A 49,940-nucleotide genomic window follows, 5' to 3' on the forward strand; every position below is an offset into this window, starting at 1 on the left:
TCCTCTGCCCGGCCGGCCTGCCGCACGCGATCGGCGACGGCATCCTGCTGGTCGAGGTCCAGGAGCCGACCGACTTCTCCGTGCTGCTGGAGTACGAGAGCTTCGGCCTCGCCGACGGCCACCTGGGCCTGGGCTACGACCTGGCCCTGCAGTGCGTCGACCGGAACGCCTGGACGCCGTCCCGCCTCGCCGACCTGCGCGGCAGCGCCGGCCGACTGCTGCCCGAAGCCGCGGACGACTTCTTCGCCGCCCATCGCCTGCGCGGCGGTGACCGGCTGGACCAGGGCTTCTGCGTGCTGGTGGTAACGGCCGGCGCGGGCCGACTGGTCGGCGAGCACGACGACCTGCCGGTGCGCCGGGGTGACACCCTGCTGGTGCCGTACGCCGCCGGGCCGCTGCTGCTCGACGGCAAGGTCGAGGCGATCCGGCTCGCCGGGGCCGCCTGAGCGTCAGGCGCCCGCCGGCCCGGATTTCCCCGGCGGCAACCGTCGGTCGGCGCGGCGGCCACCTGCGTACCGCAGGGTCCTGGGGCATGATGCGCACCCTGAGCGCCGCGATGACGGTGAGCGCCGTCGTCGCCGCCCTGCTCGCCCCGCTGCCGGCCGGCGCCGCCGGTGGCCGGCCCGCCGTGGTGACCACCGACAACGAGACCCCCGTCCTGTACGACGACGAGGCCGGCGGCAACGCCTCCGGCGACGACCCGGCGATCTGGGTCCACCCCACCGACTCCCGCCGGTCCGTCGTGATCGTGACCGCCAAGGAGGGCGGCCTGCGGGTCTACGACCTGCGCTCGCGCGAGCTCCAGTCGCTGCCGGCCACCGCCGCGCCGCGCGCCGACGGGGTCGCGGGCCGCTACAACAACGTCGACATCGCGTACGACGTTCGGCTGGGCGGTCGCTGGGTCGACGTCGCCGTCGTCTCGGACCGCTACAACGACCAGCTGCGGTTCTTCGTCATCGACCCGGCGGGCGCGGCGGCACGCACCCCGCTGACCGAGGTCACCGCGCCCGACCAGCGCTTCCTGTTCAACCCGGACCGGGCGGCGGTGGACGACGAGCAGACCGCGTACGGCCTCGCCGTCTGGCAGCCACGGCCGGGTGAGACGTACGCCGTCGTCACCCAGGAGGGCACCACCAAGGTCGCCACCGTGCGGATCACGGAGACCGGCGGGAAGCTCGGCTACACCGACAACCAGCAGCTCGCGCTGCCGAGCAGCTTCCGGCTGCCGGACGGTACGAACTGGGTGCCCTGCGAGGAGCCGGGCGTGCTGCCGCAGCTCGAAGGTCTCGCGGTGGACCAGCGCTCGGGCGTGCTCTACGCCGCGCAGGAGGACGTCGGCCTGTGGCGGCTGCAGCTCCCGCTCGGCCCGCGCAGCCGGCCGACCCTGGTCGACCGGGTCAGGGACTACGGCATCCACGACGCGTACGACAGCGAGACCGAGGAGTGCGAGCCGGTCGACCCGAACGCCAAGGGGTACGGCGGCAACCTGCTGACCGCCGACGCGGAGGGCGTCGACATCTACTACGGGCGGGGCGCGACCGGGTACGTGCTCGTGTCCAGCCAGGGCGATGATACCTTCGCCGTCTACCAGCGCCAGGGCACCAACCGGCCGGTCGGCAGCTTCCGGGTCAAGGGCGTCGCCGGCGCCGACGACATCAACGGCTCCGATGGACTCGCCGTGACCAACCGGCCGGTCGGCAAGTACCGCGAGGGCCTCTTCGTCTCGCACGACGAGCCGGAGACCGGGCCCGACGTGGACGAGGAGCGGGACGCCACCAACTTCTCGTACGTCTCCTGGGGCGACATCGCCCGCGCCCTGTCCCTGACGGTGGACACCCGGGCCGGCAACGACCCCCGCTTCCGCTGACCCTCGAACGACGGCCGGCCGGCTCGTCTTCGGGCCGGCCAGCTGTCGTTCGCCGCAAACGTAGCCCGAATGACGGTAGGAGCTAGGAGGGTAGAACATTTAGTTCTACACTCGTGCCCATGGAGCGCATCGGTGTCCGGGAGCTGAACCAGAACACGAGCCAGGTGTTGGCGCGGGTGAGTGGTGGCGAGACTGTTGAGATCACCGACCGCGGACACCCGATCGCCCGACTCGTTCCGGTGGGCGATGACAGGTCGGTGTTGGCCAAGTTGGTGGCGGCAGGGCGAGCCGTCGCACCCACTGGCGGCGGCTCCGTGCCGCTTCCTCCGAAGCTCGGTGACGAGAACGTTGATGTGGCGGCCTCGCTCGCTGCGATGCGGGACGAGGAGCGCTGGTGATCTATCTCGATTCCGCAGCCGTCGTCAAGCTGGTGCGGCAGGAGGCGTGTAGCGCGGACCTTGTCTCCTGGCTGAATACGCACGACGACGTGCCGCTGGTCTCCTCCGCTCTTGTCGAGGTGGAGGTGCCCAGGGCGCTGCGCCGATCAGCCCCGCAAGCCTTGATCGGGGTGCCGGCTGCCGTCGGACGGCTGTTCCGGCTGGAGATCGACAGCACGATCCGCGCGACCGCAGCCGCGTTCGCCGAGCCGATGCTCCGCAGCCTCGACGCCATCCACCTGGCCACCGCCCAGGTGCTGACCAACGAGTCCGGCACGGCACTGACCGCCTTCGTCACCTACGACCGGCGGCTGCTCGAATCCGCCAAGGCGGCAGGACTGCCTGTAGCGAGCCCCGGGCAGAACTGACGCGAATCCGTCACCCATAGTACGAGGCCCGTCAGTTCATGCGTCCGGGCCGGCTTATGCGTAGTCGCACTGCGGGTTCGGCCTCGACGTCATCTCGATGATGTCGTTGAGCCTGTCCCGGGCGCTCATCAGCTCGGCGATCTGCGCGTCGATCCGGTCCCGCTCCGCCGCCAGCCGCGCCCGCGACTCCGGCGTGCTCTCGTTGGCGTCCACGCACGGCATGAGCTCGGCGATCGTCCTGCTGGAGAGCCCAGCGCCGTACAGCTGCTGGATCAGCCGGACCCGGTTGACCGCCGCGTCCCGGTAGCGCCGCTGCCCGCTCTCGCTGCGGGTCGAGGTGAGCAACCCCTGCTCCTCGTAGTAGCGCAGCGCCCGCACGCTCACCTGCGCCCTCGACGCCAGGTCCCCGATCCGCACTGTGACCCACCTCGCAACACTTGCCTCTGACGTCAGCGTCAGGTCATACCGTAGCCGTATGCAGATCAACGGCACGAAAGCCCTGGTCACCGGCGCCAACCGTGGCCTCGGCAAGGCCTTCGCCGAGGCGCTCCTCGCCCGCGGCGCCACCACCGTCTACGCCACCGCCCGCCGACCCGACCTGATCGACATCCCCGGTGTCGTCCCGCTCCGGTTGGACATCACCGACCGGGAGTCCATCGACGCCGCGGCGGCCGAGGTGGGCGACCTCGACATCCTGATCAACAACGCCGGCATCTCCACCCACGCCCCGCTGCTCGGCCCCTCCACGGACAACATCCGTCGCGAGTTCGACACCAACTTCTGGGGCACCCTCGACGTCATCCGCACCTTCGCCCCCCGCCTCGCCGGCGGCGCCATCCTCAACGTCATCTCGGCCCTGAGCTGGTACGCCTTCGCCCCCGCCAGCAACGGCTACGCCGCCTCCAAAGCCGCGGAATGGTCGCTCACCAACGGCGTACGGCTCGAACTGGCGGGCCAGCAGACGCAGGTCACCGCCCTGGCCCTGGCCATCGCCGACACCGACATGATGGCCGGCGTCGACATCCCGAAACTCCCGCCGCACGAGGTGGTCGCCCAAGCCCTGGACGGGCTGGAGGCGGGCAGGTTGGAGGTCGTCGCCGACACCCCCACCGCGAGGGTGAAGGCGTCCCTGTCCCGCGACCCCGCCGAGTTCTACGCCGACATCCCCGCCGCCCTCTTCGGCTGACGCCACCTTGTGCACTGTCCGACGTCCAGCTCGGCGTAGTAGTCGACCACCGCCTCCGGGCCGGCCAGGTCAGACGAGACGTTGGATGCGGATCTTGGGACGCTCGTTCCTGAGGTGGCCGTGCTTGTGCTGGCGGACCTGCTCGTCCCAGACCTCTTGGTCGTAGTCCGGATCTGGCGGGATCCACTTGTGGGAGCCGTCGCTGTAGTGGAACTTCTCGTCCCCGGGCCGCAGGACACTCACCGGGTCCAGCCAATGAACCGGTGGTGCAGGTGACCGGCGGGGACGTGGCCCAGGTCCTGGGTGGCATCGACGAGTTGGGCGGCCAGGTAGAGGGCCAGCGACACCGGGGCGCGGTCGAATTCCGCTCGCAACTCCCGGCGTCGGGTCTGGCACGGCCAATCGGTCCCGCAGCCGCCGCACGTCCACGCCGGGCTCACCGGACCGTGAGCGGTCACCGCACGCCGCCGAGGAACCGCGCGGTGATCGCCCGGGCCGCGCGGCTGGTCGCCCACTCCACCTGCCAACAGGGGTACGGCGTCAGCCGCGACCACCATGCCCGGCAGCCGACGCACATGCCGTCGACTCCGCGAACGTGCACCGCGACGATCGCCTGCTCCTGGCTGTCGCTCACCGCGTACCCTCCCGCGGCCAGTGTCGACGCGCGACCGGTACGCGGTGAACGACCCGGCAGGGTAGGTCGGACCCGCACCGGCACACGCGCCGCCGGCTGCTCCGGGACCAGACGGGGCGGTGTCGCTGAGCCAGGGTCAGGGCGGTCACCGACACGTACTCGTCGTACGAGACGCGCAGCCTGCGGGTCACAGTCCGCTCGTCCAACTCGTCCGGCCAGGGTGCGGGCGGGATCTGCGGCCTCCGCAGTCGGGGCAGTTCAGTGCCGACCCGCACCGTCGGCACCATCGGGACTTGACCTTGAACAGGAACAGTCCGGCGGCGAAGCCGAGCATCGCGACCACCGCCAGGACGAGGGATGGAACCACTGCGTTGCCTCCCTGACTCGGCCTCTCGGCAGGGACGCAGCCCGCTTCGGGTGGCGGGCCGCGCCCCTGCCGAGAGGCGTCCGAGGCCGGACGGGCGGTGAGCCCCTGCGCTCGCGAGCCCCACCGCCGCACTGCGCGGCTTTCGTGTGCCGCACCGACCTGACATGCTCATGCCCATAGTGCCCATGCACTAGTGAGAATGCAAGCATTGCATCAGCATGTACGTCACTTGCCTGGCCTGGCTGTCGGTTGCATCCGCACGGCGGGCACACTCTGACTACGACAGGAGCGAAGGGGCATGGAGTTGTCAGCTCGACGGCAACCGCCCACCGTGCGCCTCCGGCGGCTCGCGGCGGAGCTGCGCGGCCTGCGCACCGCGGCCGGTCTCACCCGCGACGAGGTCAGCGAGCAGACCGGCATCAACCCCGCCACCCTCTACCGCATCGAGACGGCCAAGGTCCGCCCACAGCGCCGCACCCTGATGGCGATGCTCGACAAGTACGGCATCACCGACGAGGACAAGCGCACCGAGTTGATCGCCCTGTCGCGCCAAGCCGCGCAGCTGGGCTGGCTCCAGGCGTACGAGTCGGAGCTGCCGGAGCTCTACACCACGTACATCAGCTTCGAAGCCGAAGCCCGCTCGGTCCACAACTACGAGTCGCTCTTCGTCCCCGGCCTCCTCCAAACCGAGAACTACGCCCGCGCCGTGATCCGGGGCGTGTTGCCGCTGGCGACCGACGCGGACGTGCAGGCTCGGGTGGAGGCGCGCATGCAGCGGCAGGAGTCGCTCCTCAAGACGGAGCCGCTGCGCCTCTGGGCGATCCTCGACGAGGCCGTCCTGCACCGGTTGACCGGCGGGCCAGCCGTCATGGCCGAACAGCTCGACGCCCTGGTGACCGCAGCGGGCCAGCCGCACATCACACTCCAGGTCATCCCATTCACCTCGGGCGCGCACGCCGGCATGCCCGGCTCGTTCGTCGTCATGGATTTCCCCGACCCAGCCGACCCTGCCCTGGTGTACGTCGACAGCATGGCCGGCGACCTGTTCCTCGAACGGGAAGCAGACGTCCGCCGCTACACCAGCACGTTCGAACACCTTCGTGCCACCGCACTCGACCCGACCAGCTCTATCAAGCTGATCCAGGAACACGCCGCCGCGATCAGTCAGGAAGGAGGTACGGGATGACCTCGGTCGACCTGTCCCGTGCCAAGTGGAAGAAGAGCACCCGGTCCAGCGGGAACGGCCAGTGTGTCGAGGTCGCCGACCTCGCTGACGCGGTGGCTCTCCGGGATAGCAAGGACCCGACCGGCCCGGCTCTCCTGTTCCGCCGCGAAGGTTGGACCAGCTTCCTGGCCGGCGCCAAGCAAGGACAGTTCACTCAGCGGTAGCAACTACGACCGGTCCGGCAGTTCATCACCCGCGTCGACGCGGCCCTCGGCGCGCGAACCGCCCGACCATCGCCACCGGCGACCCGCTACCGGGACGTTTGGCCAGTTCAAGGGGTTCTCAGTCGGTCAGTTCGGCGCACGCCCACCGACACCCCTCGTCCCGACGTACGGTCAAACGTACGTTTGACCGTACGTTCTGCTCTTGGGGGGCCAAGTGAAGGTGCTGACAATCAGCGACGTTCGTAAGAACCTCGCCGCCGTGGTCGATGCGGTGATCGATGATGCCGAGGAGTGCATCATCCCCCGCGGCGGCGGCAAGGCCGTCGTCATGGTTTCGCTCGACGAGTGGAACGCTATGAACGAGACGCTGCATGTTCTCGGTTCCGCCTCGAACGCCCGCCGTCTGCTGGAGAGCATCGCCCAAGCCGATGCTGGCCTACCCGAGGAGCATCCGCTCGACTCGAAGTCCTACTCTCCGAAACCCGGCAAGGAAGCCGCATGAGCTTGCGCATCGTCTTCACTCCCAACGCATGGGAGGACTACGACGGCTGGTTACGCCGGGACGTGAAGATGGCCCGCCGCATCAGCAACTGATCCTCGACGTTCAACGGGATCCACACGGAACCGGTCTCGGCAAGCCTGAACTGCTGAAAGGCCCGCTCTCTGGATGGTCGTCCCGCCGCATCAATGACGAAGACCGGCTCATCTACCGCGTCCGTGGCGGCGACCTGGAAATCGTCGCCTGCCACGGCCACTACCTCGACAAGTAGAAGCGGCCCACCCCAGCATCCCCCTCATAAGGCGCAGTGGTTCGCATCCAACATCTCGGTGGGCCGGAGGTGCCACCACGCGAACCACGCCGCCACGATCTCGGGTAACCCGTTACCGCTGACTTTGCCCAGCTCACGAGCCTCGGACGATGCCCGATGAGCCAGACCCGGCTCGCCCGGGTAGCGCAGCATGTCCCGGCTGGGTGATCGTTCGCGGCGCTGTTCCGCCCGCTCTGCCTGGCTCCTGCGGCTCGGGTGTCCAGCTGGCGAGCATGGGCAGAATTTGTGCCGTGGGTGAGTCGGGTTCGACGGTGTAGACGACCAGGCGTTGCTCGGGATCGTGCGGCCCGATGAGGGACTCGATGCCGAAGCTGAGCGGTCCGGCCGTCGGGTGGGCCAGGTGCTTGGTGACCGAGGTGCGGAAGGTTACCCGCTGGTCGTCCCACCACTGCGCGACGTCGGGATCACCGCTGCGCAACTCCTGCACCAGGTCGACGAGTCGCCGATCGTCGGGGTGGCGTCCCGCCTCGTAGCGCAGCGCTCCGACCGCGGCGGCGGCGAAGTCTGCCCAGTTCACGATCCGCACCCGCGCGTCGGGATCCAGGAAAAGCCACCGCGCGAACGACGACCCCGGCTCGAGGGCAGTGCCCAGTACCGCGCTCAACAGCCCGTTGCGCGCCAGCACCTGCGTACGGCGCCCCAGCAGCAGCACCGGGACGTGGTTGAGCACCCCCATCAGGCGCAGCATCCCCGGGTCGGGCTGCTGAGCGACCTCCGGCCGCGCCCATCGCCGGCGCGAGGTCGGGGCGGCAAGATCCCGCAGGTGGGCGCGTTCGATCTCGTCCAGCTGCAGCGCCTGCGACAACGCCTGCACCACCTCGTCGGTGACGGTGTGCTGGCGGCCCTGTTCCAGGCGGCTGTAGTGGTCCGGGCTCAGCCCGGCGAGCACGGCGAGTTCCTCCTTGCGTAGACCCGGCACCCGCCTCGGGCCGGGAAAGGCCTTGATGCCGACCTGGGCAGGGGTTAGGCGGTCGCGCCGGGACCGCAGGAACGCCCCCAGGGCAGCACGGTCAGCAGGCACCCACCCAGTGTAGGAGCACCCCACGGCGCGAACCTGGTCATGACGTGACCAGGCACAACGCGTCCTGGTGCGTGCCGTACGCCTGCGGTGAGGTGGGGACCATGACCTTCACCCAGACTCCCGCCGAGCAGACCCGCACCGTCCTGATCACCGGCTCCACCAGCGGCATCGGCGCCGCCACCGCCCGGACCCTGGCGGCGCAGGGATGGTGCGTCGTCGTCACCGGCCGCGATCAGACCCGTGGCGCCGCCGTCGTCGCCGACATCGAGGGCAGCGGTGGACACGCCGTGTTCGTCCCCTCCGACCTGACCAGCCCACCCGAGGTGTTGCGGGACTTCGCCCGCGCCGCCGCCGAGGCCGCCGGTGGGCGACTGGACGCGGTGGTCCACAACGCCGCCCTGTGCCCGGCCGTCGACACGGTGAGCCTCACCGACACCGACCTGGAGGCCACACTCGCGGTCAACGTCCGCGCCCCCCACGTCCTAACCGCCGCACTGGCCCCGATGATGGCCGCACGCGGCCACGGCGCGATCGTCGTCATCGGCTCGTGGATGGCTCACGTCGGGCACCCCTTCGTCGGGCTGTACTCCGCGACCAAGGCCGCCGAGATCCAACTCGCCCGCAGCTGGGCCGCGGAGTTCGGCCCCCGCGGTGTGCGGGTCAACACCGTCTCCCCCGGGGCGACGCGTACCCCGATCAACGCAGCCGACGGCGACGTCATCGCTCAGATGACCGCCGGCACCCCCGCCGGACGCCCCGGAACCCCCGACGAAACCGCCGACGCGGTGGCCTGGTTGCTTTCGAACCACGCCGGCTACATCCACGGCGCCGAGATCGCCGTCGACGGTGGCATCACGGCAACCCGCTCCAGCTGAGGCCAGCCGCGCCGACCCACAGACGACAACGCTGTAGAACATTTAGACGGCACTCACCGCCTTCGTCACCTACGACCAGTGGCTGCTCGAATGCGCCAAGCAAGCAGGATTTCCCGTAGCGAGCCCCGGCCAGAACTGACCCACGAATCCACCACCCTGGCGCAAAGTCCCGGCCGCGGTAGGGCAGCGCGGCCAAGACATCGGTCGTGGCCTGCGTTTCTGCGACCTTGCACCCCTCCGTTTGGGTATCCGTTTCGGTGGGCCGCCAGGGACTCGAACCCTGAACCTATGGATTAAAAGTCCACAGCTCTGCCATTGAGCTAGCGGCCCGCCGCACCAGGCTACCGGACCCCACCCACTCCGGCCTCCCGCCTTCCCGCCCGCCCGGCGAGCCCCCGCCGCCCGCCGGCGAAGCCACCGACCCAGACGCTCACACATGCACGCGAGCCCCTCGACCATGGCCCACACCCCACCCCACCAGGTGGAATCGAGGGCATGAGGACGATCTCGCTGGCCGCCGCCACCATCGTCACCGGGCTGATGGCGGGGCTGTTCTTCGCGTACTCCTGCTCGGTGATGCCGGGCCTGGCCGCGGTCGACGACCGGACGTTCGTCGGGACCATGCAGTCGATCAACCGGCGGATCCTGAACGGCTGGTTCCTGGCCGCGTTCCTCGGCGCGCTGCTGCTGATCCTGCTGGCGGTGGCGCTGCACCTGGGCGTACGCGGGCCGGTGCTGGCCTGGACGGTCGCGGCGCTGGCGCTCTACGGCGCGACGCTGTTGATCACCATGGTGTGGAACGTGCCGCTGAACGACCGGCTGGAGGCGGCCGGCCCGGTGGACCGGATCGCCGACCTCGGCGCGGTGCGGTCGGCCTTCGAGACGGCCTGGGTGCGGTGGAACCTGGCGCGGACGGTCACCAACGTCGCCGCGTTCGCCTGCCTGGTCGGCGCGCTGGTGTCCCGGCGCGGGTGACGGGGGTGGTCGGCCCCGGGCACCCGGGGCCGACCGCGCGCGCCCCGGCCCCGGCCGCTTCGGGGTTGGAGTCCGGTTCACCGGGTACGGCAGCCGGTATGCGGATCGTCATCGTGGGTGCCAGCGGGAACGTGGGGACGGCGGTGCTGCGCCGGCTGCGGCAGGAATCCGGGCTGGAGCTGGTCGGAGTGGCCCGCCGGCTGCCCGGCCCGGACGCCGGTGAGCCGTACGACGGGGTGGAGTGGCACTCGGTCGACATCGGGGCGCCGGGCGCGGACGGCAAGCTCGCCGCGATCTTCGCGGGGGCGGCGGCGGTCGTGCACCTGGCCTGGCAGATCCAGCCCAGCCACGATCAGCGCACCCTGCACCGGACCAACGTCGGCGGCAGCCGCGCGGTGACCGCGGCCGTCGTCCAGGCCGGCGTTCCGGCCCTGGTGTACGCCTCGTCGGTCGGCACCTACGCGCCCGGCCCGAAGGACCACCCGATCAGCGAGCGGTGGCCGGCGACCGGGGTGCCCGGGTCGTCGTACAGCCGGGACAAGGCCGAGGTCGAGGCGCTGCTCGACGAGGTGGAGCGGGAACACTCCGCGCTGCGGGTGGTGCGGCTGCGCCCCGGGCTGATCTTCCAGCGGGACGCGGGCACCGAGATCACCAGGTACTTCCTCGGGCCGCTGGCTCCGGTGCGGCTGCTGCGCTACGGGCGGATCCCGGTCGTACCGTCCAATCGCCGGCTGCGGATGCAGGCGGTGCACGCCGACGACGTGGCCGACGCGTACGCCCGGGCGGTGCTGGGTGACGCGCGCGGCGCGTTCAACATCGCCGCGGACCCGGTGCTGACCCCGGAGCTGGTGGCCCGGCACTTCAAGGGCTGGACGGTCCCGGTGCCTTCCCCGGTGCTGCGCGTCGCCGCCGCACTGACCTGGCGGTTCCGCCTGCAGCCGGTGGACGCCGGCTGGGTCGAGCTGGGTCTGAACGCCCCGCTGATGTCCAGCGAACGCGCCGAGACCGAGCTCGGCTGGCACCCGAAGGTCGACGCGGTGACCGCCCTGCGCGACCTGTTCACCGGCATGGCCGAAGGCGCCCACACCCAGGGCCCGCCCATGTCCGGCGCCCCCGACCTACCCGGCCGCCCCGCCGCCCTCCTCAAGGCCCGCACCCCCGGCACCGGCAACCCCTACTGATCAACCGTCAGCTCAGGCGGGAGGAGGTGATGGTCGGGGGGCGGGCGCCGAGGAAGAAGATGCCGGGGAGGCCCTGGGTCTCGAAGGCGTCGCTCTTGTTTCGCCGGAGGGTGGAGTTCTCGATGGTCATGGTGCCGGTGCGGTTGTTGCTGACGAAGAAGATCGCGCCGCCGCCCTCGTTGGCGTGGTTGTCCTCGATGATCGTGCCGGCGATCCGCACGGTGAACTCGTTGCCGTCGCAGTAGATCGCGCCGCCGCTGCCGCCGCCCGCGGTGCCGGCCTTCGCCGGGTTCGCCCCGTCGCCGACCGCCTTGTTGCCGCGCAGCACGCTGTTGAGCACCACCCAGGACACGCCGATGCTGCTCAGCGCCGACCCGTTCGAGCAGACCCCGCCGGTGAAGGTGCTGTTCACCACGTACACCGGCTTGTTGTCGTACTGGCTGAGCACCCGCAGCGCGGCGCCGCCCAGGTCCGGGCCGAGCCGGTCGCAGCGGTTGTCGACGAACCGGGAGTTGACCACCTTCACCCGGCCGCCCCGGACGAAGATCGCGCCCCCGCCGCCGCCCTCCGTACGGTCGCCGGTGGAGTTGCCGTCGGCGAAGGTCAGGTTCTGCACGGTGAGCTGCGGGTGGTCCTGGTTCTGGCAGTGCGAGGTGGTCCAGCCCTGCGCGCCGTCGCAGGTGTTCATGTAGAGGATCCGCCGCTGGCCACCACCGCTGAGGGTGACCTTGCCGCCGCCGTCGAGCACGATCTTCGGCCCGTTGGCGTTGCGCACCTTCGCGGTGGCCTTCATCGTGATCGTCACCGGGGCCGGCCCGCAGTCGAAGGTGATCACCCCGCCGGCCGCGACCGCCTTCACCACCGCGTCCGACGTGCAGCTCGCCGGGGTGCCGGTGCCGATCGTCCTGGTCGGACGGGAGGTGTCCACCGCGCGCGCCTCGGCCGGCACCGACGCACCACCGCCCGGGTTGCCGGCGCTGAGCGCCTTGCCGGGGGTGGGCGCCTTCGGCGACGGACTGCGGCCCAGCCCGGCCCGCGCGGTCGGCGTCGGGGTCGCCTTCGCGGGGCTCGGCTTCCCGGTGGCGGTGGGGGTGGCGGTGGGGGTGGTCGCCGCGCCGGTGGCGGCGACGGTCACCGCCTCGTCGCCGGGCTGCCGGCTGCCGCAGGCGGGCAGGGTCGCGGTGGCGACACCGAGGACGAGCAGGGCGACGGCGGACTTCATGCGCACCCGCTGATGCTAGGAGCCGCACCCCCCGAACGACGAATCCCACGCCCGCTCTTAACCCACCCCTAAACCACACCCCAGCCGAGGCGCGCCGCCCCCGTACTCCGGGGGCCAGGTGCCGGGGTGAGCGGCGTTCAGGCGTGGGAGAGGGCGAAGGCGACCAGGAAGCCGAACACGGTGATCAGGCCGACCAGCAGGTGCGCGTCCTCGAACGCCTCCGGCACCATGGTGTCGGTGATCATCGCCAGGATGGCGCCCGCGGCAAGCGCGGTGATGGCGGCCAGCACCTCCGGCGGGGCGCCGCCCAGCAGGGTGTAGCCGAGCAGCGCGGCCACGCCGCTGATCACGGCGATCGCCGTCCACAGCAGGAAGACGTACCGGCGGGTGCGGCCGGCCTGCCGCATGCCGGCGGCGCTGGACAGGCCCTCCGGCACGTTGCTCAGGAAGACCGCGACCACGGTGACCAGGCCGACCTGCCCGCCGGTGAGCAGGCTCGCGCCGATCACCACCGACTCCGGAATACCGTCCAGCAGCGCGCCCACCGCGATCGCCGACCCGGAGCCGGGCTGCTCCTGCTCGGAGGGCTGCTCGTCGCCGGCGCGCTTGCGGTGCCGGGCGCCCCGTCGGGCGAGGAGGATGTTCGCCCCGGTGTACGCCAACGCGCCGACCGCCGCGCCGATCGCGGTCGGCAGCAGGCCGCCCTGCTCGTGCGCCTCGGCGATCAGCTCGAAGGAGACCGCGGAGAGCAGCACCCCCGCGCCGAACGCCATGATCGACGCGATGATCTTGCGGGGCACCCGGGCGAAGAACCCGGCGGCCGCGCCGACCAACAGCGCCGACCCGGCCAGCAGACCCCAGGCACCCGCTTGCAACCACTCCGGCATTCCGGGGACGCTACCCGCGTGCGCACCCGCCCAACCGTCCGGCGGCCCGCCAAACCGCCCCGGCCCCCGCGGGCCGGCGGGAGCGGGGGTCAGAAGTCGGCGAAGAGGTACGGCAGCGCGCGCGGGAAGAGCCGGCGCAGCTCGGCCGCCGCGTCCGGCGGCACGTCACCCAGCCCGCGCACGTGCACCTCGGCCGGGTCGAGCACCCCGTACGCGAGGGCGGAGAGCCCGGCCGCGGTGAGCGTCGCGGTGGGCGTTGGTGGGCCGTCCGAGGTCAGCTCCAGCTGCCCGGTGGCGCCGTCGAGCAGGTGGGTGCCGGCCAGCCAGCGGTCCTCGACCAGCTCGACCCGCACCCGGCCCGGCCCGGCGGGCAGCCCGGCGATGGCGTCCACGGTCAGCAGCCGGGCCATCGGGGCGGACGCGCCGGGGCGGGCCACCCGCGCCTCCACGTGCACGGCCAGGTCGGTCAGCCACAGCTCGGGCAGCTCGTCGGCGGGCACCCGGAAGCTGATCGACTCCACCTGGTCGACGTGTCGGGCGAGGAACTGCAACAGCAACCCCCGGGCGTACGGGTCGGCGGCGAGCAGGTCGTCGCCGACCAGCTCGCCGCCGTGGTCGTCGATCCGGTAGGTGAGCGCGCCGACCGTGCCGCCGTCGACGTGCGCGGTGATCAGCCAGCGGTCGTCCCGGTCGCGCAGCCCGGCCTCGCGAAAGTCGGGGAAGATCGAGAAGCCGTGCCGCTCGCGCAGGCAGCGCTCGGTGAACGACCGGTACCCGTCGTAGCCCGCCCCGATCCGCTCCCAGGTGACCGTGCCGGGCAGCTCGGCGCGCAGCAGCGGTGCCAGGTCGGCTGGGGAGAACCGGACGGTACGCGGCTTGGGCAGCCCCACGTAGCCGAACTTCTCGTAGAAGCTGGGCCGGAACGGGTAGAGCGCGGTCAGCGGGTGCCCGCAGTCGCGCATCTCGTCGAGCAGCTGGTGCAGCAGCGCCCGTACGTGCCCCCGCCGGCGGGCCAGCGGGTGGGTGGCCACACCGGCCACCCCGGCCATCGGCAGCACCGCGCCGCGCAGGTTCTGCCGCATCGGCACGGCGCTCGCCACGGCGGCGGTCTCCCCGCCCTCCTCGACCACGAGCGTCCGGTTGCCCTTGTTGTACGGCAGGTACCGGTGGAACGCCTCGACCCGCTCACGGTCGGGCGGGGACGCCTCGAAGGCGTACGCCTGGAGCGGAAAGCTGGTGGTCAGACGTTCCTCTGCGGCCAGGCGACGGATGAGCATCCGTCCATCCCATCCCGACCGGCCGCGCGCCGCAACCCGATCGGGCCGGTTCAGCCCTCGGCACCGGCGGGAACGGCCCCGCCGACGACGTCGGAGACGACCACCGTGACGTTGTCCGGCGCGCCGGACTGGTGGGCCAGCTTGACCAGCTGCTCGCCGCACTGCTGCCGGTCGTGGTAGGTGGTCAGCGCGGCGTGGATGTCCTGGTCGGTGACGTAGTCGGAGAGCCCGTCGCTGCACAGCAGCAGCCGGTCTCCGGCGAACACGGTGAGCACCCCGACCGCGGGCGGCGCGTCGGCGCCCTGCACCGCCCGGGTCACCAGGGACCGCTGCGGGTGGTGCCGGGCCTGGTCGGGGGAGAGCGCGCCCTGGTCGACCAGCGCCTGCACGAAGGTGTCGTCCCGGGTGAGCTGGGTCAGCTCGCCGTCGCGCAGCAGGTAGCAGCGGGAGTCGCCGACCTGCGCGAGCACCAGGGTGTCGCCGGCGAGCAGGCCGGCGGTGAGAGTCGTACCCATCCCGTCGCGCGCCGGGTCGGCGGAGATGGCGGCACGGATGCGCTGGTTGGCGGTGGAGACGACGGCGCGCAGCGCCTCGGCGGCCTCGTCCGGTACGACGGGCGGGTCCAGCTCGTCCAGGATCCGGATGACGATCTCGCTGGCCACCTCGCCGGCGGGCAGCCCGCCCATGCCGTCCGCGACGGCCACCAGGCGGTCACCGGCGAGGGCGGAGTCCTCGTTGTTGGTGCGGACCAGGCCGACGTCGTTGAGGATGGCCGAGCGGAGGATCATCGTCATGGGACAAGCTTGCCCGATGCACCGTCCATTCGTCTCTACGCAGTGATGCCCAGGGCCGGAAAATGATGCCGGTGTCGATGGTCGGGCGGCGCGGTCGCACGTCGCGGACGGGCGGGCGGCGCTGGCTAGGGTGACCGCGACGACGGCGGGAGGGGGCGGTGATGGGGGAGCGGCTGCAGCCGGTGCTGGCCGGGGTGGTGACCGCGCTGGTGGGCTTCGCCAGCTCGTTCACCGTGGTGCTGGCCGGGCTGCGCGCGGTCGGCGCCGACGAGGCGCAGGCCGCGTCGGGCCTGCTCGCGGTGAGCGTCGCGTCCGGGCTGTGCGCGGTCTGGCTGGGCCTGCGGCACCGGATGCCGATCGCGATCGCCTGGTCCACTCCGGGCGCGGCGCTGCTGGCCGCCACCGGGCCGGTCCCGGGCGGGTGGCCGGCCGCGGTCGGCGCGTTCCTGCTCTGCGGGGTGCTGATCGTCGCCGCCGGGCTCTTTCCGGTGCTGGGCCGGGCGGTGGCCGCCATCCCCGGCCCGGTTGCGGCGGCCATGCTGGCCGGGGTGCTGCTGCCGCTGTGCACCGCGCCGGTCCGCGCGCTGGTCGAGGTGCCGACGCTGGCCGCGCCGGTGATCGTGGCCTGGCTGGTGCTGCACCGGTTCGTCCGGCGCTGGGCCGTGCCGGGCGCGCTGGTGGTCGCGGCGGTGACGATCGCGGTCACCACGTCGGGTGGGCGGCTGGGCGGCCTCCGGCCGGTGGTGGAGCTGACCGTGCCGGCGTTCAGCGTGCCCGCGGCGGTCGGGCTCGGGCTGCCACTGTTCCTGGTCACCATGGCCGCGCAGAACGTCCCCGGCACGGCGGTGCTGCGCGGCTACGGCTACCGGCCGCCGCTCCCGTCGGCGCTGCGGGTCACCGGGCTGGCCACCGCGCTCGGCGCGCCGGCCGGCGGGCACGCGGTCAACCTCGCCGCGATCACCGCCGCGCTGGCCGCCGGCCCGGATGCCCACCCGGACCCGGAGCGCCGCTGGATCGCCTCGGTCACCGCCGGGGTGGGGCTGGCGCTGCTCGGGCTCGGCGCGGGGCTGGCCACCACGCTGGTGCTGCTCTCCCCGCCGGTGCTGATCGAGGCGGTGGCCGGTCTCGCGCTGCTGGGCGCGCTGGCCACCGCAATCGCCTCGGCCGTGGCCGAGCCGGACAGCCGGGAGGCGGCCGTGGTGACCTTCGTGGTCACCGCCTCCGGGGTGAGCCTGCTCGGCGTGGGCGGCGCGTTCTGGGGGCTGGCCGCCGGTTGGCTGATGCTGCTGCTCTTCCGCCGCAGCGCGCCGCGGAGCGGAGCTGATCCCGGTCCCGCGCGTGCGCCAGCTCCCGCGTCCGCGCCTGTCCCAGCTCCCGCTTTTGTCCCCGCGCCCGCGCCCGCGCCCGCGCCCGCGCCGGCTCCCGCGCCCGCGCCCGCGCCCGCGCCCGCGCCGGCTCCCGCTTCCGTCCGCGAGCCGGTCCCGGCTGCCGACTCCGCGCCCGTTCCCGGGCCGGCGGCTCACGAGCGGGTGCCCGGGCCGATGGCGACCGTCGAGGCGGTGAGCGGTTCCGAACGGGAGCAGGCACCCGACGGCACTGGTCGTTGAGGTGCCTCGCCCGGGTCGCGCGGTTCGTCCACCGGGACGCGCGGCCGCGAGGTGGGACGGCCGGCGCGCCGGGAGTGGGATGTCGACGAGGACCCTTTGGAGCTGATGTCGTAAACGAATCGGCGCTCCGCGCTCGGCGGGTTGAGGGCGGGCCGTGGGCGGTGGGCCGTGGCCGGTGCCCGTCGGCTCCCACCTCGACTGTCTGACGATCTGATCGGACCGACCTCGTCGATCGGGCCGGGACGGCGACCGCCGGTCACCGACGCGCGAGGAGCGGCGTGACCCTGCTCCAACCCAGCTGCCCGCCGGAGCAGGTGAATCGTTTACGTCATCAGCTCCAAAGCGTTCGCGACACACAGCACGGAGTCCGACGTGCCGGCACCTTGGCGGCATCGGAGCGGTCGGTCGTGCCGGGGCCATCGGTCGTGTGGGGCCGCCGGCTTCGGTCGGGCGTGTGGGGCACCGGTCGTGCGGGAGACCGTGGGCCGCCGGTCACTCCTCGGGCGGCAGGTCGCCGACGCCGACGGTGAGGCGTACCTGGTCGTCGGTGACCCCGGCGATCTGGTCGGCGAGCACGTAGACCGCGCCGGTGCGGGCCAGCTCGGTGGAGACCTTGAGGTAGCCGGTGCGGCGCAGTCGGGCGGCCAGGTCGGCCGGTACGTCCGGCTCCTCGACCGCGGCCGACTCGATCAGTTCGTCCAGGCTGCCGCCGGGGTCGGCGGTGGACGCCTCCACGGTCACCGCGTTCGGGTCGCCCCGCTGGACGAGGTCGACCGTGCCGACGTCGACGCCCACGGTGTCCACCACCCGCATGCCGGTGGTGACCCGGGAGATGGCGGCCTGCTGCTGCGCGATGCCCTGCTGCTCCATCTCCGAGCGGTTCCCGGGCCCGCCCGGCGCTAAACCGGCGGCGCGGTCGGCGGGAGCCAGCCGCCCGGCGGGCGGGGGGACAGCTCCCGCCAGCCGTCCGTCCCGGCCAGCAGGGCCCGGACGGTCTCCTCGGCCTCCTCGGCGCTGGCGTACTCGTAGAACTGGGAGACGCCCTCCGCGCCGCCGGCCCGCTGCTCCACGTGCCAGCGGTCCGCGTCCACCCGGAGGAACACGTCCCGCCGGGCCAACCGTCCCCATCTGCCGTTCCACCAGTGCCTGCGCTGCTCCATGGCCGGACTCTATCGAACATGTGTACGACACGCGTCGGCCCCCGTGAGATTCCCACGGGGGCCGATGTGCGGTGCGGTGGATCAGCGCTGCGTCGGCGGCTCCGTACGACGCCCCAGCACGTCGTCCAGCGCCCCGCGCTGCTGGCCCGGGGTGGTGTGGCCGGCCGAGACCAGGGCGTCCCGGATCTCGGTGAGCAGCTTGACCTCCTCGCTGGGCGCGGCGGGCGGCGGCTCCTCGCCCCGGCGCCGGCGCTCGGCCAGCTTGTTCATCGGGTAGACGACCAGGAAGTACAGCGTCGCCGCGGTGAGCAGGAAGGTGATCGCCGCGTTGATGAAACCGGCCCAGTCGATGTAGTTGCCCTTGGTGATCTCCCAGGAGCCGGAGAACTGATCCTTGCCTCCTCCGAGAGCCTTGATTAGCGGTTCCAGGAACGACTTCGTGAACTGGGTGACCACGCCCGTGAACGCGGCGCCGATGACGACACCGACCGCCAGGTCGACGACGTTGCCGCGCATGATGAAGTCTTTGAAGCCCTTGAGCATCCGCACTCCCGTGCTGTCCGGTTTTCGGTCCGGCACAACCTATGCCCCGGGAGGCGGCTCCAGAAAAGCGCCGGCCTCGATCGCCGCGCGCTGCGGATCGCCGGCCCTGATCGCGGCCACCAGTCGACCGTGGTCGACGTACCGGGCAGGTTCCAGGGCGTCGCCCATGGCGTGCGCGACGGTGCGGCGCAACGCCGTGCCGACCGAGGCGTAGAGCTCGGCAAGCATCCCGTTGTGGGCGGCGGCCACCACCGCCGTGTGCAGCGCCGCGTCCGCCTCGACGAACTCCGCCACCCCGCCCGAGCGCCAGGCGGCCTCCCGGGCCGCCAGCGCCGCGTCGAGCGCCGCCAGGTCCTCCTGGGTACGCCGTACCGCGGCCAACCGGGCCGCCTCCACCTCGAAGGCGCGCCGCACCTCGACCACCTCGGCCGTCGGCTCGTCGGTGAGCCGGCGGGCCACCACCGGGGCCAGCTCGTCGGTCGACACCACGTACGTCCCGGAGCCCTGCCGGCACTCCAGCACCCCGGCGTGTACCAGCGCCCGGACGGCCTCCCGGACGGTGTTCCGCCCGACGCCGAGCGCGGCGACCAGCTGCGGCTCGGTCGGGATGCGCGCGCCGACCGGCCACTCCCCGCCGAGGATCCGGGCCCGGAGCTGCTCGGTGGTCTGCCGTACCCGGTGCCCGCGCGGTGGCACGGCGACGGCGCCGCCCGTCGGCGGGCCGACGGAATTCGCCGGCGGTGTCATCGGTTACAGCCCACGCCGAAATTCATCCCATGATTGTAGGTTCGAGGTCATGACCCCGCCACCCACCGCCGCCGTGCGACCCGCCCCCGCCACGCCGCCCACCGTCGAACACGCGACCGGCCGGCGGGTGCACCCGGCCAGCGGCGGCGCGTTGGTGCTGGTCGGGATGCTGCTGGTCGCGGTGAACCTACGGGCTGCGGTGACCAGCCTGGGCGCCCTGCTCGACGAGGTACGCACCGGCCTGGCCCTCTCCGGCACGCTGGCCGGCCTGGTCACCACGCTGCCCACGATCGCCTTCGCCGGCCTGGGCGCGCTCACCCCGTGGCTGGTCCGCCGCTGGGCTGCGCCCCGGCTGCTGCTGGTGGCGATGTCCGTCCTCGCGCTGGGCCAGGTGCTGCGGGTGGTCACCGACTCCGCGCTGGTCTTCGTGCTCACCAGCGCGCTCGCGCTGGCCGGCATCGCGGTGGCGAACATCCTGCTGCCGATGCTGGTCAAGCAGCACTTCCCGAACCGCACCGGGCTGGTCACCGGGGCGTACACGATGGCGCTGACGGTGGGCACCACGGTGGCCGCCGCCTCCGCGGTGCCGGTGGCGCACGCCTTCGGCTCCTGGCGGGCCGGGCTGGGCATCTGGGCCGGGCTGGCCGCGGTGGCCGTACTCCCGTGGGTGCCGCTGGCGCTGCGGGCCCGCGCCGCCCGGCGGGCCGCGCCCGCGACGGCGCCGGTGGCCCGGCCCCGGGTCCGACCCGGGCGCACCCGGCTCGGCTGGGCGATGGCGGTCTACTTCGGCGCCCAGTCGCTCAGCGGGTACGCGATCATGGGTTGGCTGGCGCAGCTGTTCCGGGACGCCGGCTTCACCCCGGAGACCGCCGGCCTGCTGCTCGCCGGGGTGACCGCGCTCGGGGTGCCGATCGCACTGGTGATGCCCACGCTGGCCGGCCGGCTGCGCACCCTGCGCCCGCTGGTCCTGTCACTGACCGCGGCGTCCACCGCGGCGTACCTCGGGCTGGCCCTGGCCCCGCACGGCGCCGCGCTGCTCTGGGTCACCCTGCTCGCCATCGGCCAGGGCGCCTTCCCGCTGGTGCTCACCACCATCGGGCTGCGCGCCCGCACCGCCGAGGGCACCGTGGCGCTGTCGGCGTTCGCGCAGAGCACCGGGTACGTCATCGCCGCGCTCGGCCCGCTGCTGGTCGGCGTCCTCTACGAGGTGACCGGGGGCTGGACGGCGCCGCTGGGCTTCCTGATCGGCGCGCTGGCCGTGCAGACGGCGGCGGGCATGGTGATCGCCCGTCCCCGGTACGTCGAGGACGAGCGCTGAGGACGAGCGGTCAGGAGGAGGCCGGGGTGGGTTCGCCCGCGACGGCCTGCTCGACCGTCGGGTACGTGTGCAGCACCTCGACCAGGCCGCTGACCTCGAGGATGCGCAGCACACCACGCTGCGGGGCGGCCAGCCGGACCACGCCGCCGGCCTCGTCGCAGCTGTTCTTCGCGCGCACGAAGACCGACAGCCCGGTGGAGTCGCAGAACGACACGTCCGCCAGGTCGAACACCAGCCTGCTGCGACCCTTGTCGAGCAGGTCGGTGATCTGGTCCTGCAGCTGCGGTGCGGTGGCCATGTCAAGCTCGCCCGCGACCGACACGACGACCACGTCGCCGTGCTGCTCGGTGTGCACCGTCAAGGACATTCGGACCTCCTGTGTTCGGTGGAACGGTATCCCACGATGGGGGTGGCACGCAGAACGGGAGCGCGACCGGTGGGGACGATCATTCCTTTGCCGCGGGGCAACTACCCGCCGGTACCCCAGTGATAGAGTCCGGCCGGCCCAGCTCACAGGAGGTAGACCATGGCGTTGACCGCGGACGAGAGCAGTCGGCTCGCCGGCCTGCTGAGCGCCCATGCCGATCGGGTGGTCCAGCGCTGGACGGAGGTCGTGGCCGCCTCGCTGCGCGGCCGGCTGAGCCAGGCCGAGCTGCGCCTGCAGGTGCAGGAGCTGCACCGTAGCATGATCAATGCCGGTGAACGAGGGCTGACCGACGTCGCCTCGGAGAGCACCGGCGAGCTGCGCGCCGTGCTGGCCGAGCTGTCCCGCAACCGGGCCCGCCAGGGCTTCTCCGCCACCGAGACGGCGATCAGCATCTACGCCCTCAAGGACGTGCTGGTCGAGCTGATGGAGGCGGGCGAGATCGAGTTCTCGCTGCGCGACTACGTGGGCTTCACCGCGCTGATCGACCAGATGGGCCTGTACACCTTCGAGACGTACGTGCACGCCCGGGAGAGCCACATCGCCGACCAGGCGGAGCAGCTGCTCGAACTGTCCACCCCGGTGGTGAAGATCTGGGAGGGCGTGGTCGCGGTGCCGCTGGTCGGCACGCTCGACTCTGCCCGGGCCCAGGTGGTGATGGAGCGGCTGCTGCAGACCCTGGTCGACACCGGCTCGCCGTACGCGATCATCGACATCACCGGCGTGCCGGCGGTGGACACCCAGGTCGCCCAGCACATCCTCAAGACGGTGGTGGCGGCCCGGCTGATGGGCGCCGACTGCATCATCTCCGGGATCCGCCCGCAGATCGCCCAGACCATCGTCGCGCTCGGTATCGAGTTCGGGGACATCGCCACCAAGTCCAGCCTGGCCGACGCGCTGCGCCACGTGCTGCGGCTGACCGGCGTGGAGACCGCCCGTCGCCAGCCCCGCCGGGAGTCGTGATGGAACGGGTGCCGATTCTGAAGATCGGCGACATCCTGCTGGTCTCCATCCAGATCGACATGTCCGACCACACCGCCGTCGGTCTGCAGGATGACCTGGCCGAGCGGATCGTGGCGACGGGCTGTCACGGCGTCATCATCGACATCACCGCGCTGGACATCGTTGACTCGTTCGTCGGGCGGATGCTCTCCACCATCGCCGCCATCTCCAAGGTGCTCGACGCCGAGACGGTGGTGGTCGGGATGCGTCCGGCCGTCGCCATCACCCTGGTCGAGCTGGGTCTGTCGCTCAACGGCATCCGGACCGCGCTGAACGTCGAGCGCGGCATGGAGCTGATCGCGGCCAGCCGCGAGGACGACCTCGGGTACGACGAGGTGGACGCGGAACCCGGGACGGCGGCGACATCAGCATGACCGCGGGCGTCGACGTGGGCCGCCCACAGGCGCAGACGATCGGCAGCGACGAGGACGTGGTCCGGGTCCGGCAGCTGGTGCGTACCGTGGCGGTGGCGGTGAAGCTCTCCCTGGTGGACCAGACGAAGCTGGTGACGGCGGCCAGCGAGCTGGCCCGCAACACCCTGATCTACGGCGGCGGCGGCAGCGCCGAGGTGACCGCGGTGGAGGACGGCCGGCGCCGCGGCGTCCGGATCGTCTTCGCCGACACCGGGCCGGGCATCCCCGACCTGGCGTTGGCCCTGACCGACGGCTACACCACCGGCAACGGCATGGGCCTGGGCCTCAGCGGGGCCCGGCGGCTGGTCGACGAGTTCGACATCCAGACCGCCGTCGGCGAGGGCACCCGGATCACCGTCACCAAGTGGTCCCGTTGACCATGGAGGTGGTCCCGGACGCCGGGGTGTGGTTCCGGGTCGAGAGCGGCAGCGCCGCCAGCGCGGTCCGCCGGGCCGCCGAACGCCTCGGGCGGCAGCTCGGTCTCGCCGACAGCCGGACGGCCGACCTCGCCATCGTCGCCGCGGAGCTGACCAGCAACCTGGTCAAGCACGCCCAGGACGGCAGCATGCTGCTGCGGCCCGTCCGCGACGGTGACACGGCCGGCGTGGAGCTGGTCGCCGTCGACGCCGGCCCCGGCATGGCCGACCTGACCGTCTCGTCCCGGGACGGCCACTCCACCACCGGCACCCTCGGCATCGGGCTGGGCGCGATCACCCGGCAGGCCAGCTGGTCCGACGCCTGGTCCTGGCCCGGCAGGGGCACGGTCATCGCCGTGCAGGTCTGGCCGTCGCCGACCCCGCCGCCGGCGGCCTGGGTGGCCGGGCTGACCCGGCCGATCACCGGGGAGCAGGTCAGCGGCGACGGCCACGCGGCCCGGGTCGTCGACGGCCGGCACCAGGTGCTGGTCTGTGACGGCCTCGGGCACGGCGCGCTGGCCGCGTCGGCCACCGACGCCGCGCTCGCCGCGTTCCGGTCGGCGCCCGCCGGGCCGCCCGCCACGGTGGTGCAGCACCTGCACCGGTCCATGTCGCACACCCGGGGGGCGGCGCTGGCGGTGGCCGAGCTGGACCGGTCCGCCGGCTTGTTGCGCTACTCCGGGCTCGGCAACATCGCCGGCAACGTCCTCGGCCCGGACGGCGGACGGCGCGGCCTGGTCTCGCTGCCCGGCATCGCCGGCCACCAGCGCCCCACGGTCCGTGAGTACGACTACCCGTTCGCGCCGGGCTCCCGGCTGGTGATGCAGAGCGACGGCGTGGTCGACCGATGGCGGATCGAGGACTACCCGGGTCTGCTCGGCCGCTCGCCGCTGGTGATCGCCGCGACCCTGCTGCGGGACGCCGGGATCCGCCGCGACGACGCCTGCGTGCTGGTCGCGGAGCTGCCGGCATGACGCCGCCGGAGCCGCTGCTGCGGATGGCGCTGCGGGTGGAGCAGGACATCTTCCTGGTCCGCCAGCGTGGGCGCGAGGTCGCCGCCGGGGTCGGGCTGGAGCACCAGGACCAGGTACGCCTCGCCACCGCCCTCAGCGAGGTGGCCCGGGACCTCCTGCGGCTGGCCGAGGGCGCCGACGTCACCTTCCGTACCGCCGAGGAGTCGGACGGCCGGTACGCGCTGCGGATCGACCTGTTGCCGGTCCGCCCGCTCCCGGGTGACCGGTACGAGCCGCAGTCCGGTGCGGTTGCGCGTCTGGTGGACAGGTTGTCGGTGAGCACCGTCGAGGGGGATACCGTCGTGATGATGTCCCGACGTGTCCCGGCCACCGCCCAGGAGCTGACCGCGGCGCGGCTGGCCGAGCTGCGCGCCGAGCTCGGGCACAGCGCGCCGGCCAGCGCCCTGGACGAGCTCGCCACCCAGAACGAGCAGTTGATCGCCGCGCTCGACGAGGTCCGCAGCCAGCGCGACGAGCTGGCCGTGCTCAACGCCGAGCTGGAGGAGACCAACCGCGGGGTGATGGCGTTGTACACCCAGCTCTCCGAGGAGCTGGAGGAGACCAACCGCGGGGTGGTGGCGCTCTACGCCGAGCTCGACGAGAAGTCCGCGCAGCTGCGCGCCGCGAGCGAGTCGAAGAGCCGCTTCCTGGCCAACGTCAGCCACGAGCTGCGCGCCCCGGTGACCGCGATCATCGGGTTGGGGCGGTTGCTCACCGACTCCGCCTCCGACCCGCTCACCGAGGAGCAGGCGGAGCAGGTCGGGCTGATCCGGTCCTCGGCCGCCGACCTGCTGTCGCTGGTCAACGACCTGCTGGACCTGGCCAAGGCGGAGTCCGGGCGGATCGAGCCGGAGTGGGCCGAGGTCGACCTGCGGGCGCTCTTCGGCCAGCTGCGCGGGACGCTGCGCGCGCTCACCACCCGGTCGACGGTGGAGCTGGTGGTGGAGGAGCCGCCCGCGCCGGCCGTGCTCCGCTCGGACGAGGTGCTGCTCGCGCAGGTGCTGCGTAACCTGCTGCACAACGGGTTGAAGTTCACCGAGCGGGGCGAGGTCCGGATGCGCGCGGAGCGGGACGGCGACCGCTGGCGGATCTCCGTCTCCGACACCGGCTCCGGCATCTCCCCGGAGCTGCACGAGCGGATCTTCGAGGAGTTCTACCAGGTGCCGGGGACCAGCCGCTCCGGCGGCACCGGCCTGGGCCTGCCGTACGCCCGGCGGTTGGTGTCGTTGCTCGACGGCACCCTGGAGCTGACCAGCGAGCCGGGCCGGGGCAGCACCTTCACCGTCGTCCTGCCGGCGGGCGAGGGCTGAGCGTGGCCGCCGACCAGGCGACCGTGCTGGTCGTCGACGACAGCCGGACCAAGCGCTACCTGCTGGTCAGCTGGCTGACCCGGGCCGGCTTCCAGGTGCGCGAGGCGGAGACCGGCGGCGAGGCGTTGGCCCGGGTCGGGGTGGAACCGGTCGACCTGGTGGTGCTCGACGTCCGGCTGCCCGACCTGAGCGGCTTCGAGGTCTGCGAGCGGATCAAGGAGGCCCACCCGGCGATGCCGGTGATCCACGTGTCCGCGCACGCGGTGGACGTGCAGGACCGGGCGCAGGGCCTGACCCGGGGAGCGGACGCCTACCTGGCCGAGCCGATCGAGCCGGAGGAGCTGGTCGCCACGGCCCACGCCGTGCTGCGTTACTACCAGGCGCGGCAGCGGGCGGAGCTGCTCGCCGAGCGGCTCACCGGGCTGGCGGACACCACGGTCGCGGTGCACGCCGCCCCGACCTTCGCCCGCCTGCTGGAGGAGGCGGCGGCCGGCGCCGCGCAGATCTTCAAGGGCCCGGCCGCGGTGGTCGCGGAGACCTTCGACGGGGACTGCCTGGCCGGCGTCGCCGCCGGGCCGGACAGCCCACCGCAGGTGGTGCCGTGGGTGGTGGACGACACCGGCGTGCCGACCGGTTCCACCGTACGGATCGAGGAGCCGAGCGCCTGGGGGCTGGTGCCCTGGCCGGCGGGCGAGACGGTGACCGTGGCCGCGGCCAAGCTGCGGGAGGACCGCGCCCCGCTGTACGTGGTGGTGCCCTCCAGCACCCAGACGGCCCGGACGCCGGTGCTGGTGCAGCTGGCCCAGGCGGTCGCGGCGGCGGTGGAGGGGCAGCGCTCCTTCGACGAGGAGCACCGGATCGCGGTCACCCTGCAACGCAGCCTGCTGCCGCGCCGGCTGCCCGAGGTCGCCGGCCTGGATCTGGCCGTCCGGTACGAGCCGGCCAGCGCCCAGACCGAGGTGGGCGGCGACTTCTACGAGCTGGTCATGTTGGATGGTCACCTGCTGATGGCGATCGGCGACGTGGCCGGCCACTCGCTGCACGCGGCCACCGTGATGGCCGAGCTGCGGCACGCCATGCGGGCGTACGCGGTGGAGGGGCACCAGCCGGGGGTGATCCTGGACCGGCTGAACGTGCTGATGCGTACCCTGCTGCCGAACGAGCTGGCCACCATCTGCCTGCTGCTGCTGCACCCGCCCACCGGACGGATCCGGCTGGCCAGCGCCGGGCACCTGCCGGCGGTGATCAGCCTCGACGGCCGGGTCGAGTTCGTCCAGCACTCCGCGCCGCTGCTCGGGGTGCGCGCCGAGCGCCCGCCGGACCTGGAGTTCACTCTGCCGGCCGGGGCGACCCTGGTGCTCTATACCGACGGGCTGATCGAACGGCGGGACGCCACCATCGACGAGGGGCTGGCCGCGCTGGCCACCTGCGTCACCCGGGTCGACGACGACCTGGACCGGTTCTGCGAGCGTCTGCTGGTGGAGCTCGCGCCGCCGGAGATCCACGACGACGTCGCCGTGGTCGCCCTCCGCCGCCGCTGAGCCAACCCGTCCCCGGCCGATCGCGCAGCGGGGAGCCCACCCGGGCTTCCGTCGATCGAAGTCACATTGAGTGAGCGTGACTGGGCGTCGCTCTCCGTGATCTCCCCGCGAGCGTCCCGCGTGCCTGCTCCGCCCCTTTGCTCTGCTGCCATATCGGCGACACCATGCTGAGCTGCGGTTATCGCCGCCACCGATTCGGAGCACTCGGTGCCCGGGGTTACCCGGTGTGCCTGTCGCGTCGGTGGCAGCAGAGCAAAGCGAGGAGGTGTGGCCCGGGGATGGCGGCTGGTCGGCTACTCTCCGTCGCGCCTTTGGTCGCCGGTCGGCGAGGGGATGCCCCGCGCCGGAACGTCGCGCGTGCCGCGCACGCCGTCGCCTTCGTTGGGCGCCAGCCCAGCCAGCCCAGCCAGCCCAGCCAGCCCAGCCAGCCCAGCCGGCTCAGCTCAGGGAGCGGGCGTACGCGGCCGGGGAGACGCCGGCGACGGCGGTGAAGTCCCGGACCAGGTGCGCCTGGTCGCTGTAGCCCAGGTCGATGGCGAGCGCGGACCAGTCGGGCGGCCCGGCGACGGCCTGTTCGATCGCCTCCTGCAGCCGGTAGCGCCGGATCACCCACTTCGGGCTGACCCCGACGTGGTCGAGGAAGAGGCGCTGCAATCGCCGGGTCGACACACCGTGCCGGCGGGCGAAGTCGTCCACCCGGAGCACGCCGCGGTCGGCGCGGATCGCCTCGGCCAGCGCGACCGCCTCGGCCGCCGCCGGGTCGGGCTCGGGCTTCCAGGCGGTCAGGAAGGCGTCCAACGCGCGGCGGCGCTCGTCGTCCGTACCCGTGCAGCGGCCCGGCGGGTCGGCGGGCCCGGCGCCGTCGCCCGGCGCGGCGGAGACGGCCGGGTGGTGGGTGAACGGCGGGCCGGCTGCGCGGGCGGCCTCCGGCGCGACGGTGAGCGGCACCCGGCGGCCGGTCAGTTCCGCCACCGACCGGCGCCAGAACGGTCGGAAGCCGCCGGGGCGGAACTGGATGCCGCTGACCGTGCCAGTGCCGGTCAGGGTGATCGAGAAGAGCTTCCTTCCGACGCCGGCGATCTCGGCGGTCTCGGGGCCGCCGGCCGCCCGGCGGAACACCGCGTTGACCGCCGGGTGCGGCACCACCCGTTGTTCGAACGGCGCGGTCAGCACCCAGTCGATCAACCAGTAGTGCTCGACCCACGACGCCAGGGCGGGCGCGGGCGGCAGCCGCCGGAACCGCAGCTCCCGCCGCAACCGGTCCGGGTCGAGGATGCCCCGGTTGTCCCCGCGTGGCTGTCGCATTCGTTCAAGACCACCTTCATACGCTGGCCCTATGGCAACGAAGACTAGCGAGCTGCTGGCCGCCGCCGCGCCACGCACGGTGTCGGTGGTGCGGGAAATCTCCGACGACCAGTTCGACCTGCCCACCCCGTGCGTGGACTACACCGTCCGGGACCTGCTCAACCACGTGTACGACGTGGTGGTCAACTTCCAGACCCTGGCGGCGCGGCGGGAGGTCGACTGGTCGGTGTCGACCGACCACCTGACGCCGGGCTGGCGGGACCGCTTCGCCGAGGAGGCCGGGCGGCTGGTCCGGGCCTGGGACGACCCGGCGGCCGAGGAGGGCACCTCGCCCGGCATGGGGCTGCCCCAGCGGACCGTCGGTCTGATGGGACTGATCGACCTGACCGTGCACGGGTGGGACCTGGCCCGGGCCACCGGGCAGCCGTACCAGCCGGCCCCGGAGGTGACCGGCGCGGGCCACGGCTTCATGGACGAGATGGGCGACACCGGCCGGAAGATGGGTGCCTTCGGCGAGCCGGTCGAGCTGGGCGAGGACGTGCCCGACCTGGACCGGCTGCTCGGCCGCACCGGCCGCGACCCGGCCTGGACGCCCTGAGCCGGCCCGCCGGGCCTTGACGGCCACTATTCATCCAGTGAATAGTGGCCGTCATGTCCACGCCGCACGTGCTGCTCGGGTTGCTGGCCGGCGGCAGCCGGCACGGCTACGAGCTCAAGCGCGCGTACGACGCCCGGCTGCCCCGCGCGAAGCCGCTGGCGTTCGGGCAGGTCTACGCCACCCTGGGCCGCCTCGAACGGGACGGCCTGGTGGCGGCCGCCGGGCAGGAGCGGGCGGCCGGCCCGGAGCGCACCGCGTACGCGCTGACCGCCGAGGGCCGGGCTGCGCTCGACGACTGGCTCGCCGCCGTCGAGCCACCCATGCCGTACGTCTCCGGCACGCTGCTGGCCAAGGTGGTGGTGGCGCTGCTGGTCGCCGACGTGGCCACCGCCCGGGCCTGGCTGGCCGCCCAGCGCGACGCGCACACCGGGCGGCTGCGCGAGCTGACCCGGATCAAGACGGCGGCCACCGCCACCCTCGACGACATCGTGACGGCCGACTACGCCATCGCCCATCTCGACGCCGACCTGAGGTGGCTGCGGACCACCCTGGACCGGGTCGCCGACTGGCACCGGGAGGTGCACTCGTGACGGAACTCCAGGCTCGCGGTGTGGTCAAGGCGTACGGGCCGACACCCGCGCTGCGCGGCGTCACCCTCGACGTCGCCGAGGGTGAGATCGTCGCCGTCACCGGCCCGAGCGGCTGCGGCAAGTCCACCCTGCTGCACTGCCTGGCCGGCATCCTCCGCCCCGACGCCGGGCAGGTCAGCTGGCGCGGCGAGCGGATCGACACCTGGTCCGAGGCGGCGCGGTCGAGGCTGCGCCGCACCGAGTTCGGGGTGCTGTTCCAGTTCGGTCAGCTCGTCGCCGAGCTGACCGCGGCGGAGAACGTCGCCCTTCCGCTGCTCCTCGCCGGCACGGGGCGGCGAGAGGCGCGGACGGTGGCGCTCGGTTGGCTGGAGCGGCTGGGCGTGGCCGAGGTGGCCGACGCCCGGCCCGGTGAGATGTCCGGCGGGCAGCAGCAGCGCTGCGCCACCGCCCGGGCGCTGGTCACCGAGCCCCGGGTGCTGTTCGCGGACGAGCCGACCGGCGCCTTGGACACGCTCACCGGTGAGCAGGTCCTCGGTCAGCTGGTCCGGCTCGCCCGCGAACAGCGCACCAGCGTCGTGCTGGTCACCCACGAGCCGCGGATCGCCGGGTACGCCGACCGGGAGGTGGTGCTCCGCGACGGGGAGGTCGACCACACCGGGCTCGGGGCGGACGTGCCGGCCGGTGGTCACCGGTGAGGCCAGGGACCCTGCTGCGGCTGGCGCTGGCCGGCACCCGTACGGACACCGCCCGGGTGGTGCTGACCGCGCTCAGTGCCGCCCTGGCCACCCTTGCCGGGCTGGCCGCGCTGACCGTGCTGGCCATCCCGACACCGCCCGCGACGCGTGCGAACCAGGTGCGGTGGTCGGAGCAGTACGCCAACCAGTTGCTGGTCGAGCCGGGGCTGCGCGGCGGCACCGCCTTCGCCTTGCTGCTGCTGGTCGTGCCGGTGCTGGCGCTGGCCGGGCAGTGCGCCCGGCTGGGCGCGCCGGCCCGGGACCGCCGGCTCGCCGCCCTGCGGCTGGCCGGTGCCACCCCGGGCCAGGTGACCCGGCTCGCGGCGGCGGAGACCGGGCTGGCGAGCCTGCTCGGCACCGGCGTTGGGCTGGTGCTCTACCTCGTCGGGCGGTGGGTGTACGACACCCCGGACGCGCGGGGCCGGCTGCCGTTGCCGATCGACGTGCTGCCCGCGCCGGGCGCGCTGGCGGCGGTGGTGCTCGGTCTGCCGCTGCTGGCCGCCCTGGCCACCGCGGTGCTGCTGCGCACGGTGGCCACCACACCGCTCGGGGTGGTGCGCCGGCAGCGGCGGGAGCGTGGCCCGCGCCCCTGGGTCGGTCTGCTCATCCTGCTCGGCCTGCTGGCCTTCGCCGCCGTCCAACCGCTGCAGCGCTGGTACGAGGCACGGGATCAGGCGTCGCCGGACGGGCTGGTGTCGCTGCTGCTGGCCGGCGGTGGACTGGCCGCCATGGTGGGCGTGGTGGTGGGCACCGGCTGGATCTCGTACAGCACCGGTCGGGTGCTGCGCCGGCACGCGCGCCGGCCGGCCGCGCTGCTCGCCGCCGGCCGGCTGGCCGCGGACCCCTGGGCGGGCAGCCGGACCTTCGCCACCCTGCTGGCTGCGGTGCTCCTCGGCGCCGGGGCGGCCGGGCTGCGGGCGTACTTCGTCGCGGCGACGGAGCTGGACCGGCGCGGCCTGGGCGGCATCGGTGGGGGCGACTTCTACCTGCGCACCATGGACCTGGTCGACCTGGCGGTGGCGGTGGCGATGCTGGTGGCCGCCGGCGGCTTGGTCGTCGCGCTGGTCGAGGGCGTCACCGCGCGTCGGCGGGCGTACGCGGCGTTGGTCGCCACCGGCGTGCCACGGGGGACGATCGGACGCTCGATCGCCTGGCAGGCGTTGGCCCCCGCGGTGCCGGCCGTGGGGCTGGCCCTGGCGGTGGGGCTGCTGTTGGCCCGGGGTCTGTTCGGCACGCCGACTGGCGGTGGCTCCTCCACCGAGGTGTGCGACGCCGCCGACCAGATCTGTGCCGACCCGGTGCTGCGGCAGCAGCACGTCCGGATGGTGACCGAGCCGCTGGTGCGGATCGCTCCCGCCGTACCGTGGGAGCAGCTGGCCTGGCTCGGCGGCGGCGCGTTGGCGGCGGTGCTGGTCACGGTCGGTGTCGGTCTGCTTTTCCTGCGCGCCAGCACGTCGGTGGAGGAGCTGCGTACCGGCTGAACGTGGCCGCGGATCAGCGGCCGTGGAAGAGGCCGGCGGCCCAGGCGAGGGCGAGGCCGACGACGGTGGAGCAGCAGCAGACCAGCAGGGCGGCGGCGACCACGCCGAGCACCAGCCAGGCCGGCCCGCGCCGGCCCGCCGCCGGCCCGGCTGCCGGGGGTACGCCGTCCGCCGGCTCGCCCTCGGGGACCGGGCCGGTGCCGGGCGGCTGGTCCGCCGCCCGGCTCCCGTCCGTCGTCCCGGGCTCCTCGCGCATCGGGTCAGGCGCGGCCGAGCCGGTCGAGGATCCAGGCGTTGACGAACGCCTCCTCGCGCCAGGCGTCGTACCGGCCGCTGGGGCCGCCGTGCCCGGCGCCCATCTCGGTCTTGAGCAGGTAGTCGCCCCGTGGGGCGACCGCTCGCAGCCGGGCGATCCACTTGGCCGGCTCGTGGTAGAGCACCCGGGTGTCGTTGAGGCTGGTCACTGCCAGGATGGCCGGGTAGTCGACGGGCGCCACGTTCTCGTACGGCGTGTACGACTTCATGTACGCGTACACCTCGGGGTCGTCGAGCGGGTTGCCCCACTCCTCCCACTCGGTGACGGTCAGCGGCAGCGACGGGTCGAGGATCGAGGTGAGCGCGTCCACGAACGGCACCTGCGCGACGATGCCGGCGAAGGCGTCGGGGGCCAGGTTGGCCACCGCGCCCATCAGCAGGCCGCCGGCCGAGGCGCCCCGCGCGACCAGCCGGTCGGCGGCGGTCCACCCGGCCTTGACCAGGTGCCGGGCGCAGGCCACGAAGTCGGTGAAGGTGTTCTTCTTGGCCAGCAGCTTGCCCTGGTCGTACCAGCGGCGGCCCAGTTCGCCGCCGCCGCGGATGTGCGCCACGGCGAAGATCACGCCCCGGTCGAGCAGGCCGAGCCGGGCCACCGAGAACCACGGGTCCATGCTGGCCTCGTACGAGCCGTACCCGTAGAGGACGGCGGGGGCGGTGCCGTCGCGCGGGGTGCCCCGGCGGCAGACCAGCGAGATCGGCACCCGGGTGCCGTCGTCGGCGAGCGCCCAGTCGCGGTGCTGCTCGTAGTCGTCCGGGTCGTACGGCCGGCCGTCCGGGCCGGGCAGCACCGGCTTGCGCCGCAGCAGCGCCATCTCCCGGGTGACCAGGTCGTAGTCGTACACCGAGTCGGGGGTGACCAGCGAGGTGTAGTGCAGCCGGATCCGCCCGGTGCGGTACTCCGGGTTGGCGTCCAGCCCGACGCTGTAGATCGGCTCCGGGAAGTCGAGGTCGTGCGCGTCCCCGCCGCCGACCGGCAGCACCCGCAGCCCGGTCAGCCCGTTCGCGCGCAGCGAGACCACCAGGTGGTTCTCGAACGCGTCGACCGCTTCCAGCCGGGTGCCGGGGACGTGCTCGATCAGCGGCACCCAGTCACCGGGGGTGTCCGCCGAGGTGTACGCCAGCGCGAAGTCCTCGGCGCCGTCGTTGTGCAGGATCAGGAAGCGGTGGCCGTGGTGCTCGACGGCGTACTCGACGCCCTGCCGGCGCGGCGCGACGCTGGCCGGCGTGCCGGTCGGGTTGTCGGCCGGGACAACCAGCACCTCGCTGGTGACCTTGCTGTGGATGTCGATCAGCACGAACCGCTCGGAGCGGGTCAGCTCGACGCCCACCCAGAACCGCTCGTCGTCCTCCTGGTGGACCACCACGTCCTCGCCCGACGGGGTGCCGACGGTGTGCCGCCACACCCGGTTGGGTCGCCAGGCCTCGTCCACGGTCACGTAGAACAGCACCGAGGCGTCGGCCGACCAGGCGGTGCCGTAGAAGGTGTCCGGCACCTCGTCGCCGAGCAGCTGACCGGTGGTGAGGTCCTTGATCCGCAGGCTGAACCGTTCGTCGCCGGAGAAGTCCGTCGAGTACGCCAGCCAGCGCCCGTCCGGGCTGACGTCGAACGCGCCGAGGGAGAAGAAGTCGTGCCCCTCGGCGAGCTGGTTGCCGTCGAGCAGCACCTCTTCGCCGTCGAGCGGGGCGCCGTCCGCGCTGATCGGCGGGGTGGTCTCGCCGTCCCGGACCGCGCGGCGGCAGTGCACGCCGTACTGCTGGCCCTCGACCGTGCGGGTGTAGTACCAGTGGCCGCCCTTGCGGGTGGGCACCGACCGGTCGGTCTCCCGGGTGCGCTTGCGGATCTCGGTGAACAGCTCGCCGCGCAGCCCCTCCAGGTGCGCCGTGCGCGCCTCGGTGTACGCGTTCTCGGCCTTCAGGTGGGCGATCGTCGCCGGGTCGTCCTTGGCGGCGAGCCAGGCGTACTCGTCGAGGACGGTGTCGCCGTGGTGGGTGCGCTCGCTCGGCTCACGCTTGGCGACGGGCGCGGTGTCGGTGGTCACGGCGTCACGTTACCGGCCGCCCCCGACCCGCGGCCGCCGGCTCGGGCACCGACCCGCCGCCGGGTCTTTCGAACATGTGTACGATGAGCGCCATGGCGGCAGCAGCGAGTTCGACCGGCGCGGCGGAGATCACCCGGAGCCTGAGCGAGATCTGCGGGCCCTCGTTCGCCCGGCTGGCCGGGGCCGCCGACGAGGTCGCCGGCCGCGCCGCCCGGTGGGTCGCGGTGCCGGGCGGCCCGGCGGCAGCGGCCCGGGTGCTGCGGCTCGCCGCCCGGCACGATCTGACGGTGGTGCCCCGCGGCGCCGGCACCAAGATCGACTGGGGTGCCGCCCCGGAGCGGGTCGACATCATGCTCGACACCGGCCGGCTGGCCGGCATCGGTCACCTGCCGCCCGACGCCGCGGTCGCCGAGATCGGCGCCGGTACGCCACTGCGCGCCGCCCAGGCCACTCTGGAGCGCACCGGGCGGCGGCTGCCGCTCGATCCGCCCTCGCCCGGGGCGACCCTCGGCGGGGTGCTCGCGGCCGACGAGGCCGGCCCGCTGCGCCACCGGCACGGCACCGCCTGCGACCAGCTGGTCGACGTGCGCTGGCTGGACGCCGACGGCGAGCTGGTCGGCGCCGGCCCGCAGTCGTCCGGTCGGTCCACCTCGGTCGGCCTCGACGTCGGCCGGCTGCTCTGCGGCTCGCAGGGCGGCCTGGGGATCCTGGTCTCGGCCACCCTGCGGGTGCAGCCGGTGCCGGCCAGCCGGATCTGGGTCTCCCGTCCGGTGTGGACCCCGCTGGAGGTGCACGACCTGGTGCGCGCCGTGCTCGCCGCGCGCCTCGACCCGGCCGCCGTCGAGCTGGACCTGGCGGCCACCGCGCCGCTGCCGCGCCGGCCCAGCCGGGCCGCGGAGGCGGCCGCTCGCGCCCACCACCCCTCGATGGCCGGCCGCGACCCGGCGACCCGGGGCGGCGCCGGCACGCTGACCGTGCTGCTGGAGGGTGGCCCGTCCGACGTCGCCGAGCGGGCCGAACGCCTGCTCGCGCTCTTCGCCGGCGAGGCCACCGCCTCGCACGCGCCGCCGTTCTGGTGGCGGCGCTACCCGTTCGCGCCGGGCGACACCGCGCTGCGCATCGAGGTGCCGATCCCCGACCTGCACGCCGCCGTCTACGCGCTGCGCGACGCGGCCGGCGCCCCGGTGCCGGTGCGCGGCTCCGCCGGCCTGGGCGTGGTGCACGCCGCGCTGCCCGGGGCGCTGCCCGGCGACCGGGTCGCCTCGATCCTCGCCGCGGTGCGCGGCGTGCTGCTGGCCCGGCGCGGCCGGTGCGTGGTGGTCGCCGCCCCGCCGGCCGTCCGCCGGGAGGTCGAGCTGTGGGGCGAGCCCGCGGTCATCCCCCGGCTGCGCGCGGCCAAGGAACACCTCGACCCACACCACCGATTCGCCCCGGGCCGACTCCCCGGTGGCCTCTGAGGCTCGGCAGCCGCGCCGGGCACCGGACGGTCCGCTTGGCGCGGCTGGTCAGCCGGAGCGCGGTCAGGGTCAGCGTGACGACCGCCGCGGTGAGCAGGAGGAACCGGGCTCGGTGGGGCAGCACGCCGCGGTCACGCCACAGCACCGCCGCCCGGTCGCGCCCAGTACCACTACCACTACGCGGGACGCCCAACTTCGGGTCGGTCGATGTGCCTTCGCCGTCGATCTACGCGGCGTCCGCTCGGCCCTCGGTGGTACGAGTGGTGACGATGCGGCGGAGAACGTCGAGGGCTTGCTCGGCCTCATCCTGGCTGACGGGCGCGGTGCGAGCGGTGATGTATCTGGTCAGGGCGTCGCGGATGATGTCGGAACGGCGGGTGTCGCTCTGGTCGGCGAGGCGATCGAGCTGGTCCACGAGCGGGACGGGTAGCCGGATGCTGACCAGCATCATGGGCGTGCCGGGCGCGGTGCCGGATGCCGGCGCCTCGGTCATGGACCTGATCACCGGTGCCAGGCTCTCGGCGTTCTGGAACCATGCCACGACCTGGTCTTTGGTCATTCGGTCGAAGTTCGGCTCGGTCACAGGACTCGCCTCCTCCACTCGTCGAGGTCTGCGCCCTGAAGGGCGCGGGCTCCTATGATCTTGTATGTGTCCGTGGTGGCGATGCGGTCGCAGAGCACGGCGATGATTCGACCGCTGTCGGACATGCCCATGACGATGAGCAGCATGTCTCCGAGGGGGCGTTCGTAGCGTAGACCTGACGGGGCGTACAGCGCCTGAGTCACCTCGTCCGAACCGATGCCGTTACGGCGGGAGTTGACCAGGCCCTCATCGGTCCAGACGTATTCGCGCTCAGACACAGCGCCAACGTAACACGACGTAATACGTGAGGTTGGCGGACGCGCGGGGGTGTGAGGTCCTACTCGTGTTCAGACGGCGTCGTTGCGCAGGACCAGGATGGCGATGTCGTCCCGCGGCGCTTCCACCGAGAAGTTGATCGCGGTGGCCCGCAGTCGTGCCGCGACCACGTCGGCCGAGTAACCGGCCAGCGGGGCGGCGGCGTCCCGCAGTCGCTCGGTGCCGAACAGCTCCCGGCCGCGCCGGCGCTCGGTCACCCCGTCGGTGTAGAAGATCAGCGAGTCGCCCGGCCCGAGCGGGATCTCCGCCGTCGGCGAGGAGATCGCGTCGAGCAGGCCCAGCGCGGTGCCGCCCGCGCCGACGAACGCCGCACCGCCGCCGCCGTGCAGCAGCACCGGACGATCGTGCCCGGCCAGGTGCAGCGACACCTCCAGCACCCCGCCGTCGCCGGGGCGCACCGCGGCCAGGGCGAGCGTGCAGTACCGGCCGCCGCCCCGCTCGACGAGCGTCTGGTTCAGCCGGGCCAGCGCCTCCGGCAGCGGCTTCCCGTCGCCGACCAGCACCCGGATCACGTCCCGGACCAGCCCGGTCACCGCCGCGGCCTGCACCCCCTTGCCGGAGACGTCGCCGATCACCACCAGCCAGCGGCCGTCCGGCAGCGGCACCACGTCGTAGAAGTCGCCGCCGACCTCGGCGTCGTCGCCGGTCGGGACGTACTCGGCGGCGAAGCCGATGCCGTCGACCACCGGCAGCACCGGCGGCAGCAGCGACTGCTGGAGGGTCTGTGCGACCCGGCGGCGCTCGGCGTGGATCCGGGCGTTCTCGATCGCCAGCGCGGCGCGCCGGGCCACGTCCTCCAGCACGGCGACCTCGTCCGGGTCGTGCCGGTGCCGCTGGTGCCGACCCACGGCCAGGGTGCCCAGCCGCTGGCTGCGGGCGATCAGCGGCACCGCGAAGCCCTCCATCGGCGCACCGAGCGGCACCTGCGAGGCGCTGCGGGACGCCTCCCGCAGCCGGGCCTGGATCGAGTCCGGCCCGGTCTCCCGGAGCACCTTGTGCAGCTGCGGCAGCACCGACTCGTCGGCGTGGCTGGACGCCGCCAGCCGCAGCCGGCCCCACTCATCGGTGGTGTGCACCGCGCACCACTGGCCCAGCCGCGGCACCACCAGCTGCGGGATCAGCGCCATGGTCAGGTCCACGTCGAGCGACTGGGCCAGCAGCTCGCTCGCCTCGGCCAGGAAGGTCAACCAGGCCGAGCGGCGGACGTCCGCCCGGCGCAGCCGGTCGTTCTCCAGGTGCAGCGACAGCCGCTCGGCGGCGAGCACCGCGAGCGGTCGGGCGTACGCCGAGGGCGCCGCGTCCAGCTCCAGCTCGCCGGCGTACGGGCGGTGCACGGCGAGCGGCACCCGCAGCAGCTCGTTGCCGGGGCGGGGCTGGCGGCCGTACCGGGCCAGCGGTCGGGGGCCCTGCCCGTCGCCCCGGTCCAGTCGCACCACGCCGCCCGCCGCGCCGACCATCTCGGCCACCCGGCTGAGCAGGTCGGCGGCGAAGTCGGGCAGCGGGTCGTCCGCGTACGGGTCGGGGCGGGTCTGGGTCAGCTCGCTCATCGCGGCGGCGCTCGGCGCCGAGGCGCCGTCACCCGGCACGGCACGGTGCGGGGGCGCGGCCGGATCGTCGTCGACCATCCCCTGCCGGTCCAGCCGGAACCAGACCCCCTTGCCGGTGGGCAGGTACGTGGTGCCCCAGCGGCTGGCGAAGTGGTCGACCAGCAGCAGCCCGCGCCCGCGTTCGGAGACGTCCCCGATCTCGTCGGTGTCGTTGCGGACGCCCACCACCAGCTCGTCGACCGGCCCGGAGGCGAAGTCGGAGACGGTGACGGTGAGCCCGATCCGGTCGGCGAGGACCTCGATGTCCAGTTCGGTACGGGCGTGCTCCACCGCGTTGGTGGACAGCTCGGTGGTCAGCAGCAGCGCCTCGTTGAGCAGCTCGTCGAGGTCGGCCTCGGCCAGCACCGAGCGCACCAACGCCCGAGCCGCGGCGGGGGTGCGGCGATCGGCGGGCAGCCGCACCCGCCGGACGTGCTCCTCCCGGCCCGCGTCCACCGCGGGCCCCGCCTCCGCTGACACCCCCGTATCCTCCACCGTCGCCGTCCGGGTGCCAACCCGGACCGGCAAGCCGTACCCCAGCCCGGGCGGTCGCCGTACCCGGAAACCGGCAGGCCGGAGCGGTCGGTACGCGCGCACCGCGCGTCCGCGGCGTCGACACCGGCGCGGGCACAATGATGGGATGGCGGCGTGTCGGCACGCGCCGGAGGCCCCGATCGGAGCGAGGAACTATGACCGCGAAACAGTCGGTGACCGCCGATCCGTCCGCTTCCGAGCAGGACGCGGTGCTGGCCGAGCTGGCGGCGGCGCTGCGGCAGGTCCGCCGCGGCGAGCTCAAGGTGCGGCTGCCCCGGCGGGCGGGCGTGGCCGGCGAGGTGGCGGACGCCTTCAACGAGGTGGTGGCGCTGCAGGAGCGGCAGCACCTGGAGCTGCGGCGGATCAGCCGGGTGGTGGGCCGGGACGGCCGGCTGACCGAACGCCTCGACGAGGAGGGCCTGGACGGCTCCTGGGTCGAGGGGCAGCGCGCGGTCAACTCGCTCATCGACGATCTGGGTCGGCCGACCACCGAGATCGCCCGGGTGATCAACGCGGTGGCCGAGGGTGACCTCTCGCAGCACATGGCGCTGGAGATCGACGACCGTCCGCTGCGCGGTGAGTACCTGCGGATCGGCCGGACGGTCAACACGATGGTCGGCCAGCTGTCGTCGTTCTCCAACGAGGTGACCCGGGTGGCCCGCGAGGTGGGCACCGAGGGCAAGCTCGGCGGGCAGGCCGACGTGCAGGGCGCGGCCGGCACCTGGAAGGTGCTCACCGACTCGGTGAACACGATGGCGTCGAACCTCACCTACCAGGTGCGGTCGATCTCCACGGTGGCCACCGCGGTGGCCAAGGGCGACCTGTCGCAGAAGATCACCGTGTCGGCGCGGGGCGAGGTCGCCGAGCTGGCGCACACCATCAACTCGCTCACTGACACGCTGCGGCTCTTCGCCGACGAGGTGACCCGGGTGGCCCGGGAGGTGGGCACCGACGGCAAGCTCGGCGGTCAGGCGGACGTGCCGAACGTCTCCGGCACCTGGAAGGACCTGACGGACAGCGTCAACTCGATGGCGTCCAACCTGACCATCCAGGTACGCAACATCGCCCAGGTCTCCACCGCGGTCGCCCGGGGTGACCTGTCGCAGAAGATCACCGTGGCCGCGCAGGGCGAGATGCTCGAACTGAAGGACACCGTCAACACGATGGTGGACCAGCTGTCGTCGTTCGCGGACGAGGTGACCCGGGTGGCCCGTGAGGTGGGCACCGAGGGCAAGCTCGGCGGCCAGGCCCAGGTGCGCGGTGTCTCCGGCACCTGGCGGGACCTGACCGAGAACGTCAACCAGCTCGCCGGCAACCTGACCAGCCAGGTGCGGAACATCTCGCAGGTCTCCACGGCGGTGGCGAAGGGTGACCTGTCGCAGAAGATCACGGTGGACGCCCGGGGGGAGATCCTGGAGCTGAAGTCGACGGTGAACACGATGGTGGATCAGCTGTCGTCGTTCGCGGACGAGGTGACCCGGGTGGCCCGTGAGGTGGGTACGGAGGGCAAGCTCGGCGGTCAGGCGCAGGTGAAGGGCGTGAGTGGCACCTGGCGGGACCTGACCGACAACGTGAACTCGATGGCGTCCAACCTGACCAGTCAGGTCCGCAACATCGCCTCGGTCACCACGGCGGTCGCCCGGGGTGACCTGTCGCAGAAGATCACGGTGGACGCCCGGGGGGAGATCCTGGAGCTGAAGTCCACGGTGAACACGATGGTGGACCAGCTGTCGTCGTTCGCGGACGAGGTGACCCGGGTGGCCCGCGAGGTGGGCACGGAGGGCAAGCTCGGCGGCCAGGCCCAGGTACGCGGCGTCGCCGGCACCTGGCGGGACCTGACCGACAACGTGAACTCGATGGCGTCCAACCTGACCGCCCAGGTGCGGAACATCGCCCAGGTCTCCACGGCGGTGGCGAAGGGTGACCTGTCGCAGAAGATCACGGTGGACGCCCGGGGCGAGATCCTGGAGCTGAAGTCCACGGTGAACACGATGGTGGACCAGCTGTCGTCGTTCGCGGACGAGGTGACCCGGGTGGCCCGCGAGGTGGGCACCGAGGGCAAGCTCGGCGGCCAGGCCCAGGTGAAGGGCGTGAGTGGCACCTGGCGGGACCTGACCGACAACGTGAACTCGATGGCCTCCAACCTGACCAGTCAGGTCCGCAACATCGCCTCGGTCACCACGGCGGTGGCGAAGGGTGACCTGGGGCAGAAGATCACCGTCGACGCGCAGGGCGAGATCCTGGAGCTGAAGAACACCGTCAACACCATGGTCGACCAGCTGTCGTCGTTCGCCGACGAGGTGACCCGGGTGGCCCGTGAGGTGGGTACGGAGGGCAAGCTCGGCGGTCAGGCCCAGGTGAAGGGGGTCAGCGGCACCTGGCGGGACCTCACCGAGAACGTCAACCAGCTCGCCTCGACGCTGACCACCCAGCTGCGCGCCATCGCCCAGGTCTCCACCTCGGTGACCCGCGGCGACCTCACCCAGCGGATCGCGGTCAAGGCGCAGGGCGAGGTCGCCGAGCTGAAGGACAACATCAACCAGATGATCGTCACCCTCCGGGAGACGACCAAGAAGAACGCCGAGCAGGGCTGGCTGGACTCCAACCTGGCCCGGATCGGCGGCCTGCTGCAGGGGCAGCGGGACCTCGGCGAGGTCTGCCGCATGATCATGCTGGAGGTGACCCCGCTGGTCGACGCGCAGCTCGGCGCGTTCTTCCTGTCGGACAACTCCGAGGGCGTGCTGCGGCTGCGGCTCACCGCCAGCTACGGGTACGTGGCCCGGGGGCACGACGTGACCTTCGGGCCGGGCGAGGGGCTGGTCGGCCAGGCCGCGCTGTCGCGTCGGACGATCCGGCTGAACGCGCTGCCCGACGGGCGGCTGACGCTGCGGTCCGGGCTGGCCGAGACGCCGCCGGCCGACCTGGTGGTGCTGCCGGTGCTGTTCGAGGGCGAGCTGCTCGGGGTGATCGAGTTCGCCAGCGTGGCCCGCTTCTCCGAGCTGCACCTGCAGTTCCTGGAGCGGCTGGTGCTCACCATCGGCATCGCGGTCAACACCATCCAGGCCAACCGGCGTACGGAGGAGCTGCTGGCCCAGTCGCAGCGGCTCGCCCTGGAGCTGCAGGACCAGTCGGCGGAGTTGCAGCGCACCAACGCCGAGCTGGAGGACAAGGCGAAGCTGTTGTCGGAGCAGAAGGCCAGCATCGAGACCCAGAACCGGGAGATCGAGCTGGCCCGGCTCGGCCTGGAGGACAAGGCCCAGCAGCTCACCCGGGCGTCGGCGTACAAGTCCGAGTTCCTCGCCAACATGAGCCACGAGCTGCGTACGCCGCTGAACTCGCTGCTGCTGCTGGCGCGCCTGCTGGTGGAGAACTCGGAGCGCAACCTCAGCCCCAAGCAGATCGAGTTCGCCCGGACGATCCACGGCTCCGGCTCGGACCTGCTGCGCCTGATCGACGACATCCTGGACCTGTCGAAGATCGAGGCGGGCCGGATGGACGTCGAGCCGACCGAGATCCGGTTCGCCGAGATCCGCGGCTACGTCGAGCAGGCCTTCTCCCCGCAGGCCGAGGAGAAGGGCCTGGACTTCCAGGTACGGGTGGCCAAGGAGCTGCCGCCGGCGCTGGTCACCGACGCGCAGCGGCTCCAGCAGATCCTGCGCAACCTGCTGTCCAACGCGGTGAAGTTCACCGACAACGGGGCGGTGACCCTGCGGATCGGGCCGGCGCCGGAGAACGCGGTCTTCGACGTGCCGGCGCTGACCAACGCCCGGCGGGTGATCGCGTTCACGGTGATCGACACCGGCATCGGCATCTCGGACGACAAGCTGTCGATCATCTTCGAGGCGTTCCAGCAGGCCGACGGCACCACCAGCCGGCGGTACGGCGGGACGGGGCTGGGCCTGTCGATCAGCCGGGACCTGGCCCGCCTGATCGGCGGGACGATCACCGTGTCGTCGGCGCCCGGGCAGGGCTCGACGTTCACCCTGTTCGTACCGGACGTGCTGGCGCCGGACGCGGTGGTGGCGCCCCAGGCGCCGTCGCCACAGCGGGCCGGGCTGCCGTCGTCGCTGCTGATGCCCCCGATGGAGCTGCTGCCGGCGGTGCCGGAGGCGCCGGTCACCCGACAGCTGGACGGCGCCACGGTGCTGATCGTGGACGACGACGTGCGGAACGTCTTCGCCCTGACCAGCGCGTTGGAGCTGCACGGGATGACCGTGCTGTACTCGGACAACGGGGCGGACGGGGTCCGCCTGCTGGCCGAGCATCCGGAGGTGGACATCGTGCTGATGGACGCGATGATGCCGGACCAGGACGGGTACGAGACCACCCGGCAGATCCGCCGTAACCACCGCTTCGCCGACCTGCCGATCGTCTTCCTCACCGCGAAGGCGATGCCGGGCGACCGGGAGTCGGCGTTGGCGGCCGGCGGCAGCGACTACATCACCAAGCCGGTGGACCTGGACGAGTTGATCGAGCGGATGGCGGCCTCGATGAGCCGCAGCCGGGGCGAGGAGCATTCGTGACGCAGACGGCCAAGGCGCTGCTGGTGGACGACCGGCGGGAGAACCTGATGGCGTTGGAGGCCATCCTGCAGGGGCTCCCGGTGCAGTCGGTCGCCGTGGAGAGTGGCGAGGCGGCGCTGAAGCAGCTGCTGGTGGACGACTTCGCGGTGATCCTGCTGGACGCGCAGATGCCCGACATGGACGGCTTCGAGACGGCCAGCCACATCAAGCGCCGGGAGCGGACCCGGCACGTGCCGATCATCTTCCTCACCGCCGCCGACAAGGACGCCCAGCTGGCCCTGCGCGGCTACGCGGTGGGGGCGGTGGACTACCTGACCAAGCCGTTCGACCCGTGGGTGCTGCGGGCCAAGGTCTCGGTCTTCGTGGAGCTGTGGGTGAAGACCCGGCAGTTGGCGGCCCAGTCCGACGTGGTGCGCGAACGGGACGCGCAGTGGCGGGTGCTGACCGACGCGGTGGACGAGGCGACCACCCTGCTGCGCGCCGACGACGACCCGGCGTCCCGGCAGCGCGCGGTGGAGCTGCTCGAACAGGCGCGCTGGGGCAGCAGCCACTGATCCGTCAGGTGCGGGGCGGGTGGCCGGTGGCCGCGCGGTGCGCCCGCCAACGCTCGCCCAACGAGTCGATCTCGTCCTGGACGAAGCGGAAGAAGTCCCGCATCTCGGCGACCCGTTCGCCGCCCGGCGTCCCCGGCCCGTCCAGCGCGGTGACGCCGGCGTCCGCGATGTCGATGAAGTTCTTGTAGAGCACGGTCTTGGTGATCGTGGCCTCGTACCAGGGGTTGTCCGGCATCCGGTAGCGGTCCCGCCGGGAGCCCTTGACCGGTTCCCGGATGAGCATGCCGAACTGGGTCAGGTAGCGAACCGCGCCGGAGACCGCCGCCGCGCTGACCCCGAGCCGTTCGCCGATCTCGGCCGCGGTCAGCGGCCCGTCGGCGGCCATCACCGCGAAGAGCACCCGGGCGGCCATCCGGGGGAAACCGACGTCCGCGAAGGCCATCGCCATCCGCTCGACGAAGAGGTGGACCTCCTCCTCGCGGGCGTGGGTCGGGCGCTGGTCGGTCATCGGTACGCGCTCCTCACTCTCACTGTCGGAAGCACGATGGTGCCCCGGATCTCACAGTCTTCACAACTTTCTGAAACAAGCGTAGCTTCCGATATATGGAAACTCCCATCGAGGTGGCCGGCCTGGTGAAGACCTTCGGCCGGGTCCGCGCGCTGGACGGGCTCGACCTCACCGTCCGCGCCGGTGAAGTGCACGGCTTTCTGGGCCCGAACGGCTCCGGCAAGTCCACCACCATCCGGGTGCTGCTCGGGCTGCTGCGGGCGGACGCGGGGGCCGTCCGACTGCTCGGCGGTGACCCGTGGCGGGACGCGGTCGCCCTGCACCGGCGGCTGGCGTACGTGCCCGGTGACGTCACCCTCTGGCCCAACCTCTCCGGCGGTGAGGTGATCGACCTGCTCGGCCGGATGCGCGGCGGGCTGGACCCGAAGCGCCGCGCCGAGCTGCTGGAGTCGTTCGAGCTGGATCCGCGCAAGAAGGGCCGGGCCTACTCCAAGGGCAACCGGCAGAAGGTCGGCCTGGTCGCCGCCCTCGCCTCGGACGTGGAGCTGCTGGTCCTGGACGAGCCCACCTCCGGGCTGGACCCGCTGATGGAGGAGGTCTTCCAGCACTGGATCCGCCGGGCCCGCCAGGACGGCCGTACCGTGCTGCTGTCCAGCCACATCCTCGCCGAGGTGGAGGCGCTCTGCGACCGGGTGACCATCATCCGCAACGGCCGGGCGGTGGAGAGCGGCACCCTGACCGAGCTGCGGCACCTGCAGCGCACCGCGATCGACGCCGAGATCACCGGCCCGCCGGACGGCCTGCTCGGCCTGGCCGGCGTGCACGACCTGCGGGTGGACGGCAACCGGGTGCGCTTCGACGTGGACACCCCGGCCCTGCAGGCCGCGCTGCGCCGGCTCACCGAGCTGGGCGTACGCAGCCTGGTCAGCCAGCCGCCCACGCTGGAGGAGCTGTTCCTACGCCACTACGAGCCCACCGACACCCCGGCGGAGGTGACCGCGTGAGCACGCTAACGGGCGGCCGGCACCTGGCCCGGCTGATGCTGCGCCGGGACCGGCTGCTGCTCCCGCTCTGGGTGCTGGTCCTCACCGTGCTGCCCGTCTCGTACGCGAAGAGCTTCTTCGAGCTCTTCCCGACCGCCGCCGAGCGGGCCGCGTACGCCGCCGGCACCGCCCGGAACCCGTCCATCGTCGCCCTGCTCGGCCCGCTCTACGGGGAGAGCGTCGGCGCGCTCACCGCCCAGCGGGGTGGCTTCCTGCTGACCCTCGTCGCGCTGGCCAGCCTGCTCACCGTCGTCCGGCACACCCGCACCGAGGAGGAGGCCGGCCGGCGGGAACTGCTCGGCGGCTCCGTCCTCGGCCGGTACGCCGGACTGACCGCCGCGCTCGCCGTCACGTACGCCGCCGACCTGCTGCTCGGGCTGCTCACCGCCGCCGGGCTGGTCGCCACCGGGCTGCCGGCGGCCGGCTCGCTGGCGTACGGGTCGGCCACCGCGCTGACCGGCGTCGTCTTCGCCACCGTCGGCGGGCTCGCCGCCCAACTCACCGAGACGGCCGGCGGTGCCCGGGGGATCGCGATCGCCGTGCTCGGGGCCGCCTTCGGGCTGCGCCTGGCCGGTGACACGGCCGAGCGGGAGTGGCTCAGCTGGCTCTCCCCGCTGGGCTGGGCGCCGCGCATCCGGGCGTACGAGGGGGACCGGTGGTGGGTGCTGGCGCTGCCGGTGCTGGCGTCCGCGCTGCTCGCCACGGCCGCGTACCCGCTGTCGGTGCGCCGCGACCTGGGTGCCGGGCTGCTGCCGCCCCGGCTCGGTCGGCCCGCCGCCGGGCCGGCCCTCGCCGGGCCGTTCGGGCTGGCCTGGCGGCTGCACCGGGGCCAGCTGCTCTGGTGGTCGGTCGGCTTCGGCCTGCTCGGGCTGATCCTCGGCGGGGCGGCGCAGGCGGCCGGGAGGTCGGTCGAGGGCAACCCGCAGCTGGAGGAGATCATGGCGCGGATCGGCGGCACCCAGGGGCTGGCCGACGCGTACCTCGGCGCGGCGTTGAGCCTCGCCGGCTGGGCGGCGGCCGGCTTCGGCATCCAGGCGGCCCTGCGGATGCGGGCGGAGGAGACCGGCGGCCGGGTCGAGCCGCTGCTGGCCACCCGGGTCCGCCGGTGCCGGTGGCTGCTGTCCCACCTGGCGTTCGCGCTGCTCGGGCCGGCGGTGGTGCTCGCGGTGACCGGCTTCGCGGTCGGTCTCGCGTACGGGATCAGCGAGCACGACGTGTCGGGTCAGCTGCCCCGGATGGTCGGCGCCGGGCTGGCGCAGCTGCCGGCGGCCTGGGTGCTGGCCGGCCTGGCGGTGCTGCTCTACGGCCTGCTGCCCCGGCTGGCCCCGGCCAGCTGGGCGGCGTTGGCGGTCTTCGTGCTGCTCGGTCAGCTCGGCGCGGTGCTCAGGCTGAGCCAGTGGCTGCTGGACGTGTCGCCGTTCACCCACACCCCGCAGGTGCTCGGCGGCCACTGGCAGGCCACCCCGCTCTGGCTGCTGGCGGTCACCGCGCTGCTGATGGCCGCCGTCGGTCTCGCTGGCTTCAGCCGGCGGGACGTCCCGACCGGCTGAACCCGGGGTCAGGGTGCGGTCTCGTTCTTGATCATCAGGGCGGAGCGGAGGCCGGTGATGTCCAGGACGCGGAGCAGGAAGTCGCCCACGTTGCTGAGCACCAGCAGGCTCTGCGAGTGGCTCGCCTTGCGGCTGAGCACCACCAGCGTGCCCAGGCCCTGGGAGTCGCAGAAGGTCACGCCGGCCATGTCGAGCACGATCCGGGGCGGGGCGTCGGCGAGCATCTCGTTCACGACGGTCGACAGCTGGGCTGCGGTGAGCATGTCGATCTCACCGGCGAGGCGAAGCACCGCTTCGTCACCCGTCCGGTGTACCGTGATGGACAGTTCGGCACGATCCACCCGGTCACCCTATCGCGATCTCGACAACGCGGCCGGGTGAGGCGGGTCCGCCCCCGGTGCCGGCCCGCCTTCCCCGCCACCCGTGCCCGCCCAGGGTGAGCCTGGTAACCCCGCGCCCGGGGTGGCTGCCGACCGCCCGCCTCCCGCTGACACAATGGCGGCATCGTGACCGATACCTTTTCCGCCGGGTCCGGCCGTTACCCGGCCGACGCGCCGGCCTCCGAGGCCCTGTTCGACCGCGCCAAGGCCATCGTGCCGGGCGGGGTGAACTCCCCCGTGCGCGCCTTCCGTGCGGTCGGCGGCACCCCCCGCTTCATGGTCCGGGGGGAGGGGCCCTGGCTGTACGACGCCGACGGGCGGCGCTACGTCGACCTGGTCTGCTCGTGGGGGCCGTTGATCCTCGGCCACGCCCACCCCGAGGTGGTCGAGGCGATCCGGGACGCGGCCGGGCGCGGCACCAGCTTCGGCACCCCCACCCCGGGTGAGGTGGAGCTGGCCGCCGAGATCGTCGACCGCACCCCCGTCGAGCAGGTACGCCTGGTCAACTCGGGCACCGAGGCCACCATGTCGGCGATCCGGCTGGCCCGCGGCTTCACCGGCCGCCCCAAGATCGTAAAGTTCTCCGGCTGCTACCACGGCCACTCCGACGCCCTGCTCGCCGCCGCCGGCTCCGGCGTGGCCACCCTCGGCCTGCCCGACTCGCCGGGGGTGACCGGCGCGGCGGCCGGCGACACCATCGTGCTGCCGTACAACGACCTCACCGCGGTCGAGGCGGCCTTCGCCGCCGAGGGCCAGCACATCGCCGCGATCATCACCGAGGCCGCCGCCGGCAACATGGGCGTGGTCGCTCCGCGCGACGGCTTCAACCAGCAGCTCGCGGCCATCGCGCACGCGCACGGCGCGCTGCTGATCGTGGACGAGGTGATGACCGGGTTCCGGGTCTCCCGCGCCGGCTGGCACGGCCTCGACCCGTCGGACGCCGACCTGTGGACGTACGGCAAGGTCATGGGTGGTGGGCTGCCCGCCGCGGCCTTCGGTGGGCGGGCGGAGATCATGGGCCGGCTGGCCCCGGCCGGCCCGGTCTACCAGGCCGGCACGCTCTCCGGTAACCCGCTGGCCTGCGCGGCCGGCCTGGCCACCCTGCGGCTCGCCGACGACGCGCTCTACCGTCGGCTCGACGACACGGCCGCCGTCGTGGGCAAGCTGGCCGGCGACGCGCTGGCCGCCGCCGGCGTCCCGCATCGACTGTCGTACGCGGGCAGCATGTTCTCGATCTTCTTCACCGACGCCGACGTGCGCGACTACGACAGCGCCCGCACCCAGCAGGTGCCCGCGTTCAAGGCGTTCTTCCACGCGATGCTCGCCGCCGGCGTCTACCTGCCGCCGAGCGCCTTCGAGTCGTGGTTCGTCTCGGCGGCGATCGACGACGCCGCGCTGGACCAGATCTCCGCCGCGCTGCCCGCGGCGGCGAACGCGGCGGCGGCAGCGGGAGCGGGGGCGTGAGATGAGCAAGACCGTGGTGCACGTGCTGCGGCACGGGGAGGTCTACAACCCGGGCCAGATCCTGTACGGCCGGCTGCCCGGTTTCCGCCTCTCCGAGCTGGGCGTGCAGATGGCCAAGGCCGCCGCCCAGGCGCTCGCCGAGCGGACCGTGGTGCACGTGGTGGCCAGCCCGCTGGAGCGCGCGCAGCAGACCGCCGAGCCGATCGCCGGCCAGTTCGGGCTGCCGGTCGGGGTGGACGAGCGGCTGATCGAGAGCGCCAACTGGTTCGAGGGCAAGAAGGTCTCGCCCGGTGACGGCTCGTTCCGCGACCCGCGCAACTGGTGGGTGCTGCGGGACCCGGTCACCCCGTCCTGGGGCGAGGCGTACGTGGCGATCGCCGAGCGGATGTTCGCCGCCCTGCACGCCGCCCGGATCGCCGCCGAGGGGCGGGAGGCCGTGCTGGTCTCCCACCAGCTGCCGATCTGGACCCTGCGCCGCTACGTCGAGCGCAAGCGGCTCTGGCACGACCCGCGCCGCCGCCAGTGCGGCCTGGCCAGCCTGACCTCCTTCCACTTCGACGGCGCGAAGGTGACCGGAATCGGCTACACCGAGCCGGCCGCGCACCTGGTCTCCATCTCGCCGACCGCCCGGACGGCCAAGGGGGCCTGATGCGCAGCCGGAGGCCGATCGCCGCCCTGCTCGTCGCCGTCGCCGTCGCGTCGGCGCTGGTCGGCTGCTCCTCCGACAGCGAGGAGAGCCGGTGCGCCAACAACGGCGGGATCATCGAGTGCGCTCCGGACCAGCGCTCCAAGACCCCGAAGGTCTCCGGTGAGCTGCTCTCCGGCGGCACCTACGACATCTCCCAGGCCCGCGGCCAGGTGGTCGTGGTCAACTTCTGGGGCTCCTGGTGCGCGCCCTGCCGGGCCGAGGCCGACGACCTGGAGGCCACCTACCAGGCCACCAAGGGCTCCGGGGTGACCTTCCTCGGCATCAACGTGCAGGACAACAAGGACAAGGCGGTCGCCTTCGAGCAGGGTCGGGTGACGTACCAGAGCCTCTTCGACCCGTCGAGCCGGCTCGCGTTGAACTTCGACATCCCGCCGAACACCACCCCGGCGACGGTCGTGTTGGACCGGGAGGGCCGGATCGCCACGGTGATCCGGGCCGCGGTCAAGCAGGACGGCCTGCAGCCGCTCGTCGAGAAGGTCGCCGCGGAGCAGCCGGCGCCCGGTTCCCGCTGATGGGCGAGACGTTCAAACAGCTCGCCGAGTCCGGCCCGTTGCTGCTGGCCATCGGCGCGGCGGCGCTCGCCGGGCTGGTCAGCTTCCTGTCCCCGTGCGTGCTGCCGCTGATGCCGGGCTACCTGTCGTACGTCACCGGGCTGGCCGGCGCCGACCTGGAGGGCCGTACCCGGGCCGAGGCGCCCCGACCCGACGGCGACGCCCCGACCGGCGGTGACGGCGCGGCCGGTGGGACGGCCGACGGCGCGGCCGGTGGGACGGCCGACGGCGCGGCCGGTGGGACGGCCGACGGCGCGGCCGGTGGGACGGCCGACGGCGCGGCCGGTGGGACGGCC

At 73.1% G+C, this 49,940-nt stretch carries 54 protein-coding genes and 1 tRNA gene (1 of these 55 only partly in view); 33 read left to right on the plus strand and 22 right to left on the minus strand.

Features of this window, described 5'->3' with window-relative positions:
* From ACFY3U_RS08230 to ACFY3U_RS08245, 4 genes are all read left to right on the plus strand, one after another.
* Positions 1–446, plus strand: partial view of a class I mannose-6-phosphate isomerase gene (locus ACFY3U_RS08230; protein WP_387196899.1) — the final stretch only. 505 nt of this gene lie to the left of the window's left edge; the window shows 446 of its 951 coding nt (coding positions 506–951); the start codon falls outside the window, past its left edge; the stop codon is at positions 444–446.
* Between the two features lie 86 nt (positions 447–532).
* Positions 533–1,867 carry a phytase gene (locus tag ACFY3U_RS08235; protein WP_387196902.1) on the plus strand — a complete coding sequence of 445 codons (1,335 nt, stop codon included), beginning with the start codon at positions 533–535 and terminating at the stop codon, positions 1,865–1,867.
* A 119-nt stretch (positions 1,868–1,986) separates the two neighbouring features.
* Positions 1,987–2,265 (plus strand): type II toxin-antitoxin system Phd/YefM family antitoxin, encoded by a 279-nt coding sequence (locus ACFY3U_RS08240; RefSeq protein WP_218105002.1) that lies wholly within the window; start codon positions 1,987–1,989, stop codon positions 2,263–2,265.
* A complete protein-coding gene (locus tag ACFY3U_RS08245) occupies positions 2,262–2,672 on the plus strand; it encodes a type II toxin-antitoxin system VapC family toxin (RefSeq protein WP_387196905.1) in 411 nt (136 codons plus the stop codon). Before ACFY3U_RS08240 ends, ACFY3U_RS08245 begins: the two co-directional genes overlap by 4 nt.
* Positions 2,673–2,726: 54 nt before the next feature.
* Here ACFY3U_RS08245 and ACFY3U_RS08250 read toward each other — a convergent pair whose 3' ends face one another.
* Positions 2,727–3,089: a MerR family transcriptional regulator gene (locus tag ACFY3U_RS08250; protein WP_387196908.1), complete on the minus strand. Its 363-nt coding sequence runs from the start codon at positions 3,087–3,089 to the stop codon at positions 2,727–2,729.
* Between the two features lie 58 nt (positions 3,090–3,147).
* On the opposite strand from ACFY3U_RS08250, the gene ACFY3U_RS08255 reads away from it, so the two are divergent.
* Positions 3,148–3,858: an SDR family oxidoreductase gene (locus tag ACFY3U_RS08255; RefSeq protein ID WP_387196911.1), complete on the plus strand. Its 711-nt coding sequence runs from the start codon at positions 3,148–3,150 to the stop codon at positions 3,856–3,858.
* A 69-nt stretch (positions 3,859–3,927) separates the two neighbouring features.
* Here ACFY3U_RS08255 and ACFY3U_RS08260 read toward each other — a convergent pair whose 3' ends face one another.
* Positions 3,928–4,101: a hypothetical protein gene (locus tag ACFY3U_RS08260; protein WP_387196914.1), complete on the minus strand. Its 174-nt coding sequence runs from the start codon at positions 4,099–4,101 to the stop codon at positions 3,928–3,930.
* A 211-nt stretch (positions 4,102–4,312) separates the two neighbouring features.
* The gene (locus ACFY3U_RS08265) at positions 4,313–4,492 is read right to left on the minus strand and encodes a hypothetical protein (protein WP_387196917.1); all 180 of its coding nucleotides are present in this window, start codon (positions 4,490–4,492) and stop codon (positions 4,313–4,315) included.
* 665 nt (positions 4,493–5,157) lie between these two features.
* Here ACFY3U_RS08265 and ACFY3U_RS08270 point away from each other — a divergent pair.
* The 4 genes from ACFY3U_RS08270 to ACFY3U_RS08285 all read left to right on the plus strand — a co-directional run bounded on the left by ACFY3U_RS08270 (position 5,158) and on the right by ACFY3U_RS08285 (position 7,018).
* The gene (locus tag ACFY3U_RS08270; protein ID WP_387196920.1) at positions 5,158–6,045 is read left to right on the plus strand and encodes a helix-turn-helix domain-containing protein; all 888 of its coding nucleotides are present in this window, start codon (positions 5,158–5,160) and stop codon (positions 6,043–6,045) included.
* Positions 6,042–6,248, plus strand: coding sequence for a DUF397 domain-containing protein (locus ACFY3U_RS08275; RefSeq protein WP_387196923.1), 207 nt, complete (start codon positions 6,042–6,044; stop codon positions 6,246–6,248). Before ACFY3U_RS08270 ends, ACFY3U_RS08275 begins: the two co-directional genes overlap by 4 nt.
* Positions 6,249–6,462: 214 nt before the next feature.
* Complete coding sequence (locus ACFY3U_RS08280) at positions 6,463–6,750, plus strand: type II toxin-antitoxin system Phd/YefM family antitoxin (RefSeq protein ID WP_387196926.1); 288 nt, start codon at positions 6,463–6,465, stop codon at positions 6,748–6,750.
* Positions 6,751–6,778: 28 nt separating this feature from the next.
* Positions 6,779–7,018 carry a Txe/YoeB family addiction module toxin gene (locus ACFY3U_RS08285; RefSeq protein WP_387196929.1) on the plus strand — a complete coding sequence of 80 codons (240 nt, stop codon included), beginning with the start codon at positions 6,779–6,781 and terminating at the stop codon, positions 7,016–7,018.
* A gap of 133 nt (positions 7,019–7,151) precedes the next feature.
* On the opposite strand, the gene ACFY3U_RS08290 is transcribed toward ACFY3U_RS08285, so the two are convergent.
* Complete coding sequence (locus ACFY3U_RS08290; protein WP_387196931.1) at positions 7,152–8,123, minus strand: helix-turn-helix transcriptional regulator; 972 nt, start codon at positions 8,121–8,123, stop codon at positions 7,152–7,154.
* A gap of 77 nt (positions 8,124–8,200) precedes the next feature.
* On the opposite strand from ACFY3U_RS08290, the gene ACFY3U_RS08295 reads away from it, so the two are divergent.
* Positions 8,201–8,974 carry an SDR family NAD(P)-dependent oxidoreductase gene (locus ACFY3U_RS08295; RefSeq protein ID WP_387196934.1) on the plus strand — a complete coding sequence of 258 codons (774 nt, stop codon included), beginning with the start codon at positions 8,201–8,203 and terminating at the stop codon, positions 8,972–8,974.
* Between the two features lie 258 nt (positions 8,975–9,232).
* Here the strand turns inward: ACFY3U_RS08295 and ACFY3U_RS08300 are convergent.
* Positions 9,233–9,304 (minus strand) — tRNA-Lys (locus tag ACFY3U_RS08300).
* Between the two features lie 165 nt (positions 9,305–9,469).
* On the opposite strand from ACFY3U_RS08300, the gene ACFY3U_RS08305 reads away from it, so the two are divergent.
* Together ACFY3U_RS08305 and ACFY3U_RS08310 are read left to right on the plus strand one after the other, a co-directional pair.
* On the plus strand, positions 9,470–9,949 hold the full coding sequence (locus ACFY3U_RS08305; protein ID WP_387196937.1) for a DUF1772 domain-containing protein: 480 nt from the start codon (positions 9,470–9,472) through the stop codon (positions 9,947–9,949).
* Between the two features lie 98 nt (positions 9,950–10,047).
* Positions 10,048–11,130: an NAD-dependent epimerase/dehydratase family protein gene (locus tag ACFY3U_RS08310; RefSeq protein ID WP_387196940.1), complete on the plus strand. Its 1,083-nt coding sequence runs from the start codon at positions 10,048–10,050 to the stop codon at positions 11,128–11,130.
* A 7-nt stretch (positions 11,131–11,137) separates the two neighbouring features.
* Here the strand turns inward: ACFY3U_RS08310 and ACFY3U_RS08315 are convergent, their stop codons facing one another.
* From ACFY3U_RS08315 to ACFY3U_RS08330, 4 genes are all read right to left on the minus strand, one after another.
* Positions 11,138–12,352 carry a hypothetical protein gene (locus ACFY3U_RS08315; RefSeq protein ID WP_387197630.1) on the minus strand — a complete coding sequence of 405 codons (1,215 nt, stop codon included), beginning with the start codon at positions 12,350–12,352 and terminating at the stop codon, positions 11,138–11,140.
* A 137-nt stretch (positions 12,353–12,489) separates the two neighbouring features.
* The gene (locus tag ACFY3U_RS08320) at positions 12,490–13,239 is read right to left on the minus strand and encodes a ZIP family metal transporter (RefSeq protein WP_387196943.1); all 750 of its coding nucleotides are present in this window, start codon (positions 13,237–13,239) and stop codon (positions 12,490–12,492) included.
* An 89-nt stretch (positions 13,240–13,328) separates the two neighbouring features.
* The gene (gene eis, locus ACFY3U_RS08325) at positions 13,329–14,516 is read right to left on the minus strand and encodes an enhanced intracellular survival protein Eis (RefSeq protein ID WP_387196946.1); all 1,188 of its coding nucleotides are present in this window, start codon (positions 14,514–14,516) and stop codon (positions 13,329–13,331) included.
* Positions 14,517–14,566: 50 nt separating this feature from the next.
* The gene (locus ACFY3U_RS08330; RefSeq protein WP_387196949.1) at positions 14,567–15,310 is read right to left on the minus strand and encodes a PP2C family protein-serine/threonine phosphatase; all 744 of its coding nucleotides are present in this window, start codon (positions 15,308–15,310) and stop codon (positions 14,567–14,569) included.
* A 161-nt stretch (positions 15,311–15,471) separates the two neighbouring features.
* Here ACFY3U_RS08330 and ACFY3U_RS08335 point away from each other — a divergent pair, with 161 nt between their 5' ends.
* Positions 15,472–16,917, plus strand: a complete 1,446-nt coding sequence (locus ACFY3U_RS08335; protein ID WP_387196953.1) for a benzoate/H(+) symporter BenE family transporter — start codon at positions 15,472–15,474, stop codon at positions 16,915–16,917.
* A 492-nt stretch (positions 16,918–17,409) separates the two neighbouring features.
* Here ACFY3U_RS08335 and ACFY3U_RS08340 read toward each other — a convergent pair whose 3' ends face one another.
* The 4 genes from ACFY3U_RS08340 to ACFY3U_RS08355 all read right to left on the minus strand — a co-directional run bounded on the left by ACFY3U_RS08340 (position 17,410) and on the right by ACFY3U_RS08355 (position 19,367).
* Positions 17,410–17,787 (minus strand): hypothetical protein, encoded by a 378-nt coding sequence (locus ACFY3U_RS08340; RefSeq protein WP_387196956.1) that lies wholly within the window; start codon positions 17,785–17,787, stop codon positions 17,410–17,412.
* A 29-nt stretch (positions 17,788–17,816) separates the two neighbouring features.
* A complete protein-coding gene (locus ACFY3U_RS08345; RefSeq protein ID WP_387196959.1) occupies positions 17,817–18,077 on the minus strand; it encodes a hypothetical protein in 261 nt (86 codons plus the stop codon).
* 81 nt (positions 18,078–18,158) lie between these two features.
* A complete protein-coding gene (mscL, locus tag ACFY3U_RS08350) occupies positions 18,159–18,620 on the minus strand; it encodes a large conductance mechanosensitive channel protein MscL (protein ID WP_387196962.1) in 462 nt (153 codons plus the stop codon).
* A gap of 39 nt (positions 18,621–18,659) precedes the next feature.
* Positions 18,660–19,367: a FadR/GntR family transcriptional regulator gene (locus tag ACFY3U_RS08355; protein WP_387196965.1), complete on the minus strand. Its 708-nt coding sequence runs from the start codon at positions 19,365–19,367 to the stop codon at positions 18,660–18,662.
* A 49-nt stretch (positions 19,368–19,416) separates the two neighbouring features.
* Here ACFY3U_RS08355 and ACFY3U_RS08360 point away from each other — a divergent pair, with 49 nt between their 5' ends.
* Positions 19,417–20,685: an MFS transporter gene (locus ACFY3U_RS08360; protein ID WP_387196968.1), complete on the plus strand. Its 1,269-nt coding sequence runs from the start codon at positions 19,417–19,419 to the stop codon at positions 20,683–20,685.
* Between the two features lie 10 nt (positions 20,686–20,695).
* Here the strand turns inward: ACFY3U_RS08360 and ACFY3U_RS08365 are convergent, their stop codons facing one another.
* Positions 20,696–21,052: an STAS domain-containing protein gene (locus ACFY3U_RS08365; RefSeq protein WP_387196971.1), complete on the minus strand. Its 357-nt coding sequence runs from the start codon at positions 21,050–21,052 to the stop codon at positions 20,696–20,698.
* A gap of 159 nt (positions 21,053–21,211) precedes the next feature.
* Between ACFY3U_RS08365 and ACFY3U_RS08370 the strand changes: the two genes are divergently transcribed.
* Genes ACFY3U_RS08370 through ACFY3U_RS08395 form a run of 6 tightly spaced genes read left to right on the plus strand, consistent with a single transcriptional unit; the run spans position 21,212 to position 26,804 of the window.
* On the plus strand, positions 21,212–22,072 hold the full coding sequence (locus tag ACFY3U_RS08370; protein ID WP_387196974.1) for an STAS domain-containing protein: 861 nt from the start codon (positions 21,212–21,214) through the stop codon (positions 22,070–22,072).
* On the plus strand, positions 22,072–22,485 hold the full coding sequence (locus tag ACFY3U_RS08375; protein ID WP_387196976.1) for an STAS domain-containing protein: 414 nt from the start codon (positions 22,072–22,074) through the stop codon (positions 22,483–22,485). The genes ACFY3U_RS08370 and ACFY3U_RS08375 overlap by 1 nt, the downstream gene beginning before the upstream one ends.
* Positions 22,482–22,901, plus strand: a complete 420-nt coding sequence (locus ACFY3U_RS08380) for an anti-sigma regulatory factor (RefSeq protein ID WP_387196979.1) — start codon at positions 22,482–22,484, stop codon at positions 22,899–22,901. Before ACFY3U_RS08375 ends, ACFY3U_RS08380 begins: the two co-directional genes overlap by 4 nt.
* Before the next feature lie 2 nt (positions 22,902–22,903).
* On the plus strand, positions 22,904–23,914 hold the full coding sequence (locus ACFY3U_RS08385; protein WP_387197633.1) for a SpoIIE family protein phosphatase: 1,011 nt from the start codon (positions 22,904–22,906) through the stop codon (positions 23,912–23,914).
* Positions 23,911–25,263, plus strand: a complete 1,353-nt coding sequence (locus tag ACFY3U_RS08390; protein ID WP_387196981.1) for a sensor histidine kinase — start codon at positions 23,911–23,913, stop codon at positions 25,261–25,263. Before ACFY3U_RS08385 ends, ACFY3U_RS08390 begins: the two co-directional genes overlap by 4 nt.
* A gap of 2 nt (positions 25,264–25,265) precedes the next feature.
* A complete protein-coding gene (locus ACFY3U_RS08395) occupies positions 25,266–26,804 on the plus strand; it encodes a SpoIIE family protein phosphatase (RefSeq protein WP_387196985.1) in 1,539 nt (512 codons plus the stop codon).
* A gap of 438 nt (positions 26,805–27,242) precedes the next feature.
* Here the strand turns inward: ACFY3U_RS08395 and ACFY3U_RS08400 are convergent, their stop codons facing one another.
* Positions 27,243–28,109 carry a DUF6597 domain-containing transcriptional factor gene (locus ACFY3U_RS08400; RefSeq protein WP_387196989.1) on the minus strand — a complete coding sequence of 289 codons (867 nt, stop codon included), beginning with the start codon at positions 28,107–28,109 and terminating at the stop codon, positions 27,243–27,245.
* 31 nt (positions 28,110–28,140) lie between these two features.
* Here ACFY3U_RS08400 and ACFY3U_RS08405 point away from each other — a divergent pair, with 31 nt between their 5' ends.
* Genes ACFY3U_RS08405 through ACFY3U_RS08420 form a run of 4 tightly spaced genes read left to right on the plus strand, consistent with a single transcriptional unit; the run spans position 28,141 to position 31,512 of the window.
* Complete coding sequence (locus ACFY3U_RS08405; protein ID WP_387196992.1) at positions 28,141–28,707, plus strand: TIGR03086 family metal-binding protein; 567 nt, start codon at positions 28,141–28,143, stop codon at positions 28,705–28,707.
* A gap of 53 nt (positions 28,708–28,760) precedes the next feature.
* A complete protein-coding gene (locus ACFY3U_RS08410) occupies positions 28,761–29,297 on the plus strand; it encodes a PadR family transcriptional regulator (protein WP_387196995.1) in 537 nt (178 codons plus the stop codon).
* On the plus strand, positions 29,294–29,992 hold the full coding sequence (locus ACFY3U_RS08415) for an ABC transporter ATP-binding protein (protein ID WP_387196998.1): 699 nt from the start codon (positions 29,294–29,296) through the stop codon (positions 29,990–29,992). The genes ACFY3U_RS08410 and ACFY3U_RS08415 overlap by 4 nt, the downstream gene beginning before the upstream one ends.
* Entirely contained in the window at positions 29,989–31,512 is a 1,524-nt protein-coding gene (locus ACFY3U_RS08420) for an FtsX-like permease family protein (protein WP_387197002.1), read from the plus strand. The genes ACFY3U_RS08415 and ACFY3U_RS08420 overlap by 4 nt, the downstream gene beginning before the upstream one ends.
* Positions 31,513–31,525: 13 nt before the next feature.
* Here the strand turns inward: ACFY3U_RS08420 and ACFY3U_RS08425 are convergent, their stop codons facing one another.
* Positions 31,526–31,768: a hypothetical protein gene (locus tag ACFY3U_RS08425; RefSeq protein ID WP_387197005.1), complete on the minus strand. Its 243-nt coding sequence runs from the start codon at positions 31,766–31,768 to the stop codon at positions 31,526–31,528.
* A 4-nt stretch (positions 31,769–31,772) separates the two neighbouring features.
* Positions 31,773–33,866, minus strand: a complete 2,094-nt coding sequence (locus tag ACFY3U_RS08430) for a S9 family peptidase (protein ID WP_387197008.1) — start codon at positions 33,864–33,866, stop codon at positions 31,773–31,775.
* Between the two features lie 92 nt (positions 33,867–33,958).
* On the opposite strand from ACFY3U_RS08430, the gene ACFY3U_RS08435 reads away from it, so the two are divergent.
* Entirely contained in the window at positions 33,959–35,323 is a 1,365-nt protein-coding gene (locus ACFY3U_RS08435) for an FAD-binding oxidoreductase (RefSeq protein WP_387197012.1), read from the plus strand.
* 226 nt (positions 35,324–35,549) lie between these two features.
* Here ACFY3U_RS08435 and ACFY3U_RS08440 read toward each other — a convergent pair whose 3' ends face one another.
* The 3 genes from ACFY3U_RS08440 to ACFY3U_RS08450 form a co-directional block, all read right to left on the minus strand.
* Positions 35,550–35,906: a ribbon-helix-helix domain-containing protein gene (locus ACFY3U_RS08440; protein ID WP_387197015.1), complete on the minus strand. Its 357-nt coding sequence runs from the start codon at positions 35,904–35,906 to the stop codon at positions 35,550–35,552.
* Positions 35,903–36,184, minus strand: a complete 282-nt coding sequence (locus tag ACFY3U_RS08445) for a hypothetical protein (protein WP_387197018.1) — start codon at positions 36,182–36,184, stop codon at positions 35,903–35,905. Before ACFY3U_RS08445 ends, ACFY3U_RS08440 begins: the two co-directional genes overlap by 4 nt.
* 69 nt (positions 36,185–36,253) lie before the next feature.
* Positions 36,254–38,308, minus strand: a complete 2,055-nt coding sequence (locus ACFY3U_RS08450; protein ID WP_387197021.1) for a SpoIIE family protein phosphatase — start codon at positions 38,306–38,308, stop codon at positions 36,254–36,256.
* Positions 38,309–38,517: 209 nt separating this feature from the next.
* Between ACFY3U_RS08450 and ACFY3U_RS08455 the strand changes: the two genes are divergently transcribed.
* Positions 38,518–42,885 carry a HAMP domain-containing protein gene (locus ACFY3U_RS08455; protein WP_387197024.1) on the plus strand — a complete coding sequence of 1,456 codons (4,368 nt, stop codon included), beginning with the start codon at positions 38,518–38,520 and terminating at the stop codon, positions 42,883–42,885.
* A complete protein-coding gene (locus ACFY3U_RS08460) occupies positions 42,882–43,439 on the plus strand; it encodes a two-component system response regulator (protein ID WP_387197027.1) in 558 nt (185 codons plus the stop codon). The genes ACFY3U_RS08455 and ACFY3U_RS08460 overlap by 4 nt, the downstream gene beginning before the upstream one ends.
* A 4-nt stretch (positions 43,440–43,443) precedes the next feature.
* On the opposite strand, the gene ACFY3U_RS08465 is transcribed toward ACFY3U_RS08460, so the two are convergent.
* Positions 43,444–43,947, minus strand: a complete 504-nt coding sequence (locus tag ACFY3U_RS08465; RefSeq protein ID WP_387197030.1) for a GbsR/MarR family transcriptional regulator — start codon at positions 43,945–43,947, stop codon at positions 43,444–43,446.
* Positions 43,948–44,042: 95 nt separating this feature from the next.
* On the opposite strand from ACFY3U_RS08465, the gene ACFY3U_RS08470 reads away from it, so the two are divergent.
* Together ACFY3U_RS08470 and ACFY3U_RS08475 are read left to right on the plus strand one after the other, a co-directional pair.
* Positions 44,043–44,951, plus strand: coding sequence for an ATP-binding cassette domain-containing protein (locus ACFY3U_RS08470; RefSeq protein ID WP_387197033.1), 909 nt, complete (start codon positions 44,043–44,045; stop codon positions 44,949–44,951).
* Entirely contained in the window at positions 44,948–46,540 is a 1,593-nt protein-coding gene (locus ACFY3U_RS08475; protein ID WP_387197036.1) for an ABC transporter permease, read from the plus strand. Before ACFY3U_RS08470 ends, ACFY3U_RS08475 begins: the two co-directional genes overlap by 4 nt.
* Before the next feature lie 8 nt (positions 46,541–46,548).
* Here the strand turns inward: ACFY3U_RS08475 and ACFY3U_RS08480 are convergent, their stop codons facing one another.
* Positions 46,549–46,881: an STAS domain-containing protein gene (locus ACFY3U_RS08480; protein WP_387197039.1), complete on the minus strand. Its 333-nt coding sequence runs from the start codon at positions 46,879–46,881 to the stop codon at positions 46,549–46,551.
* Between the two features lie 165 nt (positions 46,882–47,046).
* Between ACFY3U_RS08480 and hemL the strand changes: the two genes are divergently transcribed.
* The 4 genes from hemL to ACFY3U_RS08500 form a co-directional block, all read left to right on the plus strand.
* Positions 47,047–48,384: a glutamate-1-semialdehyde 2,1-aminomutase gene (gene hemL, locus ACFY3U_RS08485; protein WP_387197042.1), complete on the plus strand. Its 1,338-nt coding sequence runs from the start codon at positions 47,047–47,049 to the stop codon at positions 48,382–48,384.
* Position 48,385: 1 nt separating this feature from the next.
* On the plus strand, positions 48,386–49,033 hold the full coding sequence (locus ACFY3U_RS08490) for a histidine phosphatase family protein (protein WP_387197045.1): 648 nt from the start codon (positions 48,386–48,388) through the stop codon (positions 49,031–49,033).
* Positions 49,033–49,605: a TlpA disulfide reductase family protein gene (locus ACFY3U_RS08495; protein ID WP_387197048.1), complete on the plus strand. Its 573-nt coding sequence runs from the start codon at positions 49,033–49,035 to the stop codon at positions 49,603–49,605. Before ACFY3U_RS08490 ends, ACFY3U_RS08495 begins: the two co-directional genes overlap by 1 nt.
* Positions 49,605–49,940, plus strand: a 336-nt coding sequence (locus ACFY3U_RS08500; RefSeq protein ID WP_387197050.1) for a cytochrome c biogenesis protein CcdA, incomplete at its 3' end; no start/stop codon positions are given. The genes ACFY3U_RS08495 and ACFY3U_RS08500, both read left to right, overlap by 1 nt.

This window comes from Micromonospora sp. NPDC000089, from assembly GCF_042899365.1.
GTDB lineage: Bacteria > Actinomycetota > Actinomycetes > Mycobacteriales > Micromonosporaceae > Micromonospora.

Bases quoted from the DNA above. Each gene is read 5' to 3' on its own strand.
- ACFY3U_RS08305 (WP_387196937.1), top strand. From the start codon at position 9,470: ATGAGGACGATCTCGCTGGCCGCCGCCACCATCGTCACCGGGCTGATG.
- ACFY3U_RS08330 (WP_387196949.1), bottom strand. From the start codon at position 15,310: ATGACGATGATCCTCCGCTCGGCCATCCTCAACGACGTCGGCCTGGTC.
- ACFY3U_RS08360 (WP_387196968.1), top strand. From the start codon at position 19,417: ATGACCCCGCCACCCACCGCCGCCGTGCGACCCGCCCCCGCCACGCCG.
- ACFY3U_RS08380 (WP_387196979.1), top strand. From the start codon at position 22,482: ATGACCGCGGGCGTCGACGTGGGCCGCCCACAGGCGCAGACGATCGGC.
- ACFY3U_RS08285 (WP_387196929.1), top strand. From the start codon at position 6,779: ATGGGAGGACTACGACGGCTGGTTACGCCGGGACGTGAAGATGGCCCG.
- ACFY3U_RS08425 (WP_387197005.1), bottom strand. From the start codon at position 31,768: ATGCGCGAGGAGCCCGGGACGACGGACGGGAGCCGGGCGGCGGACCAG.
- ACFY3U_RS08455 (WP_387197024.1), top strand. From the start codon at position 38,518: ATGACCGCGAAACAGTCGGTGACCGCCGATCCGTCCGCTTCCGAGCAG.
- ACFY3U_RS08235 (WP_387196902.1), top strand. From the start codon at position 533: ATGATGCGCACCCTGAGCGCCGCGATGACGGTGAGCGCCGTCGTCGCC.
- ACFY3U_RS08345 (WP_387196959.1), bottom strand. From the start codon at position 18,077: ATGGAGCAGCGCAGGCACTGGTGGAACGGCAGATGGGGACGGTTGGCC.
- ACFY3U_RS08400 (WP_387196989.1), bottom strand. From the start codon at position 28,109: ATGCGACAGCCACGCGGGGACAACCGGGGCATCCTCGACCCGGACCGG.
- ACFY3U_RS08320 (WP_387196943.1), bottom strand. From the start codon at position 13,239: ATGCCGGAGTGGTTGCAAGCGGGTGCCTGGGGTCTGCTGGCCGGGTCG.
- eis (WP_387196946.1), bottom strand. From the start codon at position 14,516: ATGCTCATCCGTCGCCTGGCCGCAGAGGAACGTCTGACCACCAGCTTT.
- ACFY3U_RS08335 (WP_387196953.1), top strand. From the start codon at position 15,472: ATGGGGGAGCGGCTGCAGCCGGTGCTGGCCGGGGTGGTGACCGCGCTG.
- ACFY3U_RS08370 (WP_387196974.1), top strand. From the start codon at position 21,212: ATGGCGTTGACCGCGGACGAGAGCAGTCGGCTCGCCGGCCTGCTGAGC.
- ACFY3U_RS08470 (WP_387197033.1), top strand. From the start codon at position 44,043: ATGGAAACTCCCATCGAGGTGGCCGGCCTGGTGAAGACCTTCGGCCGG.
- ACFY3U_RS08375 (WP_387196976.1), top strand. From the start codon at position 22,072: ATGGAACGGGTGCCGATTCTGAAGATCGGCGACATCCTGCTGGTCTCC.
- ACFY3U_RS08355 (WP_387196965.1), bottom strand. From the start codon at position 19,367: ATGACACCGCCGGCGAATTCCGTCGGCCCGCCGACGGGCGGCGCCGTC.
- ACFY3U_RS08275 (WP_387196923.1), top strand. From the start codon at position 6,042: ATGACCTCGGTCGACCTGTCCCGTGCCAAGTGGAAGAAGAGCACCCGG.
- ACFY3U_RS08315 (WP_387197630.1), bottom strand. From the start codon at position 12,352: ATGAAGTCCGCCGTCGCCCTGCTCGTCCTCGGTGTCGCCACCGCGACC.
- ACFY3U_RS08390 (WP_387196981.1), top strand. From the start codon at position 23,911: ATGACGCCGCCGGAGCCGCTGCTGCGGATGGCGCTGCGGGTGGAGCAG.
- ACFY3U_RS08495 (WP_387197048.1), top strand. From the start codon at position 49,033: ATGCGCAGCCGGAGGCCGATCGCCGCCCTGCTCGTCGCCGTCGCCGTC.
- ACFY3U_RS08385 (WP_387197633.1), top strand. From the start codon at position 22,904: ATGGAGGTGGTCCCGGACGCCGGGGTGTGGTTCCGGGTCGAGAGCGGC.
- ACFY3U_RS08255 (WP_387196911.1), top strand. From the start codon at position 3,148: ATGCAGATCAACGGCACGAAAGCCCTGGTCACCGGCGCCAACCGTGGC.
- ACFY3U_RS08240 (WP_218105002.1), top strand. From the start codon at position 1,987: ATGGAGCGCATCGGTGTCCGGGAGCTGAACCAGAACACGAGCCAGGTG.
- ACFY3U_RS08270 (WP_387196920.1), top strand. From the start codon at position 5,158: ATGGAGTTGTCAGCTCGACGGCAACCGCCCACCGTGCGCCTCCGGCGG.
- ACFY3U_RS08340 (WP_387196956.1), bottom strand. From the start codon at position 17,787: ATGGAGCAGCAGGGCATCGCGCAGCAGCAGGCCGCCATCTCCCGGGTC.
- mscL (WP_387196962.1), bottom strand. From the start codon at position 18,620: ATGCTCAAGGGCTTCAAAGACTTCATCATGCGCGGCAACGTCGTCGAC.
- ACFY3U_RS08465 (WP_387197030.1), bottom strand. From the start codon at position 43,947: ATGACCGACCAGCGCCCGACCCACGCCCGCGAGGAGGAGGTCCACCTC.
- ACFY3U_RS08405 (WP_387196992.1), top strand. From the start codon at position 28,141: ATGGCAACGAAGACTAGCGAGCTGCTGGCCGCCGCCGCGCCACGCACG.
- ACFY3U_RS08490 (WP_387197045.1), top strand. From the start codon at position 48,386: ATGAGCAAGACCGTGGTGCACGTGCTGCGGCACGGGGAGGTCTACAAC.
- ACFY3U_RS08435 (WP_387197012.1), top strand. From the start codon at position 33,959: ATGGCGGCAGCAGCGAGTTCGACCGGCGCGGCGGAGATCACCCGGAGC.
- ACFY3U_RS08365 (WP_387196971.1), bottom strand. From the start codon at position 21,052: ATGTCCTTGACGGTGCACACCGAGCAGCACGGCGACGTGGTCGTCGTG.
- ACFY3U_RS08295 (WP_387196934.1), top strand. From the start codon at position 8,201: ATGACCTTCACCCAGACTCCCGCCGAGCAGACCCGCACCGTCCTGATC.
- ACFY3U_RS08310 (WP_387196940.1), top strand. From the start codon at position 10,048: ATGCGGATCGTCATCGTGGGTGCCAGCGGGAACGTGGGGACGGCGGTG.
- ACFY3U_RS08410 (WP_387196995.1), top strand. From the start codon at position 28,761: ATGTCCACGCCGCACGTGCTGCTCGGGTTGCTGGCCGGCGGCAGCCGG.